Here is a 57,671-nt window from a genome sequence, read left to right as displayed (position 1 = left end):
CCACCGCGATCTTCATCAACCAGCTCCGCGAGAAGATCGGCGTCATGTTCGGCTCGCCGGAGACCACGACCGGTGGCCGCGCGCTCAAGTTCTACGCGTCGGTGCGCCTCGACATCCGCCGTATCGAGACGCTCAAGGACGGCACGGACGCCGTCGGCAACCGCACCCGCGTCAAGGTGGTCAAGAACAAGGTCGCGCCTCCCTTCAAGCAGGCCGAGTTCGACATCCTGTACGGCCACGGCATCAGCCGCGAGGGCGGCCTGATCGACATGGGCGTGGACGAGGGCTTCGTACGGAAGGCCGGCGCCTGGTACACGTACGAGGGCGACCAGCTCGGCCAGGGCAAGGAGAACGCGCGGAACTTCCTCAAGGACAATCCCGACCTCGCCGACGAGATCGAGAAGAAGATCCTGGAGAAGCTCGGCATCGGTGTCAGGCCGGAGGCGGCGGCCGTCACCGCCGAGCCGGCCGCGGCGGCGATCTCCGCCACGGCGTCAGGTGCGGCCACCGCGGCCGAGGACCCGGCGAAGTCGGTGCCGGCTCCTGCCACCAAGGCCAAGTCGGCCAAGGCAGTAGCGGCCAAGAGCTAGTTCGTCCGATGCCTTATGCGAAGAGGCGGCGAACGGACCGGCCGGGCGGCAGCCCCGACCCGGACTCGTCGGGAGCCGGGCAGGAGCTGCCGCCCCAGGATCCGGCCGAGCGGGCGCGGGCGATCTGTCTGCGCCTGCTCACGGGCACCCCCCGCACCCGGAAACAGCTGGCGGACGCGCTGGAGAAGCGGGAGATCCCCGAGGACGTGGCGGAAGAAGTCCTCTCCCGCTTCGAGGACGTGGGGCTCATCGACGACGCCGCGTTCGCGGGCGCGTGGGTGGAGTCCCGGCACCACGGCCGGGGCCTGGCCCGGCGTGCCCTGGCCCGTGAGCTGCGGACCAAAGGCGTGGACGCGACCCTGATCGACGAAGCGGTCGGACAGCTCGACTCCGAGCGGGAGGAGGCGACCGCCCGCGAACTGGTCGCCCGCAAGCTCCGGTCCACCCGCGGCCTGGAGCGCGACAAACGGCTCCGCCGGCTCGCGGGCATGCTGGCCCGCAAGGGGTACGGAGAGGGCATGGCGCTGCGCGTGGTCAAACAGGCGCTGGAGGAGGAGGGCGAGGACACGGAAGGGCTGGACGAGGAGTTGTACTGAGAAGCTCCACCGACGGGGGCTCGGGTAGGGGAAGGGCTTGGGTAGGGGTGGCCCTACCCCCAAGACGCGGGGTCGCTCCAGTGCACAGAGGTATGTGCACAGAGCACTGTGGACGGCATGGCACAGGAACCCCGCCGCCCCGCGATGACCGACCTCGCCTCGCTCAAGGCGCTCGCGCAGCCCCGGCGGCAGCAGATACTCGAACGGCTGACCCTGCACGGGCCCGCGACCTCGGCGATCCTCGCCCGCGCGCTCGGGCTCAACACCGGAGCCACCAGCTACCACCTCCGTGAGCTGGCCCGTTACGGCTTCGTCGAGGAGACCGACGGCGCGACTCCCCGCAGGGAGCGCTGGTGGCGGGCCGTCCCCGGCGACCGGCGGTTTCCGCCGCGCAGCCGCCAGAGCCCCGAGATGCGCCTCCTCATGGACGAGTTGAACCACCAGGCGTACGCGGCGGACCTCGACCTCTTCGAACGGCTGCAACGGGAGAGCGACGCCCTGGGCGACTGGGCGGACGCCTTCCCGTACTCGCGCGGCACGATGCGGCTCACCCGCGACGAACTGGCCGAGTTCTTCGAGGAGTACATCGCGCTCCTCGACCGCTACAAACGGGCCGGCGAACTGACCCCGCCCGGTGCGCGTCCCGTGCTCACCCGGCTGCTCGCCTTCCCGGCCCCCGACGCCCCCGCTCCCTCCCACGGCGTCCCCGGTACCACCGACGAGACGGACGCGTCATGATGCTGCGGTACGCCTTCCAGACGATCAAGGACCGTAAGGCCGGGTTCCTCGGCGCCTTCGCCGCCCTGATGTGCGCCGCCGCGCTCATCACCGCCTGCGGCACCCTCCTGGAGACCGGCTTACGCGGCCGGATCGCCCCCGAGCGCTACGCCGCCGCGCCGCTGATCGTCTCCGCCGACCAGGACGTCCACCGGACGACGGTCAAGCACAAGGGCGACGGCGAGACCAAGACCAAGCACAAGGCGAAGCCCGTCGCCGAGCGCGCCTGGCTGTCCGACACGATCCTCGGCCGGGTCGCGGCCGTCGACGGCGTCCGGTCGGCCGTACCGGAACTGGCCTTCCCCGCCCAGCCGTTGAGCGGCGGTACGGACGCGACGGACGGGACCTCGTACGGCCACGCCTGGGAGTCCGCCGCGCTCACCCCCTTCACCCTGGTCGACGGCCGCGCCCCGAAGGCCGCCGACGAGGTGGTGATCGACCGCCCGCTCGCCCGGCGCGCCGGACTGCGGCCGGGGGACCGGCTGGCAGTCCAGTCCACCCACGCCCCGCGCACCTACACCGTCTCGGGCATCGCCGCCGCCCAAGGCGGCGACCTACGACAGCAGACCTCGCTCTTCTTCTCCGCCGCCGAGGCCCGGCGGCTGGCGGGCCGGCCGGGGCAGGTCACGGCGATCGCGGTGGTGCCGGAACGCGGCACCGACACCGGGGCGTTGAAGACCGCGCTCTCCCGCGCCCTGGACGGCACCACCGCCCAGGTCACCTCCGGTGACGACCGCGGGCCTGTCGAATTCCTCGGCGCCTCCGGCGCCCGGGTGAAACTCATCTCCATGGGCGGCGCGATGGGTGGTACGTCCCTGCTCGTCGCGATCCTCGTCGTCGTCTCCACCTTCGCCCTCTCCATCCAGCAGCGGCACCGCGAACTCGCCCTGCTGCGGGCCATCGCCGCCACCCCCCGCCAGATCCGCGCCCTGCTCGGCCGTGAGGCGCTGCTCGTCGGCGCGGCGGCCGGAGTGGTCGGTGCTCTGGCCGGACTGCCCCTCGGGGCCTGGCTCCACGGCCGTTTCGTCGCCCTGGGCGCCGTACCGGCCACCCTGGAGCGCGTCACCAGCGTCTTCCCGGCCTTCGCCGCCATCGCCGTCACCGTCCTCGGGGCCTGGGCGGCGGCCCGGATCTCCGGCCGCCGCATCACCCGGATCCGCCCGGCGGAGGCGATGGCCGAAGCCGCCGTCGAGCGCACCCGTCCCGCCTGGGGCCGGCTGACCGCCGGACTGATCCTGCTGGCCGGCGGGGTGGTCCTCGTCGTCGTGCTCAGCACGCTGCGCACCGAACCCGCGTCGACCCCCGTGACGTTCCTGGCCGTTGTGGTCCTGGCCACGGCCGTCTCCCTGCTCGGCCCGCCGCTCCTGAGGGCGGTCATGGTGCCGCTCGCCGTCCCCCTCCGGCTCGCCGGGCCCGGCGGCGGGCTCGCCGCCGCGAACATCCGCGCGCATGCCACCCGGATGGCCGCCGCCGTCACCCCGCTGGCCCTGCTGATCGGGATGACCTGCACCGTCCTCTTCGTCCAGCCGACGCTGGAGGACGCCGCCCGGGCGCAGGCCCGCGAAGGGACCCTGGCCGGCTGGGTGCTCACCTCCGGGGGACCGGGGGTCCCGTCGGAAGCGGCCGAACAGGTCCGTGAGGTCCCGGGCGTCACGGCGGTCACGGAGGTGGTGCGGACCACGGTCCGCGTCGGTCTCGACAAGTACGCGGCCCAGGGCGTCACCCCCGCAGGACTGGACCGGACCTGGGACCCGGACCTGCTCCACGGCTCGCTCAAGGGGTTCGGCCCGGACACGGTGGCCGTCAGCGAACTCGCCGCCGATCAGCTGGACCTGCGGGTGGGTTCCCGCCTGCGGCTGACGCTCGGCGACGGTACGCCGGCCGCCCTCACCGTCTCCGCCGTCTACGGACGCGGTCTCGGCTTCGGCGATCTGACCGTCGCGCACGACCTGTTGGCCGGTCATATGGACAACCCGCTCGCCACGACGGTCCTCGTCGCGGGTGACGTCTCAGGAGGCGCGGGCCGGGAGCGGGAGCGGACGGCGCTGAGCGCGGCCGTCGCAGGGTTCCCCGGCGTGAGCGTCCTCGATCCGGCCGGTGCCGACCGTCTCCAGGCGGAACGGGGGCAGGCCAACGCCGAGGTCAACTTCCTCGCCATGGGGCTGGTGCTGGCCTTCACCGCGATCGCCGTCGTCAACACGCTCGCCATGTCGGTCTCGGAGCGGATCAGGGAGTTCGCGATGCTCCGCCTGGCCGGCGGCACGCGCCGCCAGGTCCTGCGGATGCTGCGCGCCGAGGCACTCACGCTCCTGCTGACCGCCACCGTGCTCGGCACGGGCATCTCCCTCGCCGTCCTGACCGCGTTCAGCGCCGGGATGACGGGCGGGGCGGGTCCCTCGGTACGACCGCTGCTGTACGGGGCCGTCGTCGGCGCCGCCGCGCTGCTCGCGCTGGTGGCGACCGCACTGCCCGGCAGGTCCGCACTGAGGGCCCGGCCGGTGGAGGTGGTCGCCGCCCGGTAGCGGGGAGGAGGGGGCGGGCCGGCCGGGGAATCAGCCGGCCCGCAGGCGAACCGGCAGGGAGACCCGGTCGGGCCGGACCCGATCCCGCCCGCCACTTCACGGGGTGACCGGCAGCCCCTCGGCCTTCCACGCCTGGAAGCCCCCGACGAGGTCGGTCGCGCGATGGAGTCCCAGTTGCCGCAGCGACACCGCGGCGAGGCTTGACGCGTACCCCTCGTTGCAGATCACCACCACCCGCAGGTCATGGCTCGTGGCCTCCGCCGCCCGGTGGCTGCCCTGCGGGTCGAGACGCCACTCCAGTTCGTTGCGCTCCACGACGAGCGCCCCGGGGATCAGCCCGTCCCGTTCGCGCAGGGCCTGGTAGCGGATGTCCACCAGCAGGGCGCCGCTCCCGGCGGCCTCGAAGGCCTCCCGGGCCTCCACCCGGTCGAGCCCCTCGCGGACCCGCTCCAGCAGTTCGTCGATCCCGACCCGCTCACCGGCGCCGGCGGTCGTGGACCCGGTGGCTATCGCCGCGTTGTCGCCGTTGGAGGCGTTGGTGGCATGGGTGGCGCTCACTGCCAGTCCTCCGGACCCTCGACCTGCTCCAGCCGGAGGACGGCGCCGTTGCGGCTGTAACGCCTTATCATCGGCAGCGGCGGGTAGTACGCGTGTACGGAAACGGCGTGCTCGCTCTCCGACTCGTTCCGTACCTCGTGCACATGGTGCTTGCCGAACGCCCGGCCCACGCCCGCCGTCAGCTGCCGCTCGCGGTCCACCCCGTCGGCCAGCTCCAGTGTCTTCCAGCCCTCGGTGGGCAGCCGGGCCGCCAGCGAATCCTCCTTGAGCGTCCCCGCCGCCGTGGCGAGCGCGCCGTGCGAACCGCCGTGGTCGTGCCAGCCCGTGCCCGTGCCGGGCGGCCAGCCGATCAGCCAGGCCTCGCTGCCCGCGGGCCCTTCCAGCCGGATCCAGGTACGGCCCTCGGGATCGAGGGGGAGCGTCGCGATCAGCTCGGTGTCGGCGGCGGCACGGCGGACGAAGTCGAGCAGTTCGGCGGCCGTGGGACCGGGGCGCGAGGCGCCGGCCGGCGTGCGAGACGAGACGCCGGAAGGTGCGGCGCCGGAAGGTGCGGGAGCGGGGATCTCCGCGGTGGCGACGGCCGCCGACGCGGTGGAAGAGCCGTCGGCGGGCTGTGCGGGCGCGGAGGAACGTACGGGTGAAGACATCGGGTGACCGTCCTGAAGAAGTTCGCGGGAAGCACTGCCGCCTGAGGCACGGCGGCGCACGGAAAAACGGCGAATCAGCAGGACGGGCGACAGACGCAGCCCGCGTAGCGGACCAGGTCCATATGGACCCTCCGCCACAGGCGCACATCGGTGTCAGTCACGTTTCGGAGTACACCATGTGAGCCCGTGGACGGTCAATTGATGTTCAAGGTGTGGTCAGGAGCCGCCGGTGACGACGGCGCGGAGGGCTTCGAGGGCGGGGCCGGGGACGGTACGGACGGGGCGCCGGCCGCCGCCGGGTCACCCCCGCGTGCCGCGTCGGCCGCCTCGTACAGCGCGGCGGGGCGCACCCCGCCGAAGGCCGCCACCAGATGGCCGTCCGGCCGTACCAGCAGCACGCTGTGCGCCGACGCGCCCGGATAGCCCTCGGTGACCAGCAGCTCAGCCCGTACCGGCAGAGCCGTCACCGCCGCCGCCAACCGGGGCATGACCCCCGCCGTCAGCCAGTGCCGCCGGTCCCACACCCCGGTGCCCGGCGCGACGAGCACGACGAGCAGCCGTCCCCGCCCCAGCCGGTCCCGCAGCCCGGCGGTCGTCCCGTCCGGCGCCGTCACCCGTACGTTGTCGACCGGCGCGCCGGGGGCCGTGCCGACCGCCGTGTGCGCCTCGGAGTGCGGAGGCGCGAGGGGGGAGTGCGGATAGGCCGGCGGTGCTCCCAACGGCCCGAAGCCCAGATGTCCGTCCGAGAGCAGCGTGTCGTGCCCGCGTACGCCCCCCGGGAGATACGTCCTCAGCCCCCCGCCGCCGCGCAGTATCGGCAGCGACTGGTCGGCGGCGCGCAGCCGTGCGGCCACGGCCGTGCGCCGCTCCGCCTGGTAGCTGTCGAGCAGGGTGTCGGACGCGCCGTGATGCCAGGCGTGGGCCAGCTTCCAGGCGAGGTTGTCGGCGTCCCGCAGCCCTTCGTCGAGCCCCTGCGTGCCCACGGCGCCGAGCAGGTGCGCCGCGTCCCCGGCGAGGAACGCGCGGCCCACTCGCCAGCGCTTGGCCAGCCGGTGGTGCAGGGTGTAGACGCCGGTGTCGAGCAGTTCGTACGGCGGGGTCTCGCCGCACCAGCCGGCCAGGGTGTCCCGTAAACGGGCGATCAGCGCGTCGGGGGTGACCAACTCGTCCCGCGAGGGCAGCAGCCAGTCGAGCCGCCACACACCGTCCGGCAGGGGGCGGGCGGAGACCTCCGCGCCGCCGGAGCGCCACGGCGGCTGCCGGTGCAGTACGGCCTCCCCGGGCCAGGGCAGGTCGGCGCGCAGCGCGGCGACGGCGTGGCGCTCGACCCCCGTACGGCCGGGGAAGCGGACCCCGAGCAGTTTGCGGACGGTGGACCGGGCGCCGTCGCAGCCCACCAGGTGACTGCCGCGCCACCAGGTCGCCCCGGGGCCGCGGGTGTGCACGCTGACCCCGCGCGCGTCCTGCTCCAGCGAGTCGAGGCGGTTGCCGGTCACGACCCGTACTAGCGGCTGGTCCGCGATGGCCTCGCGCAGCCCGCGGGCCAGCGCGTGCTGGGGGATGTGCAGCGGGGCCGGGCCGCCGTCCTCACCGAGCGGCTGCTGTCGCATCAGTTGCTTGCGCCTCAGTGACCGCCAGCCCACCCAGTGGACTCCCTCGTCACGCAGGGTGGTGCAGCCGAGGCGCTCGGCGAAGGAGGCGGTGTCGGAGCGCAGGACGACGGTACGGGCCGGGCGCGGGTCGTCCGTACCGGACCCTTCGTCCAGGACGACGCTGGGGACGCCCTGGGCGGCGAGGGCGAGGGAGAGGGCGAGCCCCACGGGGCCCGCGCCCGCCACGATCACCGGGTCCACGGCGCGACTCCTCCGGCCCGTACGGTCCTGCGGTCAGTGGCGGTTGGAGCCCGGTACGCGATCACAGAACGTATGCAACCTATTGGGGGTGCCCCCGTCAAGCGACGACCGGGGCGGCGCGCGCCCGGTGAGGGCGCCGCCGCCCCGGCCGGGACGCTGCTGGACTCGGATGCTGCTGGACTTGAGGCGCTGTCGGCCTCAGATTCCGGTGGCCGACTTCGACGCGCCCGGACCGTTGGCCAGATCCGCGTCGCCCGCCCCGAGAACCGCGCCCGTGCTCTTCTTCGCCGTGCGGAGCCGCTTCTCCAGCCAGCCCGCGAACGTCGTGAGCACGAAGTTGAGGACGATGTAGAGCAGGGCGATGACGGTGAACGCGGCGATGGTGTTGGCGCCGTAGTTCGCGGTGATGGTGCGGTTCTGCGAGAGCAGTTCCTGGAGGCCGAGCAGCGCGCCGCCGAGCGCGGTGTCCTTGACGATCACGACCAGCTGGCTGACCAGGGCGGGCAGCATCGCCGTGACCGCCTGCGGCAGCAGGACGTACGTCATGGCCTGGCCCTTGCGCATCCCTATCGCCTTCGAGGCGTCGGTCTGCCCGTACGGGAGCGAGAGGATGCCGGCCCGGACGATCTCCGCGATGACGGACGCGTTGTACAGCACCAGGCCCGTCACCACCGCGTACAACGGCCTGCTGTCCGACGGGATGTCGGTGAACTGCACGTACAGCTGACTCGCGAAGACCATCATGATCAGCACGGGGATCGAGCGGAAGAACTCGACGACCACGCCCACCGGCACCCGGACCCAGCGGTGGTCGGAGAGCCGGCCGATACCGAGCAGCGCGCCGAGCGGCAGGGCTATCACGACGGACAGCGCCGCCGCCTGGAGGGTCACCCCGAGGCCGGGCAGCAGATAGGTCGTCCAGACCCGGGAATCCGTGACGAACGGACTCCATTTCTCGGACGCCAGCTGGTTCTTGTCGGCCATGGTGGAAAGGACCCACCAGACCGCCAGTCCGAGGACGGCGAGAAACACGATCGTGTAGATGATGTTGCGCCGCTTGGCGCCGGGTCCCGGGACGTCGTAGAGGACGTTGGTGGCACTCATCGTTTCACCGCCACTCGCTTGCTGACCCAGCCGAGGATCAGGCCCATCGGAAGGGTGAGAACAACAAATCCGAAGGCGAACACCGCGAATACGGCGAAGAGCGCGTCGGCCTCGTTCTCGATCATCGTCTTCATCAGCGCGGCGGCTTCCGCGACGCTGATCGCGGCGGCCACCGTGGTGTTCTTGGTCAGGGCGATCAGTACGTTCGCGAGGGGCGCGACAACGGAACGGAACGCCTGGGGGAGCACGATCAGCGTCAGCACCTGGAAGAAACTCAGGCCCAGCGCGCGGGCCGCCTCGGCCTGTCCGACCGGCACGGTGTTGATGCCGGAGCGCAGGGCCTCACAGACGAAGGTGCCGGTGTAGGCGACCAGGCCGAGGACAGCGAGGCGGAAACCGATCGACTTGAAATCCTGGCCGCCGAGCGTGATCGCGAGCGTCTGGTAGAGACCCAGCGAACAGCCGACGATGATCACCGTCAACGGGGTGTTGCGCACGAGGTTGACGTAGGCGGTGCCGAAGGCACGCATCAGTGGCACGGGACTGACGCGCATCCCGGCCAGCAGCGTTCCCCATATCAGGGAACCGACCGCGGAAAGAAGGGCGAGCTGTACGGTCACCCAGAACGCGCCGAGCAGGTCGTACCGCCCGGAATCAAGAAAGTCGAACACGATGCCCCGCGCTCTCCCCAGGTTGGCTTTCCGGTACGCGCCGCCGGTCGTCCCGGCGGCGCGTCACCGCTGTCTCTGCTGGTCGGTGATCGGGCCGTGTCAGCCGATCGCGGGGGCGGGCTCGTTCTTGTAGCCGGCCGGACCGAAGTTGGCCGTCACGGCCTTCTGCCAGGAACCGTCCGACTCCATCTTCTTGAGGGCGTCGTTGATCTTGCCGAGCAGTTCGGTGTCGCCCTTCTTGAGGCCGATGCCGTAGTTCTCGTCGCTGAGCTTGAGGCCGACGAGCTTGAACTTGCCCTCGTGCTCCTTCTGCGCGGCGTAACCGGCGAGAATGGAGTCGTCGGTCGTCAGGGCGTCGACGGTCTTGTTCTCCAGGCCCGTCAGGCACTCGGAGTAGCCGCCCTGCTCCAGGAGACCGGCCTTGGGGGCGAGCCTCTCCTTGACGTTCTGCGCCGAGGTGGAGCCCGTGACCGAACAGAGCTTCTTGGAGTTCAGGTCCTCGGGCTTGGTGATGGAGGAGTCGTCCGCGCGGACCAGGAGGTCCTGGTGGGCGAGGAAGTACGGTCCCGCGAAGTCGACCTTCTGCTTGCGCTCGTCGTTGATCGAGTAGCTCGCGGCGACGAACTTCACGTCACCGTTGGCGATCAGGTTCTCGCGCTCGGCGCTAGGCGCCTGCTTCCACTCGATGTCCTTGGCGTCGTAGCCGAGTTCCTTGGCGACGTACGTGGCGACGTCGACGTCGAAGCCGGTGAAGGTGCCGTCCGGCGTCTTCAGGCCGAGGCCCGGCTGGTCGAACTTGATACCGATGGCGATCTTGCCGCCGCCCTCGCTGCCGCTGTCGTCACTGCTGTCGCCGCCGCACGCGGTGGCGGTCAGGGCGAGGACGAGAGCGGCGGCGGCGGACGCGCCTGCCTTGTGAAGCTTCATGCGTGGACTTCCCTCAAGTGAGACGTTGACGGACGGTTCTGACGAAACGAAGGGTGATCGTGACGTTCGCCGGCGACCGGCGCGAAGGGCGATCGGCGACGATCGGCCGGTGCGCGGGGTGATCGGTGACGACCGGTCAGTGGTGCAGGATCTTCGACAGGAAGTCCTTGGCACGGTCACTGCGGGGATTGCTGAAGAACGCTTCCGGCGAGGCCTCTTCGACGATCCGGCCGTCCGCCATGAAGACGACCCGGTTCGCCGCCGAGCGCGCGAAGCCCATCTCGTGGGTGACGACGACCATCGTCATCCCGTCGCGGGCCAGCTGCTGCATGACCTCAAGGACCTCGTTGATCATCTCGGGGTCGAGCGCGGAGGTCGGTTCGTCGAACAGCATGACCTTGGGGCCCATCGCCAACGCCCGGGCGATGGCCACACGTTGCTGCTGTCCGCCCGAGAGCTGCGCCGGGTACTTGTCGGCCTGCGTCCCCACACCCACCCGGTCCAGGAGCGCGCGGGCCTTGTCGTCCGCGGCCTTCTTGTCCGTCTTGCGGACCTTGACCTGGCCCAGGGTGACGTTCTCCAGCACGGTCTTGTGCGCGAAGAGGTTGAACGACTGGAAGACCATGCCGACGTCGGCGCGCAGCCGGGCGAGTTCCCTGCCCTCCTGCGGCAGCGGCTTGCCGTCGATCGAGATCGCGCCCGAATCGATCGTCTCCAGGCGGTTGATGGTGCGGCACAGTGTGGACTTACCGGACCCGGAGGGCCCGATGACAACCACGACCTCGCCCCGGGCGATGGTCAGGTCGATGTCCTGGAGCACATGCAGCGCGCCGAAGTGCTTGTTGACGTTGCTCAGTACGACCAGGTCGTCCGACGCCGCAACAGCGTCCTCGGAACCCTTGGTCACTGACACTCCGCTCATCGGCTTTTTGCTCCGTCCCACTCGGTTGGGGAGGACCCTAGTCACGCACCGCTATCAGCGTCAGCAGATCTGAGCTGAACTTGAGGATCACGATCCGGCGTCAACCGGACACTCCGGGCGAAGAGGGGCGGTGGGCGGGGAACGGGAGGAGAACGGGTGGGTAACGGAAACCTGGCTGTCATGGCCCGGTCCTGACCGGGACGACACCATGAGCGGGGACGACCCGTCCGTACCGTGACCGCGTACGGCTCCGGAACCGTGATCAGGAGGGTGGAGAGGGGCCATGAGGCTGCTGCTCGTCGAGGACGACGACCATGTCGCCGCCGCGCTGTCGGCGGTGCTCGCCAAGCACGGGTTCGCGGTGGTGCACGCCCGCAGCGGGGAGGAGGCGCTCCAGGCCCTCCTGCCGGCGGCCAACGCGGGCAAGGAGCCGTTCGCGGTGGTCCTGCTCGATCTCGGGCTGCCGGACCAGGACGGCTTCCAGGTCTGCGGCAAGATACGCAAGATCACCACAACGCCGGTGATCATGGTGACCGCCCGGGCCGACGTGCGCTCCCGGATCCACGGCCTCAACCTCGGCGCCGACGACTACGTCGTCAAGCCGTACGACACCGGTGAACTGCTCGCCCGTATCCACGCGGTGAGCCGCCGCAAGGCGGGCGCCGAGGAGCCGGCGGCCGCGGAGGGCGCCGAGGACGGCCGGCGGCTGGGGCGCCTCACCCTGGAACTGCTGACCCGCCGGGTGAGCGTCGACGGCGGGGTCGTCCAGCTGACCCGCAAGGAGTTCGACCTGCTGGCCCTGCTCGCGCAGCGGCCCGGTGTGGTCTTCGGCCGGGAGCAGATCATCAGCGAGGTCTGGCGCACCAGCTGGGAGGGCACCGGCCGGACGCTGGAGGTCCACGTGGCGTCCCTGCGCGCCAAGCTCGGCATGCCCGCGGTGATCGAGACGGTTCGGGGCGTCGGCTACCGCCTGGTCGTCCCGGCCGCGCACGAGGGTCCGTAACGCCCCGTGCGCAGCCGACTCCTGCCGCTGCTCATCGTGCTCATGGCCGGTGTGCTCCTCGCCCTCGGCTTCCCGCTGGCCGTGCTCCTCGCCGCCGCGCAGCAGCAGCGGGTGGTGGTCGACCGCATCGACGACGCGGCGCGTGTCGCCGCGCTCGCGCAGTTCGCAGTGGAGAGCCGCGACGGCGCCGACGAGCGGCTCGACATGCTCAAGGAGGAGTTGAAGCGCTACCACGACGTGTACGGGATCGAGGTGGGGGTCTTCCTGCGCGACGGCTACGGGGTCATGGCCCGCGCGCCGAGGACGTTCTCGATCCCGACCACCGGTGAGGGCCGCCAGGCCTTCGACGAGGCGCTGCTGGGGCGCCGCAGCGACGACCCCGAGCAGGTCTGGCCGTGGGAGGAGGGCCGGCTGATCGTCGACTCGCCCGTCGTACGGGACGGAGACGTCGTCGCGGTCGTGGTGACCGATTCGCCCACCGGCCGGATGCGGTCGCACATCCTTCAGCGCTGGCTGATCATCGCCGCGGGCGAGATGGCCGCGATGCTGGTCGCGGTCGGGGCGGCGATCCGGCTCACGGGCTGGGTGCTACTGCCCGTACGGGTGCTGGACGCGGCGACCCACGACATCGCCACGGGCCGGATGAACTCACGGGTCGCCGCCGCCGGCGGCCCTCCGGAGCTGCGGCGCCTCGCGATCTCCTTCAACGAGATGGCCGACAACGTGGAGGACGTGCTGGAGCAGCAGCGCGCCTTCGTGGCCGACGCCTCGCACCAGCTGCGCAACCCGCTCGCCGCCCTGCTGCTCCGGATCGAGCTGCTCGCCCTCGAACTGCCGGAGGGGAACGAGGAGATCGCCTCCGTACGCACCGAGGGCAAGCGCCTGGCCCACGTGCTGGACGACCTGCTGGACCTGGCGCTCGCCGAGCACGCCTCAGCCGAGCTGCGGCTCACGGACATCGGGGAGTTGGCGGCCGAGCGGGTCGCGGCGTGGCGGCCGGTCGCGGAGGAGAAGGGGGTGACGCTGACCCGGGAGGGGGGCGCCGTCACGGCCTGGGCCGATCCCATCGCGCTCTCCAGCGCGCTGGACGCCGTGATCGACAACGCCGTGAAGTTCACCCCGGCGGGCGGCGAGGTGACCGTGACGGCGGGGCGTGAGGGGGCGATGTCCACGCTGGTCATCAACGACGGCGGGCCGGGGCTCACGGACGACGAGATCACGCGCATCGGCGACCGGTTCTGGCGCAGCAACCGCCATCAGAACGTCAAGGGCTCCGGGCTGGGACTGTCGATCTCGCGGGCCCTGCTGACCGTGGGCGGCGGTTCGATCGCGTACGCGCACGGCGAGCCGCGCGGGCTCAAGGTGACGCTCCGTGTGCCGAGGTCGAACGACCGGGACTGACGGGGTGCGGGGAGTTCAGGCGTGCGCCGGCGCACGCCTCAGGGCTTGACCGACTGGCAGTGCCTCAGGGTTTGACCGACTGGTAGTAGCGTATGGCGCCCTCGTGCAGCTCCAGCGGGTCCGTGTAGATCGCCGTACGCAGGTCCACCAGCTGCGCGGAGTGCACTTTCTTGCCGATCCCGTCCCGGCTGTCGATCACCGTGCGGGTGAAGCCCTCGGTCAGCGCGGAGTCCATCCGGTCCGTGGTGACCAGCAGGTTCGCCACCGCTATGGTCGGCACGTCCCGGGCGCTCGGGGCAGCGGGATAGGCGTCGGCGGGCATCGCCGCCGAGCGGTAGTAGCGGGTGCCCGACGGACCCGCGGCGTGCAACCGCGCGACCAGCGAGGGGTCCAGCGGCACCAGCCGGACGTCGAAGCGTTTCGACAGATCCTGCACCGCCGTGGTGGGCAGGCCGCCGGACCAGAAGAAGGCGTCCAGCTCGCCCCGTTCGAGCTTGGCCGGCATCTTGTCGATCCCGGCGAAGACCTCCCTGACGCCGGTCGCGGGGTCCAGGTCAGCGGCCTCCAGCACCCGGTCCGCCACGAGGCGGACCCCCGACTTCGGCTGTCCCACCCCCACCCGCGCACCGCGCAGGTCCGCGACCGACCGGATCTCCGAGTCCTTGGCGACCACCAGCTGTACGTAGTCGTCGTAGAGCCGGGCGCAGCCGCGCAGCCGCTCCCACCCCGGCTTCTTCTCCGTGATGTAGTTCGAGACGGCGTCGGCCGTGGCTATGGTGAAGTCGGCCTTGCCCGTCGCCACCCAGGACAGGTTCTGCGGAGAGCCCTGGCTGGTCCTGAGCGTGACGGACACGTCCGGCAGGTCGTCGGCGAGGTCTTCCTTGAGCAGTTCCCCGTACTGGTAGTAGACCCCGCTCTTGACCCCGGTGCTGAAGGTCACGGCGCCGCTGGGCGCCGCCTCCCCGATCGGCAGCAGCCACCACGTCAGCAGGCCGAGCACCACCAGCGCAGCGGCGGCGCCCTGGAGGGCCCGGCTGCGGCTGAGGCCCGAGGAGGGGGTGACCATGCCGCGATCCTGCCAGTTCGCTCCCGCCACTGACCAGGCTTCGTCCACTCCGGGGAGCGGGGTTCGAGGCGTGTCCCCGCCACCGCCTACCCTGGTCCGATGAGCAGCGGCGACCGGAGACAGCCAGTGGGCGTTAACCGAAGTTACGAGATCCGCACCTACGGGTGTCAGATGAACGTCCACGACTCCGAGCGATTGTCGGGGCTCCTGGAGGACGCCGGGTACGTCCGGGCCCCCCGGGACGCCGACGGTGACGCCGACGTCGTCGTCTTCAACACCTGCGCGGTGCGCGAGAACGCTGACAACAAGCTCTACGGGAACCTCGGCCGGCTCGCCCCGATGAAGACCAGGCGGCCCGGGATGCAGATCGCCGTCGGCGGCTGTCTGGCGCAGAAGGACCGCGACACGATCGTGAAGCGCGCCCCCTGGGTCGACGTCGTGTTCGGTACGCACAACATCGGCAAGCTGCCGGTCCTCCTGGAGCGCGCGCGCATCCAGGAGGAGGCGCAGGTCGAGATCGCCGAGTCGCTGGAGGCGTTCCCCTCCACCCTGCCGACCCGCCGCGAGTCCGCGTACGCCGCGTGGGTCTCCATCTCGGTCGGCTGCAACAACACCTGCACCTTCTGCATCGTGCCCGCGCTGCGCGGCAAGGAGAAGGACCGCCGTCCCGGCGACATCCTGGCCGAGATCGAGGCCCTGGTCGGCGAGGGCGTCTCCGAGATCACGCTGCTGGGCCAGAACGTCAACGCGTACGGCTCCGACATGGGTGACCGTGAGGCGTTCTCCAAGCTGCTGCGCGCCTGCGGAACGATCGAGGGCCTGGAGCGGGTCCGCTTCACCTCGCCGCACCCGCGCGACTTCACGGACGACGTGATCGCGGCGATGGCCGAGACGCCGAACGTGATGCCGCAGCTCCACATGCCGATGCAGTCGGGCTCCGACCGGGTGCTCAAGGCCATGCGCCGCTCGTACCGGCAGGACCGCTACCTCGGCATCATCGACAAGGTGCGCGCCGCCATCCCGCACGCGGCCATCTCCACGGACATCATCGTGGGCTTCCCCGGTGAGACCGAGGAGGACTTCGAGCAGACCATGGACGCGGTCCGCGCGGCCCGGTTCACCCAGGCCTTCACCTTCCAGTACTCCAAGCGCCCCGGCACCCCCGCCGCCGACATGGACGGCCAGGTGCCCAAGGCCGTGGTCCAGGACCGGTACATGCGGCTGTCCGCCCTCCAGGAGGAGATCTCCTGGGAGGAGAACAAGAAGCAGGTCGGCCGCACGCTGGAGGTGATGGTCGCCGAGGGCGAGGGACGCAAGGACGGCGCCACGCACCGCCTCTCCGGCCGCGCGCCCGACAACCGGCTGGTCCACTTCACGAAGCCCGGCGAGGAGGTGCGTCCCGGCGACGTGGTGACCGTCGCGATCACCTACGCGGCGCCGCACCACCTGCTGGCCGAAGGACCCACGGACGCGGTACGGCGCACCCGCGCCGGGGACGCCTGGGAGCGGCGGAACACCGCCGAGGCGCCGAAGCCCGCCGGGGTCCTGCTGGGGCTGCCCACCATCGGGGTGCCGGCGCCGCTGCCCGCGATGTCGGGCGGCTGCTCCGTCGAGTGAGGTGCCGTCCGCGCCCGCGTTAGGGTGCGGACATGCTGGTCGCCGCCGCCGTCTGCCCCTGTCCGCCGCTGCTCGTGCCCGCCGTCGCGGCGGGGGCCCGATCGGAACTGCGCGGCACACGTGCCGCGTGTGCCGACGCCCTCGGCGTGCTGGCCGCCGCGCGGCCCGACCGGCTGGTCGTCGTCGGCCCCGCCGGGGAGGCTGCCCGAGGGGCGTATCCGGGGGGTGCCACCGGGTCCTTCGAGGGCTTTGGGGTGGACGTACGGGTCAGGCTCGGCGTGAGCGAAAGCGCCGCGGAGGGACCGGACGGGTCGGTGGCACCCGGGGTGCCGTCTGCCCGCGCGCTGCCCGCCTCCCTCGCGGTCGCCGCCTGGCTGCTGGAGCAGGCGCGCTGGACGGCCGCACCCGTGACCGGACTCGGCGTGGGGGAACCTCTCGCCACCGAGCGGTGTGTCCAGGCCGGGAAGCAGATCGCCGACGAGCCGGGGAGGACGGCCCTGCTGGTGATGGGCGACGCCAGCGCGCGCCGCACGCTCAAGGCGCCCGGATATCTAGACGAGCGCGCCGCCCCGTTCGACGAGGGGGTGGCACGCGCGCTGGGGTCCGCCGACGTGGCCGCCCTCAAGGCACTGGACGCGGAGCTGGCGTACGAACTCCAGGCCGCGGGGCGAGCCCCCTGGCAGGTCCTCGCGGGCGCCGCCGAAGGGGCACACCTCAACGGCGCGCTGCTCCATGACAGCGCGCCGTACGGCGTGGGATACCTGGTGGCGGTCTGGTCCTGACCGCCGGACACGTCAGGCGGGAGGCGGCGGGGGAGGCGGGGTGCCCCCGGGCGTCGTGCCGCCGGGCGTACCGCCGTCGTCGTCCTTGTGGGCGAGACGGTCCAACGCGCTCTTGGCCTTGCCCGCACCCGAGTCGATCTTGTCGCTGTACTTGCCCTTGGTCCGCTGGTCGACCGTACGGGCGGCCTTGTCCAGCCCGTCACCGATCTTGCCACCGTGCTGCTGGGCGAGGTCGGAGACCTTGTCCTTGGCCGGAGACAGCCTGGCCTTGAACGAATCCATGAGGCCCATGGCCCACCTTCCCTCGAAAGGTACGTGACGGGACGTTCAGGCCCATCACCCCCATATCTTCCTTACAGAATACGCGCGGGCGCCACGAACGCACTCCGGAATCGTTCCGTCACACAACTCGTTCGGGCGGAGGCCCGGAGTTTGCGAGACTGGGCCGGTGAGAACCGCAGCTCGCGCACCACGGGTCATCGCCGTCGTCGGTCCCACCGCGGCCGGCAAGTCCGATCTGGGCGTTCATCTCGCCCGGCAACTCGACGGTGAGGTCGTCAACGCCGACTCCATGCAGCTCTACCGGGGGATGGACATCGGAACAGCCAAACTGACGACGGAGGAGCGCGCCGGGGTCCCGCACCACCTCCTGGACATCTGGGACGTCACCGAGGCCGCCAGCGTCGCCGAGTACCAGCGGCTCGCCCGGGTGGAGATCGACCGGCTGCTCGCCGCGGGCCGTACACCGGTGCTGGTCGGAGGCTCGGGGCTGTACGTACGGGGTGCCATCGACGCCCTGAACTTCCCCGGCACCGACCCCGAGGTGCGCGCGCGGCTGGAGGACGAACTGACCCTCCGCGGCTCCGGGGCGCTGCACGCCCGGCTGGCCGCCGCCGACCCCCCGGCCGGCCGCGCGATCCTGCCCAGCAACGGCCGCCGCATCGTCAGAGCGCTGGAGGTGATCGAGATCACCGGCAAGCCGTTCACCGCCAATCTCCCCGGACACGACGCGGTGTACGACACCCTCCAGATCGGCGTCGACGTCGCCCGCCCCGAACTCGACGAGCGGATCACCCGCCGGGTGGACCGCATGTGGGAGGCGGGGTTGGCGGACGAGGTGCGCGCCCTGGAGGGGCGAGGTCTTCGGGAAGGGCGTACGGCCTCCCGCGCTCTCGGCTACCAGCAGTTGCTCGCCGCGCTCGCGGACGAGTGCACGGACGACGAGGCACGGGCCGAGACCGTTCGGGCCACCAAGCGCTTCGCACGACGTCAGGACTCGTGGTTCCGCCGCGACTCGCGCGTGCACTGGCTGAGCGGCGGAACGGAGCACCGCGAGGAACTCCCGCACCGGGCATTGACGTTGGTCGAACGAGCGGTCACAGCCTGATCACGTGATGGCATCGGGACGCTCAGGCCGTCATTCCCGTACCCCCGAGCGTGCCATCATCGAGCATCGATCGACCAGTGGAGTCCGAGTTGGGAGGGCGCGTGGCGATGGAGGCCGGCCCTCGCGACGGAGACCCCGCGGCGCGGCAGACCCAGGAGGACGCGCCGCGCCTGAGTCCCGACGGGCCCGACGAGGAGACCACCACCCCGGAGGTCGAGGTCGAACTGCGGCCGCAGCGCAGGCTGCGGATCTGGCAGCTCGCGCCGATCGTGGTGCTCGCCGCGGTGGGGTCCCTGATGTTCGCCTTCCCGCTCGCCTTCGGCACGGGCGACGGCGGAGCCGTGGTGGCGATGCTGGGGCTGCTGATCAGCTGCTGCGCCGCCGGCTGGGGCATGATGGCCGCCCGCAAGGTGGGCCACGCCTGGCCGGGGCTGCCCGCCCGGGCGTCCGGGGAGCGTCCCGACTGGCGGGTCATCGCCCTGTACGTCACCGTGGGCACGGCCGTGGTCGCCCTCGCCGTGTGGCGGGTCGCACGCCTCCGCTGAGCCGTGCCTGTGTCTCACGCCTTGCCTCGCGGGCCTGACCTCGTACGATGGATTCCGTGAGCAACTCGCCGACGGCATCCGCCGCACCGATCGCCTTCCTCAAGGGTCACGGGACCGAGAACGACTTCGTGATCATTCCCGACCCGGACAACGTCATCGACCTGCCCGCCCACGCCGTGGCCGCGCTCTGCGACCGGCGGGCCGGCATCGGCGGCGACGGGCTGCTGCACGTCGTCCGGTCGGCGGCGCACCCCGAGGCGCGGGCCATGGCCGGCGAGGCCGAGTGGTTCATGGACTACCGCAACGCCGACGGATCCGTCGCGGAGATGTGCGGCAACGGCGTCCGCGTCTTCGCCCGTCACCTGCGGCGCGCCGGGCTGGTCGAGCCCGGCGATCTCGCCGTCGCCACCCGGGGCGGGGTGAAGAAGGTGCACCTCGCCAAGGGCACGGGCGCCGACGACGGGGACATCACGGTCGACATGGGCCGCGTGGTGCTCCCCGGGGGCGAGGTGACGGTCACCGTCGACGGCCGCGCCACCGCCGCCCGTCACGTCAACATGGGCAACCCCCACGCGGTCACCTTCGTCGACGACCTGGCACACGCGGGCACGCTCCTCACCGCGCCCGCCGTCACCCCCGCGACCGCCTACCCCGACGGGGTGAACGTCGAGTTCGTCGTCGGCCGCGGGCCGAACCACGTCGCCATGCGCGTCCACGAACGCGGCTCGGGGGAGACCCGCTCCTGCGGTACGGGCGCCTGCGCCGTGGCCGTCGCCGCCGCCCGCAGGGACGGCGTGGACCCCGCGGTGACCGGAGAGCCCGTCACGTACACCGTGGACCTCCCCGGCGGCCGACTGGTCGTCACGGAACGCCCGGACGGCGGCATCGAGATGACCGGGCCCGCCGTGATCGTGGCGGAAGGTCACCTCGAACCCGCCTGGCAGGCAACGGCGTTCGGCTGAGAAGCCGGGCGAGAGGGCACGGATCGACACCGAATGTTCGCTCGAACGAGTGATCAGTTTCACGCTGGGCGGGAGCTGGTCCGGACCACGTGGTGGGCTCGGTAGCATCAAGCACCGGCCCGGAGGGCGCTCCTGCTCCTCCGCCGCCGGTCGAAGCTGCCGGAGGTGCCCCATGAGCGCAGAGGCCACCAGCCCTGGTGCCCACGGCCGCAGACGCGGCCTTCCCCGGATCGACCTGCGCAGGATCGGCAGGGCCGCGCTGCTGGGGCCTGCCTCCAGAGGGCGGTTGTCGGACGCCATCGGCCATGTGGCCGACGCGCACCGGGCCCACCACCCCGACGCCGACCTCTCCGTGCTGCACAAGGCGTACGTCCTGGCGGAGTTCTCGCACCGCGGGCAGTTCCGCAAGAGCGGCGAGCCGTACATCACCCATCCGCTGGCCGTGACGCTGATCCTCGCCGAACTGGGCGCGGAGACCACGACGTTGACCGCCTCCCTGCTCCACGACACCGTCGAGGACACGGACGTGACGCTCGATCAGGTACGGGCGGAGTTCGGCGACGAGGTCTGCTACCTGGTCGACGGCGTGACCAAGCTGGAGAAGGTCGACTACGGCGCGGCGGCGGAGCCGGAGACGTTCCGCAAGATGCTGGTGGCGACGGGCAACGATGTCAGGGTCATGTCGATCAAGCTGGCGGACCGGCTGCACAACATGCGCACCCTCGGGGTGATGCGGCCGGAGAAGCAGGCCAGGATCGCCAAGGTCACCCGTGACGTCCTGATCCCGCTCGCCGAACGGCTCGGCGTCCAGGCGCTCAAGACCGAGCTGGAGGATCTGGTGTTCGCGATCCTCCACCCGGAGGAGTACGCCCGCACGCGCGCGCTGATCGCGGACAACGCCACCGCCGGGGACGCCCTCGCCACCATCTGCGAGGACGTCAGGCAGGTGCTGCGCGAGGCGGACATCACCGCCGAAGTCCTCGTCAGGCCACGGCACTTCGTGTCCGTGCACCGCTCCAGGCTCAAACGCGGCGAGCTGCGCGGCAGCGACTTCGGCCGGCTGCTGGTGCTGGTCGGCGAGGACGCCGACTGTTACGCCGTCCTCGGCGAACTGCACACCTGCTTCACGCCGGTGATCTCCGAGTTCAAGGACTTCATCGCGGCGCCCAAGTTCAACCTGTACCAGTCGCTCCACACGGCGGTCGCGGGACCGGACGGCGCCGTCGCCGAAGTCCTCATCCGTACGCACCAGATGCACAGCGTCGCCGAGGCGGGCGTGGTCGCCCTCGGCAACCCGTACGCCTCCGTGGACGTGGCGGAGCCGCAGGACGGCGAGCGGGCGGACCCGACCAGGCCCGGCTGGCTCTCCCGGCTCCTGGAGTGGCAGCAGGCGGCCCCCGACCCGGACACCTTCTGGACCACCCTGCGCGCGGACCTCGCGCAGGACGGCGAGATCACGGTCTTCCGCGCCGAGGGGGGCATGCTCGGGCTGCCCGCCGGGGCGAGCTGTGTGGACGCCGCGTACGCGCAGTACGGCGAGGCGGCCCACAGCTGCCTCGGCGCGCGCGTCAACGGCCGTCTGGCGACGCTCAGTACCGTCCTGCGCGACGGGGACACCGTCCAGCTGCTCCTGTCCCACGACGCGGCCTCCGGGCCCTCTCCGGAGTGGCTCGACCACGCCCGTACCCCCGCCGCGAGGATCGCGATCACCGGGTGGCTGGCCGCGCACCCGGAGAGCGTCAAGGCGCCCGCCGCGACGCCCAGGGCGCCCGCCGCCCTCACCGCCGACCGGCGCGGGGCCTCCAACGCCGTGGTGGACCTGCCGGGCGCGACCGTACGGCTCGCGGGCTGTTGTACGCCCGTACCGCCCGACGCGGTCGTCGGCTTCGCCGTACGCGGCGGCGCCGTCACCGTCCACCGCGAGGAGTGCCCCGCCGTCGCCCGGATGAAGGCGCTCGACCGGGCTCCGGTCGGGGTGAGTTGGGGGGACGCGGCCGAGTGCCGGGTCACGCTCTACGCGGAGTCCTTCGGCCGCCCGGGGCTGCTCGCGGACCTCACGGAGGCGATCGCCACGGCGGACGCGGCGATCGTCTCGGCCACCGTCGAACCGCCCAGCGAGCAGCGCGTCCGGCACACGTACACGCTCCAACTGCCCGACGCGGCGGGGCTGCCGAGCCTCATGCGCGCGATGCGGGACGTACCGGGTGTGTACGACGTGAGCCGCGCCCAGCAGCCGGCCACCGCCTGAGCCCCCCGGCGGGCTCCGCACCCGTTCGGGTGGGATCCGCGCGCGTCGCCGGGGCGCGGCGGCCCGGCGCTGGTAGCGGTGGTCCATGCTGCTCACCTCCCGCCGGCTGCGCGCCGCCCTGCTCGCCGCCGCCTCGGCCACCCTCGTCGCCGCGACGCCCTCCGCGGCGCCGCCTCCGCCCGAGCCGCTCGGCATCGGCGATCCGCTCTTCCCGACGCTGGGCAACCCCGGTTACGACGTCCTCACCTACGACCTCGATCTCACCTACGGCGGCGACCACACCAAGCCGCTGGACAGTGTCACCAAGATCAACGCCGTGACGACGCAGCGGCTGGAGCGCATCAACCTCGACTTCACCCACGGCGTGGTCCGCTCGGTGCGGGTCAACGGCGAGCCCGCCGCCTTCGCCACCGCCGGGGAGGACCTGGTCGTCACCCCCGCCAGGCCGCTCGGCGCCGGCGCCCGCATGGCGGTCACCGTCGACCACACCAGCGACCCCCGGGGCAGCGCGGGCGGCTGGGTGCGCACCACCGACGGACTGGTGATGGCCAATCAGGCGGACGCAGGACACCGCGTCTTCCCCGGCAACGACCACCCCGCCGACAAGGCCTACTTCACCTTCCGTATCACCGTCCCCGAGAACCTGACGGCCGTGGCCAACGGTCTGCCGGAGGAGAAGAACCGCGCGGGCGCCACCACCACCTGGACCTACCGGACGCACCACCCCATGGCCACCGAGCTGGCGCAGGTCTCCATCGGGAAGTCGGCCGTCCTGCACCGGGAAGGACCGCGCGGACTGCCCGTACGGGACGTCGTGCCGGCCGCCGACACGGCGAAGCTGGAGCCCTGGCTCAAGAAGACCCCCGCGCAGCTGCGCTGGATGGAGGAGCAGGTCGGCCCGTACCCCTTCGAGACGTACGGACTGCTGATCGCCACCGCCGAGACGGGCTTCGAACTGGAGACACAGACCCTCTCCCTCTTCGAACGCGCCCTCTTCACCCGGCCCGAGTACGCCGAGTCGTACGTCGACGCGATCATGGTCCACGAGCTGGCCCACCAGTGGTTCGGCAACAGCGTCACCCCGCGCAACTGGTCCGACCTGTGGCTCAACGAAGGACACGCGAGCTGGTACGAGGCCCTCTATGCCGAGCAGTACGGCAAGAAGCCGCTGGTGGAGCGGATGCGCAGCGCGTACGAGATGTCCGACAGCTGGCGCGCGGGGGGAGGGCCGCCCGCCGCCCCCGAGCCCCCCACGCCGGGTCACCAGATCAGCCTCTTCCGGCCGGTCGTCTACGACGGCAGCGCCCTGGTGCTCTACGCGCTGCGCCAGGAGATCGGCGCGAGCGCCTTCCAGCGGCTGGAACGGCTCTGGGTGCGCCGGCACCGGGACTCCACGGCCACCACGGCCGACTTCACCGCACTGGCCTCGGACGTCGCGGGGCGTGACCTGAGCGGCTTCTTCCGGGTCTGGCTGTACGGGAAGAAGACGCCGCCGATGCCCGGTCACCCGGACTGGCGCACCGAGACCACGCCCGCCAACCGCCCCGGCGGCCGGGACACGGCCCCCGGGGCGGCCCCGGACACAGCACGGGAACAGCCCCTGAAACCGGAGTGACGACCGGGCGGAAGCGTGCCACCATCAACGGGTCGGACAGCGGGCGGCGCGGCCGGGAATCAATCCGGACCGTCACGCGTTGTGACGATCGAGGGGAATGCTGAGGCCTGGCGCCGAGGCTTCTCCCGTATTCACTTTCCCGAGCTGCGTAAGGATCCGATGACCTCCTCTTCCTCCCCTTCCCAGAACGCGCAGACCTTCGCGGACGACAGCACTGCGGACACCCGCACGGACAGCCTTCGGGCCGATGCTCTGATGGAAGAGGACGTCGCCTGGAGCCATGAGATCGACGGGGAGCGGGACGGCGAGCAGCTCGACCGCTCCGACCGCGCGGCCCTCCGCCGTGTGGTGGGTCTGTCCACGGAGCTCGAAGACGTCACCGAGGTCGAGTACCGGCAGCTGCGCCTGGAGCGTGTGGTGCTCGTCGGCGTGTGGACGACGGGGACCGTGCAGGACTCCGAGAACTCCCTCGCGGAGCTGGCGGCGCTCGCCGAGACGGCCGGCGCCCTGGTCCTCGACGGGGTGATCCAGCGCCGTGACAAGCCCGACCCGGCCACGTACATCGGCTCCGGCAAGGCCCAGGAGCTGCGGGACATCGTCCTGGAGAGCGGCGCCGACACGGTGGTGTGCGACGGTGAGCTGAGCCCCGGCCAGCTGATCCACCTGGAAGACGTCGTCAAGGTCAAGGTCGTCGACCGTACGGCCCTGATCCTCGACATCTTCGCCCAGCACGCCAAGTCCCGTGAGGGCAAGGCGCAGGTCGCGCTGGCCCAGATGCAGTACATGCTGCCGAGGCTGCGCGGCTGGGGGCAGTCGCTCTCCCGGCAGATGGGTGGCGGCGGCGGTGGCGGCATGGCCACCCGCGGCCCCGGTGAGACCAAGATCGAGACAGACCGGCGCCGGATCCGCGAGAAGATGGCGAAGATGCGCCGGGAGATCGCGGAGATGAAGACCGGCCGCGAGATCAAGCGGCAGGAGCGGCGCCGCAACAGGGTGCCGTCGGTCGCGATCGCCGGATACACCAACGCGGGCAAGTCGTCCCTGCTCAACCGTCTGACGGGCGCCGGGGTGCTGGTGGAGAACTCGCTGTTCGCCACCCTGGACCCCACCGTGCGCCGCGCCGAGACGCCGAGCGGCCGGATCTACACGCTGGCCGACACGGTCGGCTTCGTCCGGCACCTGCCGCACCACCTGGTCGAGGCGTTCCGGTCCACGATGGAGGAGGTCGGCAACTCCGACCTGATCCTGCACGTGGTGGACGGTGCGCACCCCGCGCCGGAGGAGCAGCTGGCCGCCGTGCGCGAGGTCGTCCGTGACGTGGGCGCGGTGGACGTGCGCGAGATCGTCGTGATCAACAAGGCCGACGCGGCCGATCCGCTGGTCCTCCAGCGGCTGCTGGGCGCCGAGCGGTACGCGATCGCGGTCTCGGCCCGTACGGGGCAGGGCATCGCCGAACTGCTCGCGCTCATCGACGCCGAGCTGCCCCGGCCCGAGGTCGAGGTCGAGGTGCTCGTGCCGTACACGCTGGGCGGCCTGGTCTCGCGGGTGCACGCCGAGGGTGAGGTCCTCTCCGAGGAGCACACCCCGGAGGGCACGCTCCTCAAGGCACAGGTCCATGAGGAGCTGGCGGCGGCGCTGTCCGCGTATGTGCCGGTGCCCGTGGCGCCCTGACCGTACGAGAGCGCGGCTGGTCCCACGCCGTTGAACGCCAAGGGGCCCGTTCCCTCCTCACGAGGGAACGGGCCCCTTGGCCTTGTCCGTCCGGGCCTCTGCGGGGCCGCTACTTCGCGAACTTCTCGCTGACACCGTCGTAGATGCCCTTGGCCACGTCACCGAGGCGCGGGCCCGCCAGCCAGCCGGCCTTGACCGGGCCGATCGACGTGTTGGACACCAGGGCGGGCTTGCCGTCCGCACCCGCCGCGACCCAGCCGCCGCCGGACGAACCACCCGTCATCGTGCACCCGATGCGGTACATCGTCGGATCGTCCGCCTTGAGCGACAGCCGGCCCGGCCGGTCCGCGCACTGGAACTGCTTCTGGCCCTCGAAGGGCGGCGCCGCCGGGTAACCGGTGGCCGTCACGCTCGTGATGTCCGCCGTGGCCGGGGCGTCGAAGTCGACCGGCAGCGCCGCGCCGACCGTCTCCTCCAAGGACGCGCCCGTGCCGCCCTTCTCCGGCGTCACGTGGATGACCGCGAAGTCGTACGGAGCGCCCAGACCACCGGAGGACGAACCCTGCGCGATCCACTGGTCGGAGGTCTGCGCCCCGTCCGCCCACCACAGGCCGTGCGGAGCCTGCTTGTCGGGGTCGGCCTGCAACTCGGCCTCCGACAGACCGTCGTTGTTGTAGGAGGGGACGAAGACGAGGTTGCGGTACCAGCCGCCGTCCTTGCCGGCGTGCACACAATGGCCCGCCGTCCAGACCATGTTGGACTTGCCGGGGTGGGCCGGGTCCTGGACCACGGTCGCCGAGCAGACCATCGATCCCTTGGGGCCGTCGAAGAACAGCTTCCCGGACGCGGGCTCGGCGGCGTCGTACGGCGTGCTCACGGCCTGGGCCTCGACCGGCTGCGGCGTGGGGTCGGTGACTCCGGCGTCGCCCGAGATGTCGTGGGCCTCGACCGGCTGCTCCGGGGGCTTCTGCGCGTCGCGCATCCGGTCCGGGTCCCAGAGGTCCTTGATGATCGGGTTGACGAAGTCCCTGGCCTCACGCAGCCACTTGTCCTTGTCCCAGTCCTTCCACTCGCCGTTCTTCCACTTGTCCATGTCGATCCCGCGCTCCTTGAGGCGCTCCTTGAGATCGTCCGGGATCTGGATCTTGCCGTCGGCGGGGGCAGCGCTCGCGGTGGACGAGCCGGCCGCGGTGTCGTCACCCGAGCCGCAGGCCGTGGCGGTCAGTGCCAGCACCGTGGCCATGGAGACCGCCGCGACGGCGGAGGACATCCCGCGCCCCGCGCGCCTTCCCCTGCGGACGGCGGACATCGGGCGAATGGGTCGCATGCGTGAATCCCCCTGGGACTTCGGAGTTGTTCTCAGCTGTAGGAACCGACGGCGCACCCGGTCACGGTCCTGGACCCTGGACGCGCCTCCCCACTATGCCGTTGCCGTTGGGGACGGCGTACGGCAGGGGCGTGGTTCCGCGCCCAAGGATCTTCGCACGGGCCCGTGATCCGGGGCATTCCCCGTCGTTGACATGTGCGGGGGGACAAGACGGCGCCCACCGCCGGGTTCCGGCGGCCGAGCGCCGTACTGACACGTAACCGACCTGTGACTGCGGGAGGACCATCAGCCGTGGCCGTGACCGAACCAGCTCCGGCGGCACCGACCGTCGCACACGAGGGCATTCTGCGGCGCCAGGCGCTGCGCGAATCGGCGGCTCGTACGTATGCGAGGTCGCTGCCCATCGTCCCCGTACGCGCGCGGGGACTGACCATCGAAGGCGCAGACGGCAGACGCTACTTGGACTGTCTGTCCGGCGCGGGCACCCTGGCCCTCGGGCACAACCACCCCGTCGTCCTGGAGGCGATCAGGAAGGTCCTCGACTCCGGGGCCCCGCTCCACGTCCTGGACCTCGCCACCCCGGTGAAGGACGCCTTCACCACGGAGTTGTTCGCCACCCTGCCCGCGCGGTTCGCGCGCCACGCGCGGGTGCAGTTCTGCGGTCCCGCCGGCACCGACGCCGTCGAGGCCGCCCTCAAGCTCGTCCGTACCGCCACCGGCCGCGCGGGCCTGCTCTCCTTCACCGGCGCCTACCACGGGATGACGGCCGGGGCCCTCGCGGCGTCCGGCGGAGCCCCCGACGTACGGGTGACACGGCTTCCCTACCCGTACGACTACCGGTGCCCGTTCGGCATCGGCGGGGAGCGCGGCGCCGAACTCGCCGCCCGCTGGACCGAGAACCTCCTCGACGACCCCAAGGGCGGGGTGGCCGCCCCCGCCGCGATGATCCTCGAACCGGTGCAGGGCGAGGGCGGAGTGATCCCCGCCCCCGACGCCTGGCTGCGCAGGATGCGGGAGATCACCACGGCCCGCTCCATCCCGCTCATCGCGGACGAGGTGCAGACAGGAGTCGGGCGGACCGGTACCTTCTGGGCCGTGGAGCACAGCGGAATCACCCCTGACGTCATGGTTCTCTCCAAGGCGATCGGCGGCTCGCTCCCGCTGGCGGTGATCGTCTACCACGAGGACCTCGACTGCTGGCAGCCCGGCGCCCACGCGGGGACGTTCCGCGGCAACCAGCTCGCCATGGCGGCGGGCGCGGCGACCCTCGCGTACGTCAGGGAGAACCGGCTCGCCGAACGTGCCGCCCTCCTCGGTGCCCGCATGCTGGGACAGCTCCAGGGACTCGCCGCCAGCCACCCCTGCATCGGGGACGTCCGGGGCCGGGGCCTCATGATCGGGGTGGAGCTGGTCTCCCCGGAGGCCGACGCCCCCGCTCCGCCCGACCCCGTCCTCGCCAGGGCCGTCCAGCAGGAGTGCCTCCGTCGCGGGCTCATCGTCGAGCTCGGCGGCCGGCAGTCCGCCGTCGTCCGGCTGCTCCCTCCCCTCACGCTCACCGACGAACAGGCCGCGGCGGTCCTCGACCGGTTCGCCGACGCCCTGGCCGCGGCCGAGCGCGGAGCGCTCCTCCGGACAGAATCCGGTCCGTCGCACTGACCCCGGCCCCCCTCACAAGGAAGCCCCCACTCGTGAACCCCACCGCACCCGATGCGCCCGAGGCCGACGGCCGTTCCTCCGCCGAGGCCCCCCTCACCGTCGAGTCGGCGACGGTGCCGCGGCAACCGGTCGCGAGCCCCGCCGAGACGCGCCCGCCGTCCGTCGTCGATGCCCCTTCTGCCGCTGCCGCTGCCGCTGCCGCTGCCGCCGCTGCCGTTGCCTCCGTCGACGGCCGGTCCGGCCATCCCGAGCACCCGGACCATCTCGACCACCCCGATCCGCAGAAGGCGGCCGACGCGGCGGCGGTCGAGAACCTGCTGCGCTGCTGGGTACGGGAGAACGGCATCCCCCGCCCCGACGGCGACGTGCTGCGCGTCCCGCTCCACGTGAGCGGCACCGCCCTGCTCGTACCGCTCCGGTACTGGTCCGCCACCGGCTGGCACCGCTTCGGCATGCCGTTCCTGGAGAGCGCCCCGAGCGACGCCCCGGCCGTCGAGGCCGTCACCCTCGCGGCGCTCCTCGGCCGGGAGTCGGGCCGCTTCCAGGGCACCGACCTCGTCGGCCGGGTCGCCGATTCCGTACGCCACACCGCCGAGTTCCTCACCGACCGGCGCCGCCGCCCCGGGCCCACCGTCGGCGCCGACCTCTTCCTCACCGCCGAGCAGTCACTCGTCCTCGGCCACCCCCTGCACCCCACCCCCAAGAGCCGCGAAGGGCTCTCCGAGGCCGAAGTCCGCCTCTACTCACCGGAGTTGCGCGGCTCCTTCCCGCTCCACTGGATGGCCGTCGACCGCTCCGTCCTCGCCACCGACTCCGCGTGGACCGAACAGGGCCGTGTGATCCCGGCGGGACAGCTCACCGCCCGCCTCCTCGGCGACCTGCCCCTCCCCGACCACACCGTCCCCCTGCCCCTCCACCCCTGGCAGGCACGGGACCTGAGGCATCGTCAGGAAGTCACCGACCTCTTCGACGCGGGACTCCTCCACGACCTCGGGCCGCAGGGCGACTCCTGGCACCCCACCTCCTCGATCCGCACCGTGCACCGGCCGGGCTCCCCGGCCATGCTCAAGCTCTCCCTCGGCCTGCGCATCACCAACTCCCGGCGGGAGAACCTCCGCAAGGAACTCCACCGCGGCGTCGAGGTCCACCGCCTGCTCCGTAGCGGACTCGGCAAGGAGTGGCAGGCCGCCCACCCCGGCTTCGACATCGTCCGCGACCCCGCCTGGCTCGCCGTCGACACCCCGGACGGACACCCCGTCACCGGACTCGACGTCATGCTGCGCCACAACCCGTTCCGCCCCGGCGACGACGCCGTCTGCATCGCCGCACTGACCGCGCCCCGGCCGTACCCGGGCAGGTCCGGTACGCACTCCCGGCTCGCCGCGACCGTCGACGCGCTGGCCGCCCGTACCGGCCGCTCCACCGCCGCCGTCTCCGCCGAGTGGTTCCTGCGCTACCTCGACCATGTCGTGCGCCCCGTGCTCTGGCTGGACGGCACCGCGGGCATCGCCCTGGAGGCCCACCAGCAGAACACCCTGGTGCTGCTCGACGCCGACGGCTGGCCGGCCGGCGGGCGCTACCGCGACAACCAGGGCTACTACTTCCGCGAGTCCCACCGCGCATCCCTGGACCGCCGCCTCCCCGGCATCGGTGCGGTCAGCGACACCTTCGTCTCCGACGCGGTCACCGACGAACGCTTCGCCTACTACCTCGGCATCAACAACGTCCTCGGCCTGATCGGCGCCTTCGGGGCGCAGCGGCTCGCCGACGAGCGGGTGCTCCTCGCCGCCCTGCGCCAGTTCCTCGCCGGGGCGACGGCGCTCGGCTCCCCGCTGCCCGCGCTCCTCCTGGAAGCCCCCACCCTGCGCTGCAAGGCCAATCTGCTCACCCGGCTGCACGGGCTCGACGAGCTGGTCGGGCCCGTCGACACCCAGTCCGTCTACGTCACGATCACCAACCCCCTTCGCCGTTGAAGGAACACCTCCCTGTCCGAACTGCCGAGAGGAGAGCGCCACTGTGCCTCCCACCGATGCGAGCGCCGAGGACACCCTTGATCTGCGGCTGACCGACGAACTGATCGCGCTGTTCGCGGACGGAGGTCCGCCCGGGCGTGCCCCCGACGGCCGGCTCCTCGATTCCCCGGCCGAGTGGGGGCCCGTCACCACCTCCGTCGGTGTCTTCCAACTCGTCCCCGTACGGGTCGAGCGCGACCTTTCCCTGATCAGCCGGTGGATGAACGATCCTGCCGTCGCCGCTTTCTGGGAGCTGGCGGGGCCCGAATCCGTCACCGCCGACCATCTGCGGCCGCAGCTCGACGGTGACGGGCGGAGCGCCCCGTGCCTCGGTGTGCTCGGCGGGATCCCCATGAGCTACTGGGAGATCTACCGGGCCGATCTCGACCCGCTCGCGCGCCACTACCCGGCCCGCCCGCACGACACCGGAATCCACCTCCTCCTAGGAGGCGTCACCGACCGGGGCCGGGGCGTCGGGACCGCCCTGCTCAGGGCCGTCGCCGACCTGGTGCTCGACCACCGCCCGCGCTGCGCACGCGTCGTCGCCGAACCCGACCTCCGTAACACCCCCTCCGTCTCCGCGTTCCTCAGCGCCGGGTTCCGCTTCGGCGCCGAGGTCGACCTCCCCGACAAAAGAGCCGCCCTCATGGTCCGCGAACGCGCCCTTCGTGACCTGCTCTGACCGGACCGCCGCCTTGAACACACCGCTCGATCCCTTCCGGTTCACCTCCCGAGGAGTCCCCGTGCCTCAGTCTTCCGTCACCCATGACTCCACCCACGACGCGGCTCACGACACGGACCATCAGGCGGGCCAAGGCGCGGCCATAGGCGCCGAGGGCTCCGCCGCCCTGTTCTCGCCGCCCGAGCTGAACCCGCAGGCCTGGGACCGCGCGGCGGCCCGCCTTCTCGCGAAGATGCTCGGGGAGTTCGCGTACGAGGAGATCATCGAGCCGCGCCCCGGCGAGGCCGACGGGCTCTACACCCTCACGCTCGACGCCGGCGCGACACTGATCTTCCGCGCCGCCCGCGGCTCGTACGGCAGCTGGCGCGTCGACGCCGACAGCGTCACGTCGGAGGGCCGGCCCTTCACCGACCCGCTGCGCTTCCTGCTCCTGGCCCGTCGGCTCCTCGCGCTCGACGGCGCGACCCTCGGCCACCTCGTGCGCGAACTCACCACCACCCTCGCCGCCGACGTCAGACTCGACCACACCGCCCTGAGCGCCGCCCGCCTCGCCGACCTCGGCTACGCGGAACTCGAAGGGCACCAGACCGGCCACCCCTGGATCGTCCTCAACAAGGGAAGAATCGGCTTCTCCGCCCCCGACGCCGCCCGCTGGGCCCCGGAGGCCCGCACGCCCGCCGCGCTCCCGTGGATCGCCGTCAGCACCTCGCTCGCCACCTATCGCGGCGTCCCGGCCCTGCACACCCCCGACCGGCTCTACACCCTCGAACTCGACGCGGCCGTCCGCGAGCGCTACGACCGCGTCCTGCGCGACCGGGGCCTCGACCCCGCCGCGTACCTCTACCTGCCCGTCCACCCCTGGCAGTGGGACGAGGTGCTCCTTCCGCTCTACACCCCCGAGATAGCCCGGGGAGCCGTCGTGCCGCTGCCCTCCGACGGTGACCTCCGGCTGCCGCAGCAGTCCGTCAGAACGTTCCTGAACGTCGACCGGCCCGACCGGCACACCGTCAAACTGCCGCTGTCGGTCCTCAACACCCTGGTCTGGCGCGGCCTGCCCACCGAACGCACCATCGCCGCCCCCGCCGTCACCGCCTGGGTGCACGGGCTGCGCGACGCGGACCCCTTCCTGCGCGACGAGTGCGGGGTGATCCTGCTCGGCGAGGTGGCGTCCGTGGCCGTCGAGCATCCGCTGTACGACCACCTCCCCGAGGTCCCGTACCAGTACAAGGAACTGCTCGGAGCGATCTGGCGCGAACCCCTCCAGACCCGGCTGGCCCCCGGCGAGCGTGCCCGTACGCTCGCCTCCCTGCTCCAGACCGACCCGCGCGGACGGGCCCTCACCGCCGAACTCGTCACCCGCTCCGGACTGGCCCCCGCCGTCTGGCTCGAACGGCTCTTCGCCGCCCTGCTGCCGCCCCTGCTGCACTTCCTGTACCGCTACGGGACGGTCTTCTCGCCGCACGGCGAGAACGCCATCGTCGTCTTCGACGACCAGGACGTGCCGGTCCGGCTCGCGATCAAGGACTTCGTCGACGACGTGAACGTCAGCGCCCGGCCGCTGCCCGAGCACAACACGATGCCCCGCGAGGTGAAGGACGTCCTTCTTACGGAAGAGCCCGGCTTCCTGGTGCAGTTCATCCATTCAGGGCTCTTCGTCGGTGTGTTCCGCTATCTGGCGCCCCTCTGCGCGGAACAACTGGGTGTGTCCGAGGACGAGTTCTGGTCCCTCGTCCGGGCGGAGATCGTCCGGCACCACGACCGCTTCCCCGAACTCCAGGAGCGTTTCGAGACGTTCGACCTGCTCACCCCGCGTATCGCGCGCCTCTGCCTCAACCGGAACCGGCTCCACCTCGACGGCTACCGCGACCGCGCGCAGCGCCCGCACGCCGCCGTGCACGGTACGGTTCGCAACCCGCTGGCCTCCCCGGCGGGCAGTGGGTGAACGCCGTTGTCAGTGGTGCACCGTAGGGTGGTCGGGCTATGACGAAGCCAACACTCCCCGAGCTCCTCCATGCCGCCGTGACCTCGGTCGGCGGCGTGGAACGGCCAGGCCAGGTCACCATGGCCGAGGCCGTCGCCGAAGCCATCGACGCCCCGTCCCACCTCCTCGTGCAGGCCGGCACCGGCACCGGAAAGTCCCTCGGCTATCTGGTGCCCGCGCTGGCGCACGGAGAGCGCGTCGTGGTGGCCACGGCGACGCTGGCGCTGCAACGCCAGCTCGTGGAGCGCGATCTTCCGCGTACGGTCGACGCGCTGCACCCGCTGCTGCGGCGGCGGCCCGAGTTCGCCATGCTCAAGGGCCGGTCCAACTACCTCTGTCTGCACCGCCTCCGCGAGGGGATGCCGCAGGAGGAGGACGACGGGCTCTTTGACCAGTTCGAGGCGGCCGCGCCCACCAGCAAGCTGGGCCAGGACCTGCTCCGGATGCGGGACTGGGCCGACGAGACGGAGACCGGGGACCGCGACGACCTCACCCCCGGGGTCTCCGACCGGGCCTGGTCGCAGATCTCCGTCTCGTCCCGGGAGTGCCTGGGGGCGACGAAGTGCGCGTACGGCGCCGAGTGCTTCGCCGAGCTGGCCCGTGAGCGCGCCAAGCTCGCCGAGGTCGTGGTGACCAACCACGCCCTGCTCGCGATCGACGCGATCGAGGGCGCGCCGGTGCTTCCGCAGCACGAGGTCCTGATCGTCGACGAGGCCCATGAGCTGGTCTCCCGGGTCACCGGGGTCGCCACCGGCGAGCTGACCCCCGGCCAGGTCAACCGCGCGGTGCGGCGGGCCGCCCGGCTCGTCAACGAGAAGGTGGCCGACGAGCTCCAGACGGCGGCGGAGACCTTCGAGCGGCTGATGGAGCTGGCCCTGCCCGGCCGGCTCGAAGAGGTCCCCGAGGATCTCGGTTACGCGCTGATGTCGTTGCGTGACGCCTCGCGTGCGGTGATCTCGGCGCTCGGCTCGACCCGCGACAAGTCCGTGCAGGACGAGGATGTCGTACGGAAGCAGGCCCTCGCGGCCGTCGAGAGCGTCCACGGCGTGGCGGAGCGGATCGCCAACGGGTCGGAGTGGGACGTCGTCTGGTACGAACGCCACGACCGGTTCGGCGCGTCCCTGAGGGTCGCGCCGCTCTCCGTGTCGGGGCTGCTGCGGGAGAAGCTCTTCGCGGACCGCTCGGTCGTCCTGACCTCCGCCACCCTCAAGCTGGGCGGGGACTTCAACGGGGTGGGCGCCTCGCTGGGGCTGGCGCCGGAGGGCACGGCGGGCGACGACGTCCCGCAGTGGAAGGGCCTCGACGTGGGCTCGCCGTTCGACTACCCCAAGCAGGGGATCCTGTACGTCGCCCGCCACCTGGCCACACCGGGCCGGGAGGGCTCGCGCGGCGACATGATGGACGAGCTGGCGGAGCTGGTCGAGGCGGCCGGTGGTCGTACGCTCGGGCTGTTCTCCTCGATGCGGGCCGCGCAGGCGGCGGCGGAGGAGCTGCGCGTACGGCTGGACGTGCCGATCCTGCTCCAGGGCGAGGAGACGCTCGGCGAGCTGATCAAGGCGTACGCGGCGGATCCCCGGACCTGTCTGTTCGGCACGCTCTCGCTGTGGCAGGGCGTCGACGTGCCGGGGCCCAGCTCGCAGCTGGTGGTGATGGACCGCATCCCGTTCCCGCGGCCGGACGACCCGCTGATGAGCGCGCGCCAGAAGGCGGTGGAGGAGGCGGGCGGCAACGGCTTCATGGCGGTGGCCGCGACGCACGCGGCGCTGCTGATGGCCCAGGGCGCCGGACGGCTGGTCCGGGCGACCGGGGACCGGGGTGTGGTGGCGGTCCTGGACCCGAGGCTGGCGAACGCGCGGTACGGCAGCTTCCTCCGGGCGTCCCTGCCCGCGTTCTGGTACACGACGGACGGCGCCCAGGTCCGGCGCTCCCTGGCCGCGATCGACGCGAAGGCGAAGGCGGACGGTCTGTGACCAGGGTGAGCGGCCGGTGACGGGGACGTACGGTCGGTGACCGAGGCAGATGCTCACTGACGGGGGCAGATGCCCACTGACCGGGGCGGGCGGTCACTGACCGGTGCCGGAACGTGAACGGGCCCCGGGACCTCAGGTCCCGGGGCCCCGTTTTCGGAGCCGGTGGTGGCCTCCTCACACCCGGCGCAGGACCGCGACCACCTTGCCGAGGATCGTCGCCTCGTCGCCGGGGATCGGCTGGTACGCCGCGTTGTGCGGGAGCAGCCACACATGCCCGTCCTCGCGCCGGAAGCGCTTGACGGTGGCCTCGCCGTCGAGCATCGCGGCCACGATGTCGCCGTTCTCCGCGACCGGCTGGCGGCGTACCGTCACCCAGTCGCCGTCACAGATCGCGGCCTCGATCATCGAGTCACCGACAACCTTCAGCACGAACAGCTCGCCGTCCCCCACCAACTGACGGGGGAGCGGGAAGACGTCCTCGACGGACTCCTCGGCGAGGATCGGTCCGCCGGCCGCGATCCGGCCGACCAGCGGGACGTACGACGCGGCGGGCTTGCCGGTCGTGTCGGTCTGCTGGGTGCTCGGCTGGTCGGAGCCCCTGACCTCGTACGCCCGCGGGCGGTGCGGATCCCTGCGGAGGAACCCTTTCCGCTCCAGTGCCATCAGCTGATGGGCCACCGACGACGTGCTGGAGAGACCGACGGCCTGGCCGATCTCCCGCATCGACGGGGGGTACCCACGCCGTTGGACCGAGTCCCTGATGACCTCGATGACCCGCCGCTGCCGGTCCGTGAGACCGGAGCTGTCCGCCCTGATTCCTGGAGGCCTGCCGGGCAGTGACCGGTTGGGCTTGGGCCCCTCCGGGTTCGTGACTGCGTCATTCATTGCATGCACCGGCTCGAGTCGGCTCTGGGAGCGGTCCTGGGCAGTGATGGTGGCACTGTCTGCGGTGGTGGTCACGTCGGCCCCTCTCGAAATGTTCTCCCTAGCTGGACAACGGTAGTTGCTTTCGAAAGGTTGCGCCAAACACACGTTCGAGTGAAAAACCGAAGAGTGTCTTACGCGTGCGACTTACCAGGTGTATGGCCGGTCCTGGCCGGGCCGGCCCGCGGGCGGTCCCCGCGCCGTATCCTCCCACCGGCCGGGCCGGAATCCGGGCCGCCGCGCCCTTCCCGTACCCTCGTGGCCGGTCCCCGCCACCCCGCCCCCGCCGGGGCGCGCCCCCGAGGGCGACCCCCGGGGCGACACGCGGAACACGCCGGGGCCTAAGATGCGGAAAACCCCAGATCTAGTGGTTGGATTGTTTCAGCCACCCAGAAGTTGTGGTCCCGGTGCTCGTGGCCGGTATCCATCGCCTATGCTGGGGGTTGCTTGGAGGGGCCCGTTCCGGGCCTCTACGGTGCTGTTCAGTCACGCTGCGAAGGAGGGATGGGAACCATGCACTGTCCCTTCTGCCGGCACCCCGACAGCCGGGTCGTCGACAGCCGCACCACCGACGACGGGACGTCGATCCGCCGCCGCCGTCAGTGCCCCGACTGCTCACGCCGTTTCACGACGGTCGAGACCGCCTCGCTGATGGTGATCAAGCGCAGCGGCGTGACCGAACCCTTCAGCCGCACCAAAGTCATCTCCGGCGTCCGCAAGGCGTGCCAGGGACGACCCGTCACCGAGGACGCCCTCGCCAAGCTCGGCCAGCGGGTCGAGGAGGCGGTGCGCGCCACCGGCAGTGCCGAGCTGACCACCCACGACGTGGGGCTGGCCATACTCGGCCCGTTGCAGGAACTCGACCTCGTCGCCTACCTGCGCTTCGCATCCGTGTACCGGGCGTTCAATTCGCTCGAAGACTTCGAGGCCGCCGTCGCGGAGCTGCGTGAGCGGCCTCTCTCGGAGGAAAGCGGGACCGGCGACACCTTCGAGGGCCCCGTTCCCGCCACCGTCACCGACTGAGCGACCGCGTCCGACCGACCGAGTCCCGGCCCGCAGGGCCTGCCCTCGACCGTCGTGCCGGCCGCTTCGTGACGACACAGGCCTGCCCCGGGCGCGACCGACCGCGCCCGAGGCATCACATACACATGTGCCACGGGAAGAACATGGCACTTCAGTGCGTTTTGTACGTAGGAGGCGGCATGACAGAGACGACGAGCGGACCCGCGCGAGGCACCCGCACCAAGGGAACGAAGGCCGGCAAGGGACTCCGTATCGACCGCATCCACACCTCCCCCGGCGTGCATCCGTACGACGAGGTCAGCTGGGAGCGCCGTGACGTCGTGATGACGAACTGGCGCGACGGCTCGGTCAACTTCGAACAGCGTGGCGTGGAGTTCCCCGACTTCTGGACGCTGAACGCGGTCAACATCGTCACCAGCAAGTACTTCCGCGGCGCCCTCGGCACCCCGCAGCGCGAGACCGGTCTCCGGCAGCTGATCGACCGGATCGTGAAGACGTACCGGAAGGCGGGCGAGGACTTCCACTACTTCGCCTCGCCCGACGACGCGGAGATCTTTGAACACGAGCTGGCGTACGCCCTCCTCCACCAGGTCTTCAGCTTCAACTCCCCGGTGTGGTTCAACGTCGGCACGCCCCAGCCGCAGCAGGTCTCGGCATGCTTCATCCTCTCCGTGGACGACTCGATGGACTCGATCCTCGACTGGTACAAGGAAGAGGGGATGATCTTCAAGGGCGGCTCGGGAGCCGGTCTGAACCTCTCCCGGATCCGCTCCTCCAAGGAACTGCTCTCCTCCGGCGGCAACGCGTCGGGTCCGGTCTCCTTCATGCGCGGCGCGGACGCCTCCGCCGGCACGATCAAGTCCGGTGGCGCCACGCGCCGGGCGGCCAAGATGGTCATCCTCGACGTCGACCACCCCGACATCGAGGACTTCATCGAGACCAAGGTCAAGGAGGAGGAGAAGATCCGCGCGCTGCGCGACGCGGGCTTCGACATGGACCTGGGCGGCGACGACATCACGTCCGTCCAGTACCAGAACGCCAACAACTCCGTCCGGGTCAACGACGACTTCATGAAGGCCGTCGAGGCCGGCGGGAAGTTCGGGCTGCGCGCCCGGATGACCGGCGAGGTCATCGAAGAGGTCGAGGCGAAGTCCCTCTTCCGCAAGATGGCCGAGGCCGCGTGGGCGTGTGCCGACCCGGGCATCCAGTACGACGACACGATCAACCGCTGGCACACCTGCCCGGAGTCCGGCCGGATCAACGGCTCGAACCCGTGCAGCGAGTACATGCACCTGGACAACACCTCGTGCAACCTGGCCTCGCTGAACCTGATGAAGTTCCTCAAGGACGACGGCAAGGGCCACCAGTCGTTCGAGTCCGAGCGCTTCGCCAAGGTCGTCGAGCTGGTCATCACCGCGATGGACATCTCCATCTGCTTCGCGGACTTCCCGACGCAGAAGATCGGCGAGAACACCCGCGCCTTCCGCCAGCTCGGCATCGGGTACGCCAACCTCGGCGCCCTGCTGATGGCGACGGGCCACGCGTACGACTCCGACGGCGGCCGCTCGCTGGCCGGCGCCATCACCTCGCTGATGACCGGCACGTCGTACCGCCGCTCCGCCGAACTGGCCGCGGTGGTCGGCCCGTACGACGGCTTCGCCCGTAACGCCGAGCCGCACAAGCGCGTCATGAAGCAGCACTCGGACGCCAACGCCACGGCCGTGCGCTTCGACGACCTGGACACCCCGGTCTGGGCCGCCGCCACGGAGGCCTGGCAGGACGTGCTGCGCCTCGGCGAGAAGAACGGCTTCCGCAACGCCCAGGCCTCGGTCATCGCGCCCACCGGCACCATCGGTCTCGCGATGTCCTGCGACACCACGGGCCTGGAGCCCGACCTGGCGCTGGTCAAGTTCAAGAAGCTCGTCGGCGGCGGCTCGATGCAGATCGTCAACGGCACGGTGCCGCAGGCGCTGCGCCGGCTCGGCTACCGGACGGAGCAGATCGAGGCGGTCGTCGCCCACATCGCCGAGAACGGCGTGGTGGTCGGGGCGCCCGGTCTCAAGACCGAGCACTACGAGGTCTTCGACTGCGCGATGGGCGAGCGTTCCATCTCCGCCATGGGCCACGTCCGGATGATGGCGGCCATCCAGCCGTGGATCTCCGGCGCGCTGTCCAAGACGGTCAACCTCCCCGAGACCGCGACCGTCGAGGACGTCGAGGAGGTCTACTTCGAGGCGTGGAAGATGGGCGTCAAGGCGCTCGCGATCTACCGCGACAACTGCAAGGTCGGCCAGCCTCTCTCCGCGAAGAAGAAGGACGAGAAGGTCGCGGAGAAGACCGAGGACACGATCCGCGCGGCGGTGGAGAAGGTCATCGAGTACCGCCCGGTCCGCAAGCGCCTGCCCAAGGGCCGCCCGGGTCTCACCACCTCCTTCACGGTGGGTGGCGCCGAGGGGTACATGACCGCCAACTCCTACCCGGACGACGGTCTGGGCGAGGTCTTCCTCAAGATGTCCAAGCAGGGCTCGACCCTCGCGGGCATGATGGACGCCTTCTCGATCGCCGTCTCGGTGGGCCTCCAGTACGGCGTCCCGCTGGAGACGTACGTCTCCAAGTTCACCAACATGCGCTTCGAGCCGGCCGGCATGACGGACGACCCGGACGTGCGGATGGCGCAGTCGATCGTCGACTACATCTTCCGCCGCCTCGCCCTCGACTTCCTGCCGTTCGAGACGCGTTCGGCGCTCGGGATCCACTCGGCGGACGAACGCCAGCGCCACCTGGACACCGGTTCGTACGTGCCGTCCATGGACGACGACCTGGACACCGAGACCCTGGTCCAGTCGGCCCCGCGCCCGACGTCCCAGTCCACCACCACGCCGAAGCCCCCGACGGCCCCCGCCCTGACGAACGGGGCCACGGTCCCGGCCCCCAAGGAGGCCCACACCTCGGCCGAACTGGTCGAAATGCAACTCGGCATCAGCGCCGACGCCCCGCTCTGCTTCTCCTGCGGCACCAAGATGCAGCGAGCGGGCTCCTGCTACATCTGCGAGGGCTGCGGCTCGACGAGCGGTTGCAGCTGAGCTTTTAGCTTTTAGAAGCACGGTCTCTCCGAGGGAGGGGCGCCGGCCACGGGCCGGCGCCCCTCCCTTTTTTTGCAAGCGGATAAGTCCTTCTCCCCTGGTGTTGTTTCGGGCCGTCCGACCCGCATTGCATGCGCATTGCCCCGCAGTTCATGAAGTGTTCTTCCTGGCGCGGAGTTCTGAGTGCTGTTTCGGATCGGATGGTGGGCTTTCGGTGGATCCGCTGCGGTGACGGTCCGTATTCGACGGCCGGTTCGAAATACGTGGAGTGACATGCAACACCGTTGACAGGTGTAATGGTTGATCACCTAGGGTCCTCAAGTCTGTGTGCTTCTTGTGATCCTGGGGTGGGGAAATTGAGTGGGGCAGCGAGCCGGCATCGTGGCGGAAGAAGCCGCGACGCCTGGCGCCGGATGACATCGGTCGCGGTGGCGTCGGCGCTTCTGGGCGGGGCGGCCGTGGTGGCGCTGCCGACCGCCGTCCCCACGGCCGCTGCGGAGCCGGTGCTGAGCGCGTCGGCGCGGGCCGCCGCCTCGGGTGAGGCGGTCGAGGAGGTGACGCAGCGCACCGCGTACTCGACGACGCAGGCGAATCCGGACGGCACGTACACGCTGACCCAGTCGACGACTCCTCAGCGCGTGAAGCGGGCTGACGGCTCGTGGGTCGGGATCGATGTGGACCTGGAGCGCCGTGCGGACGGCAGTGTGGGGCCGAAGGCCGCCGCGGTGGCTCTGTCGTTCTCCGGCGGGGGAGCGGCCGGGGACATGATCCGGCTGGGTGACGGGAAGCGCTCCTTCTCGCTGGACTGGCCGGGCCCGTTGCCCGCGCCGACGCTGGACGGTGCGACCGCCACGTACGCGGAGGTTCTGCCGGGCGTGGACCTGCGGCTGACAGCGACGTCCGAGGGCTACCGGCAGGTTCTGGCGGTCAAGTCGGCGCAGGCCGCGGCCAGTACGGAGCTGGAGCGGATCACGTTCACGGCTGCGGGCCAGGGCCTGGAGGTGGCGGCCGGCGCCGGTGGGGGTCTGCGGGCGGTGGACGAGGACGGCAACGTTGTCTTCAACGGTCCGGCCGGCCAGATGTGGGACTCCGCCGGGGACGAGAGTGCCCCGGCGGCGAGTTCCCTGACGGCGGCCGGCGGGCCCGCGACCGACGGTGTGGACGATCCCTCCCTGCCGGGCGCGGGGGACGCGACGGCCGAGCTTCCCGTGACGGTGGGCGCCGGTACGGTGCAGGTAAGGCCCGACCTTGATCTGCTGCGGGGCAGTGAGACGGTCTACCCGGTCTACATCGATCCCCCGGTCGGACTGGGCGGCGCCGTGGAGCGCACCAAGATCTCGTCCGACGGCGACAAGTTCTGGCAGTTCGACGGGGACAAGGGCGTCGGCAGGTGTGGAAGCGCGGACGGCTACTACTGCGGTGACAATTACATCGACCGCATGCTCTTCGAGTTCGCCCCGACGAATCTGAACGGCAAATACGTCCTGGACGCGACGTTCCGCGCGCATGAGACCTGGTCGTTCAACTGCGATGCGAAGTGGCTCAACCTGGCCCGTACCAACAATATTTCCGAGGGCACGAGGTGGCCGGGTCCTTCGGTCATCGATCACATGGGTGACAGGCTGGTGTCGGCCGGCCGGGGTGACAATTGCAGCCCGTCCCAGCCGGACAAGTGGGTCGAGTTCCATGACGATCCGGCCCAGTCGAACGAGAATCTGACTCCCACCGTGCGGGCGTTCGCCGACGGAAAGTTCTCCCGGCTGACGCTGATGCTGTGGGCCAAGGACGAGGACGACCCGAGAGCCTGGAAGCGTTTCGACAGGAACGCCGAACTTCAAGTCACCTACGTGCTCCGGCCGGGCGTCCCCCAGGACGTCGGCGTGATCCCGGGACTCGGGAACGTGGGGCACTGCTCGCCCAATCCTGACGACCCGCTGACGGTGACGAGCCTGGCGCCGACGGTGCAGGCGAGGGTGGTGACGAAGGTCAAGCCGAAGAACGACGACGAGAAGGGCTCGCTCCAGGCCGGGTTCCGCGTCGCGCGCAAGCTGGCCGACGGAACCTGGGAGGAGATCTGGAGCGCGACGTCGAGCGGGTCCGATCCCCACGGCACGCTGGAGAAGACGACCACGACACAGCGCACGGACGGCACCGTGTACCGCTACCGGGCCCGTACGCAGTCCCGTTGGTCGTCCGGCGGCCAGAGCGGTGAATTGATCTCCGCTTTCTCTCCGTGGTGCTATTTCAAGATTGACGCCACGGCGCCGAAAGCTCCCACCATCACGGCCGGCGGCCCTTACACCAAGTGCACCGCCAACGCGTGCGAGGCCAAGGGCGGTCCTGGCGTCGCGGGAAGTTTCACCTTCACACCCAACGCGGCCGATACGGACATCATCGGCTACCGGTGGCGGCTGAAGAGCGGGTCGGCGTCCGAGACGAAGCGGGTCGGCGGCGCGACGTACACCGAGAGGCTGGTGATTCCGAAGCTGGCCGGCACACAGGTACTGACGGTGGAGGCCATCGACGTCCGTGAACGGAAGGGTCCTCCGGAGGACTTCACCTTCAACGTGGCGGCGGCGGAGGGCGAGGTGGGCAGGTGGCACTTCGATGACGGGGCGGCCGGTTCCGGGGTGACGGTGGCCAAGGACACCGCGACGGTGGGTCCCCGTCACGACGCGACGTTGCGTACGGCGGGGGCGGGCTGGTCGACGATGGCCCGGCGCGGGGAGGCGGACCAGTCGCTGTGGCTGGACAGCGCCGACCCCGCCAACCAGCAGGCGTACGCCTCCACCAGCGTGGCGGCGGTCAACACCCTGGACTCGCTGACCTTCTCGACGTGGGCGTATCTGACGGACGCGTCGTCCAGTCACATGGTGATGACGACCCCGGGTTCCCAGGCGCAGGCTTTCGCCCTGTACTACTCGTCCTCCACGAAGGGCTGGGTGTTCAGCCACACGGCCGCCGACTCCGCGACGCCGGTGATCCTGACGTCGAAGGCGGACACCGCCAACCCGCCGCTCGGGGTCTGGACCCACCTGGCGGGCGTGTTCCGGACCGAAGGGGACGACGGAGTACCCGATCTCGATCCGGCGAACGACACGATTCAGCTGTACGTCAACGGCCGGGCCCAGGGCGCTCCGGTGAAGCTGGCCGCGGCGGCCACGGCTCAGGGCGCTGTCTACAAGCCGTGGACGGCCCTCGGTGGCCTCCAGTTCGGACGTTCCGTCATCCGTGGCGAGAGCGGGCTGTACTTCCGGGGCCGTATCGACGAGGCCGCGGTGTGGCAGCGGGCCCTCAACGCGGAACAGGTCCTCCAGGAAGCCAGGCTTGTGGAGGACGACAAGCCCGCCAACGAACTGGTGGCGGACTGGGACGCGACGACCGCCACGGGGACGACGATCGGCGAGATGTCTCCGTACCCGCACGCGGCCATGCAACTGTCGGCGACGGGCGCGGTTCTCGACGGCGACGACCACGCGCTGATCCTGGACGGTGTCTCCGGCCACGCCTCCATGCAGGGGCCGGTGGTGGACGAGACCGGTTCCTTCACCGTCTCGGCGCATGTGCAGTTGGCCGAGCAGAAACTGGCGGCCAAACCGGTCGGATACAAGGCGCAGGTCGCGGGGCAGCGCACGGGTGCCCAGTCGGCGCAGTCGTCGTGGGCGCTGTGGGTCATCAAGCCGGCGGACGACACGTATCAGTGGCAGTTCACCCGCACCGCAGTCGACGCCACGGGCAAGGTGACGAAGGACACGGCTCTGACGCCCGCCCAGGATCTGGCCGAGGTGAACACGTGGGTGGATGTGACCGGGGTCTTCGACGCCCAGGAGACCTTCGAGACAGCGGATCCGGGGGATCCGTCCGAGACGGTGGAGCGGTCGGGAACGCTGAGCCTCTACGTGGGTGCGTCCTCGATCGACAGTATCGGCGTCCCTGGATTCGACGGCGTGCAGCAGGGCGCGGGTGAGTTGTCCGCAGGACGGGGCGCGCAGGGCGGCACCACCGGCTACTACCTTCCCGGCAGCCTCGAACGGCTACGGATCTGGACGGGCGCCATGACCCGTGAGCAGGTCACCGACCAGGTCTTGCCCACCGCAGGCGACGACGGCGCGACTCCCGCTTTCTGAGCAGGCGGGAGGGTGGTGGCCGCACGCCACCACCCTCCCGCGGCCCAGGCGACCCTGAGGTTTTTTACCTCCCAAGCTTCCCCTCCTCCATCCCTAGTCCGAATTTCTTGGCTCCCTGTCCGACGCGGGAGCGGTGAACGCACGCCCTCGACCGGGGTGTGCCAAAGGAGAGCTGTCCATGAAATCGTTCCGATGGGCCACGGTCCTGTACGGCCGCAGCCGACGCGGCAGACACCAAGGGTCCCGACGTGTAGCCACTCTCACCGGGTTCGCACTGCTTCCCGGTCTGATCACCCCCGTCGTCTTCGCGGACGAAGCCCGTCCGCTGGGCCTCACGAAGCCCCCCGCTCCTCGGTCGGCGGAGGTGACCGCGGTCAGGGCGCAGCCGAACAAAGAAGCAGCCGCCGCGCGTCAGAAGGCGCAACAGGCCGACCGGGCCGCCGTCGCACGGGCGAAGCAGGACGAAGCCAGGACGGTGACCTGGCCGGCGGGCGGTACCGCCGTGCTGACACTCCCCAAAACCGGGGGCCCGTCGGCCGTGGCCGATCCGGGCTCGCTGCCTCTCACTCTGACGCCGCCCGCCGCACCCGAGGGCGCCGCTCAGTCGGCCGACTCGGCCGGTGCCGTGACGGTGGACGTGTTGGACCAGAAGGCGGCCCAGCGTCTGGGAGTCAAGGGCGTCGTCCTCAAGGTCACCGGCCCGAAGAACGGGGGCAGTGCCCGCCTGGGCGTCGACTACTCGGCTTTCGCCTCTGCCTACGGTGGTGACTGGGCCGGGCGCCTCCAGATGCTCCGCCTGCCGGACTGCGCGGTGGACGACCCCGCGAGGGCGGTCTGCCGTACACGTACACCGCTGGAGTCCGACAACGACCGGCCCGGGCGGACCCTGCGTACCGAGCTTGCTTTCACCCCCACGGCGGCAAAGCTCCGGAGTGCCGACGCGGCGCCGACCACGATGGTCCTGGCGCTGGCAGCCGGGACCAAGTCAGGGGCGGGAGACTTCAGGGCCACACCCTTGTCCGCCTCGTCCACGTGGGAAGCGGGCGGCTCGTCGGGCAGCTTCACCTGGTCCTACCCGTTGCGTACCCCGCCTGCGGCAGCCGGTCCGGCTCCCGGTCTGTCGATCTCCTACGACTCGGGCAGTGTGGACGGCAAGACAGCCTCGACGAACAACCAGGGCACAGCGGTCGGTGAAGGTTTCGACCTCACCTCGTCCTACGTCGAGCGCAAGTACGGCTCCTGTGACGACGACGGCCAGGCGGACAAGTTCGACCTGTGCTGGAAGTACGACAACGCCTCCCTCGTGCTCAACGGCAAGGCCAGCGAGCTCGTCAAGGACGACACAACAGGAGTCTGGCGGCTGAAGAGCGATGATGCCTCCACCGTGACCCACTCCACCGGTGCCGAGAACGGTGACGACAACGGCGAGTACTGGACCGTCACCACCGGGGAGGGCACCAAGTACGTCTTCGGCCTGAACAAGCTCGACGGCGCCGGAGCCGACGACCGTACCCAGTCCGTCTGGACCGTCCCGGTCTTCGGCGACGACGAGGGCGAACCCGGCTACTCCGCCGGCACCAGCCTGTCCGGACGGGACAAGACCCAGGCCTGGCGATGGAACCTCGACTACGTCGAAGACCTCCACCAGAACGCCATGTCCTACTGGTACGCCGCCGAGACCAACAACTACGACACCCTCGGCGACGACAGCACCGGCACCCCGTACACCCGCGGCGGCTACCTGAAGGAAATCCGCTACGGTCAGCGCGCCGGTGCCCTGTTCAGCGGCAGTCCGGCCGCCTCGGACAAGGTCAACTTCACCTACTCGGAGCGCTGCGTCGCCACCGGCACCGGCTGCGACGAACTGACCGAGGACACCCGCGACAACTGGCCGGACGTCCCCTTCGACGCCGTCTGCAAGAGCGACACCAAGTGCACCGGCAACGTCGGCCCCACCTTCTTCACCCGCAAGCGCCTGGTCGCCGTCACCACTTCCGTCTGGGACGCGGCGGCCACCACGCCCGGCTTCACACCGGTCGACGCGTGGTCGCTCAAGCAGACCTACCTCGACCCAGGGGACACGGGCGACTCGACCGACCAGTCCTTGTGGCTGGACGAGATCCAGCACACCGGCAAACGCGGCGCCGACCTGTCACTCCCGCCGGTCACCTTCGATCACGAGATGCGTGCCAACCGCGTCGACAGCGGCAGCGACGACGTCCTCCCGCTCAACAGGCCACGCTTGAAGCAAATCATCTCCGAGGCCGGCGCGCAGACGATCGTCACCTACGCCGACGAGGACTGTGTCGCCGGGCAGACGATGCCGAGGGTCGACGAGAACACCCGGAACTGCTACCCCGTCTACTGGTCTCCCAACGCTGGTGGCGACCCGCAACTGGACTGGTTCCAGAAGTACCCGGTCACCTCCGTGTCCACCACCGACCCACGCGGCGGCTCACAGGCGGTGCTCCACACCTACCAGTACGCGGGGGGAGGCGCCTGGCACTACAACGACGACCCGCTGACCAAGGAGAAGGAACGCACCTGGTCGATCTGGCGCGGCTTCGCCAAGGTCACCCACCTGACCGGCCGGGCCGACAGGACTCAGTCGAAGACAGTGAGTGTCTACCTGCGGGGCATGGACGGCGACCGGGTCCTGGGCACCGACGGTAAGACCCCGGACCCCGACAAGCGCCGTACGGCGAAAGTGACCGGCGTCAAGGCCGGCGAGATCACCGACGCCGACCCGTACGCGGGCTTCACCCGGGAAACCGTCACCTACAACGGAGCCCAGGAAGTCGGCGGGCAGATCAACGACCCCTGGTCGAAGAGGACCGCCACCCAGCACAAGTCCTACGCGGACACCGAGGCGTACTTCGTCCGCAGCGCGGCCACCCACGCCCGTACCAACATCACCACCTCGGGTACGGCCAAGGACCGCGTTCGCACCACCAGCTCGGTCTTCGACGGCTACGGCATGCCCGTGACGACGGAGGACAAGGGTGACGACGCCATTTCCGGCGACGAGAGCTGCACCCGTACGACCTATGCCCGCAGTGCCGACCTGGGTATCACCAGTCTTGTCTCCCGTAAGCAGGTCGTCGCCCGGTTGTGTTCGGTCGCCGTCGCGGACCTGGACCTGCCCGCCGACGCGTCCCGTCCCGGTGACGTCATCACCGACACCGCCACGTCGTACGACACCACGGTCTACACACCCATTCAGGAACCGACCAAGGGCGAGGCCCGCTGGACGGGCAGGGCTTCGGGCTACGCGGCAGACGGCACGCCGAGCTGGCAACGTGTCGCGGCCACCGACTTCGACACGCTTGGCCGGTCTCTGACGATCAGGGACGCCAACAACATGCTTGTCGGCAGCACCACTTATCTGCCGACCGCGGCCGGACCCCTGACCAAGAAAACGGTCGCCAACGCGTTGACCCAAACCACCACCACCCTGGTGGACCCGGGGACCGGCGCGACCACACGTGTCACCGACCCCAACAACAAGGTCACCGACAACGAATACGACAGCCTCGGCCGGATCACCAAGATTTGGCTCCCCACCATGCCCAAGGCGCTCCCCGCCAACTCGCCGACCTATGTCTACAACTACGGCGTCCCCACCAACGCCACGGATCTGCCATGGATCTCCACAGGCGTGATGCGCGGCAGCAGTCCGGGCATCTACAACACCACGTACGAGCTCTACGACTCGCTCCTGCGACCCCGCCAGGTCCAGTCGCCGTCCTCGGTGGGCGGCCGGATGATCGCCCTGACCGTCTACGACGACCGTGGCCTCGCGGTCTCCTCCCAATCCGACATCTGGGACGAGAAGGCCGGCCCTTCGAGCGCCATGGTCCAGATCGACGCCGCCCAGGCACCGGCCCAGACCGACACGACCTATGACGGCGCGGGCCGCGCCGTCCGCACGGCGTCGAAGAACTTCGGCGTGACGCGATGGACGACCGACAGCGCCTACACCGGTGACACCGTCACCACGACCGCGCCGGCCGGCGGACAGGCCACGGCAGTGATCAGCGACGCCCTCGGCCGCACCACCGAGAACCGCCAGTACGCCGGCACCCAGCCCACCGGCAGCACCTTCACCGCCACCCGCTTCACCTACACCCCGGCCGGGCAGCAGGAAAGCGTCACCGGCCCGGGCAACGCGACCTGGTCCTACGGATACGACCTCTTCGGCCGCCAGACCAGCAGTACGGACCCGGACAAGGGCAGGAGCACCACGGGGTACAACGCACTCGACCAGGTCATCACCACCAAGGACGTCGGCCGGAACAAGACCCTTGTCTCCGATTACGACATCCTCGGACGGCGGACCGGTCTGTGGGACGGCACCATGACCGATGCCACCAAACTCGCCGCCTGGAACTTCGACACCCTGGCCAAGGGCCAGCTGGACTCGTCGGTCCGTTACGAGAACGGCGTCGGCACCGCCACCAGCAAGGCATACACCCAGAAGGTCACCAAGTACGACGCCGCCTACCGGGCGCAGGAAACCGAGCTCACACTTCCCGCCACCGACCCGCTCGTCGCTGCCGGGGTTCCGCAGACCCTGAAGTTCGCCAGCTACTACAACACCATCGACGGCACCTTGAAGGGTGAGGACTACCCGGCCGTCGCCGGGCTGCCGAGCGAGGCCACCACCAACAAGTACAACGCCGTCGGACAGGTGCTGACCTCGGGAGGGAAGAACAGCTACCTGCTCGGTGCCACGTACGAACCCGTCGGAGATCTCGGACAACTCGTCGTCGGCTCGGAAAGCGCGGGAAAGAGAGCATCCCTCACCAACTACTACGAGCCGGGCACCCACCGTCTCACGCGCTTCGCCGTGACCGACACCGTCCACAGCTACATGCCGCTGGAACTCCAGTTCAAGCAGGACGACGCCGGCAACGTCATGTCCATCTTCGACGCCACTACGCAGGGCGGCACCACCAAAGCCGACTACCAGTGCTTCACGTACGACGGCTACCGCCGCGTGACCGAAGCCTGGACCCCCAAGACAGCGGACTGCGCCGCCTCCGGCCGCACGACAGCCAACCTGGACGGCGCCGCCCCGTACTGGACGAGCTACACGTACAACGACGCGGGCCAGCGCCTCTCCGAAACCCAGCACGCCGCAGCGGGCAACAGCACCACCAACTACAACTACGGCACACCCGGCTCAACCGACCAGCCCCACCGGCTCACCAGCACCACCGGAACCAAGGCCGGCGCCTACGAGTACGACACGGCGGGCAACACCACCAGCCGCCCAGGGGTCCAGGCCAAGCAGACCCTGACCTGGAACAGCGAAGGCAGACTCGTCTCCGCCACGGAACCCGCGACCAGCACCAAGGCCGCCACCGGGACCAGTTACCTGTACGACGCGGGCGGCGAACTCCTCATCAGACGCAACACCGCCGGTGACGGCGACACCGTTCTCTATCTCGGCGGCACCGAGGTCCGACTCACCACAAAAGGCACCACCAAAACCCTGAGCGGCACCCGCTACTACCAGGCCGCAGGCCAGACCATTGCCGTCCGCACAGCCACCGCGGGCGTCACCGGCAGCAAACTCAGCTACCTCACCGGCGACCACCACGGCACCTCCACCCTCGCTCTCGACTCCGCCACCCTCGCCGTCACCAAGCGCTACATGACCCCCTTCGGCGCCTCTCGCGGCAACACCCCCACCGCGTGGCCCGACGACAAGGGATTCCTCGGCAAGCCGGCCGACACCACCACGAGCCTCACCCACATCGGCGCCCGTGAATACGACCCCGGCATCGGCCAATTCATCAGCATCGACCCCATCCTTGACGTCGCTCAGCCGCAATCCCTCAACGGCTACGCCTACGCCAATCAGAACCCGGTCACCCAGAGCGATCCCACCGGAATGTGGGTCGACAACGGGACGGGTCACTCCGAGCCCCGCGACGACGGTCACGGAGATCACAACTCCTACGATCCCAGCACCGGAACACACGGTGCGGACAAATGGACCGTTCCCAGCAAGGGTTTCGTCGCTGCGAACGCCATCGAAGAGGCCAAGGAGATGGCCCGCCGACAGGGCCCCCAGACCGACGACGAGCAAACACTACGGACCTGGTACGGCGCCTACTTCGGAATCACCGGCGACGACTACTGGAGTTCACCGGTCGGCGACAACGGCAAGACGGTCAACGCATGTTTCGGCCGGGACGCCTGCACCGCAGCGTACCGCTATCTTGTGGAGGGTGGCGACGTTGCGGGGGCCAAGGAAATAGCGGCAACCTACTGCATCGACAACGCCAAGAAGTGCCATGTCCGCGCCGGCGGTTACGCCAGTATGCAAAGCCTGCTGGCATCTCTGCCGTTCGTGATCGCAGGCGTGAGAATGCCGGGAAGAATGTCGGCCTGCAAATGCTTCTTGGCCGGGACCGATGTACTACTCGCTGACGGAACGACCAAGAACATCGAAGACGTAAAAATCGGCGACGAGTTGCTGGCGACGGATCCGGAAACAGGGAAGACTGGTAAGCGAGCCGTCACCGCCCTCATCGTCACCGAGGACGACAAAAAATTCAACGAACTCACCATCACGGCCGGCGGCACCCCGGAAAAACTGACGGCGACCCACGAGCACCCGTTCTGGTCACCGTCCTCCCGCCAATGGGTCACAGCCGGCGACCTGCAACCCGGAATGACCCTCCTCACGGACTCCGGCACCACGGTCTCCGTACAGGCCAACCGAGCCTTCAGCAAGCACGCACGGACCTACAACCTCACCGTCGATGACCTGCACACGTACTATGTACTCGCTGGTCAGACGCCGGTCCTCGTTCATAATTCGACACGGTGCCCTACCGCCATCAATCTTGGCCCGCGTCCCGCTGGCGTCGGAAACGATTGGGTGGGGCGGAGTGCTGACAACGGAAAGGGAATCGTGTGGCAGAAGCCTGGGTCGACCGGAAATGGTGACATGGTTCGCGTGATGGATCCGACCGGCAGGTATCCGGATGGCTATGTGCGCTTCCACAACAAGAGTGGCCAGCCGATTGGACTCGACGGGAAACCCGGCTCAAAGGCGGATACGCATATCCCGATGAATCCTGATGGCACTTATCCACTTCCGGTGGGGTGGTAGGCATGAACCTGAACCTTCGAGGTCAAGCAGTTACCCGCGTCTGCTTCGACGCGGCTCTCACGGTCCTGACCAGCGGGGACTGCGAACTGCGCGTCGAGACCGAGGCAATTCTTCAAGTCTCGGCCGAGGACCATGTGTCTTTCGATCCAGAAACCCCGGAAGCTGCGACATCTCATCTCGTCAGACTGATCCGTGACGTGATTGCTGAGGCTGAAGCAGGAAGAGCCGGTGAGCTCGTGATCGAATTCGAAAGTGGCACGAAACTGACTGTCCTGCCGGACGAGGAGTATGAGGCTTGGGGGATTGTCGGGCCTAATGGGATGCGAGTGACCTGCATGCCCGGAGGGGAGATTGCGATGTGGAGTGGTGAGTGATATCCGGCCGTAACAGGAAAACCTGATCTCGCATCGCTCCCGCATGCAGGAGCAAACTCGTGGCCCCGTCGGGAGTGTTCCGACGGGGCCACAGAGGTGTCTGACGGCAGTAATTGACGGCAACGTCAGCGGACGGGTGCTGCGGACAGCGGAGGGTCGTCGCCGCCGTCGGGCTGATTGTGGGACGTGGTTCGGGAGGAGCATCAGCGACTCTTCAGCGAGCGCCGGAAGGTCAAGCGGGAGAAGAGCCGACGCGGCCTGTTTCTGCCACCCCTCCATGACGACGACGCCGGGCCGGACATGTCGCCGAGCGAGAAGCTGAAGACCGCGCTGGCCGAATCGAAGAAGCGCCGGCAGCAGCGAGCCTGACCATCGGCCGGGCAACTCCACCAGTGGGTGAGCTGTTCAGACGCGCCAGGGCCGGCTGGACGAAGCCGAACAGCTCGCCTCCCAGACCGCCGACCTGATCGAGCCGAGACTGTCCCGCGCGACGCCGGACGAATGCGCGGCATGGGGGTGGCTGGCACTTCGCGCCGCGGCTGCCGCAGGGCGCAACAACCGGCCCCAGGAAGCCCGCCACTACCACCGTGTCGCGAACACGGCGGCATCCGCGGTGGGACGGGAGTACACCGGCTCGTTCTTCCGGCACTGGACGACCTTCGGGCCCCTCACCGTCGGCATGAAGGGCGTGGAAGACGACATGGTTGTGGGAGACGCCCGTGCCGTCGTTCGTAAATCCAGTGAGGACGCCATGTCACCCAAGGCGTGGAAGAGCGCAGGGCGGCCGAGCGGCGAAAACTGGAACCGCCACCGCCTGGACGTGGCTCGCGCCCACGCTCGGACCAACGACCTGTCCGCGGCGATGGATGAGCTGACTGTAGTCCGTCGTGTATCCCCGGAGTGGCTGAGGCATCAGCGGATGGCCGCCGAGACCATGCAGGAGATCCTGAAGAAGCGCAAGCGCACCCTCACCGCAGAGATGCGCGACATGGCCTCCTACCTGGCCGTAGTCGGATAGGTGCCACGCAACGCGATACTTCCGGCACCCTCCGTCGCTAACTGGCATGCCTCATCGATGGAGTGACGGACAGTCGGCCCCTACGGTCGCCGTATTCCATTCGGCGACCCAGGTGGGGGTGCACGGTGAGCACATCCAGGACCGACGCGGACCGCATGCGCCGCAGAGATCTCCACGACGCGGCAGCAGGCGTGACCGGCCCTCGCTTACTGCCATGGACCACTCAGGACGGAAACCCCTGCTACCTCAGCACCGACGGCAGGGGCTACCTCTCCTCACTCGCCGACAGCATCGAAGAAGTACAACTCGACATGGGCGAGGAACTCCTGGGGTACGCCCGTCAGGTCGTTGCCCCCGGAGCCAAGGAACTGTCGGCCGTCGAGTACCGGTGGCTCGCCTGCCGGCTGACCGAAGCCCTGGCCGACGCACTCCGGGTCGCCGAGTCACGCGGCGACCGCATCCCCCACCCGCCCGAGAACCCTGGCTCCTGACGGCAGTAGCGACGGCAACAACCACAGATTCCGGCGAACAACCACGGACAACGGTGGACGCCAAAACCCCTCCCCACCTGCATAAAAGCAGCTAGAGGAGGCGTGGCCAGCACACGTACTATGTGCTGGCAGGTGCCACACCGGTACTCGTCCACAATTCAGGTCCTTGCCAATACCCGTGGTCGAGTGGTCGAGTGTCGTCCAGCGTTCGGGCAATTGACGAGGGTCGCACCAGCATCACAGTTGGCTCGCGCTCCGAGGCGGAGGAAATTCTCCTGGGGAAGTTCCAGGGGGATGGGTACCGTAACGCGGCCGGATTTGATGGCAAGGGGACACGACAGTACTTCGGTTCCAAGAGTGGAACGTATCACTGGGATGATCAGCTCGGCGCAGACGGTCGCGTGCTAGGGCATGGCGCCGGTAACAGGGACGGCGACCTTCCTCATCTCCAGATTCACACATTCGTGGTGTCGGCGCGTCGCCAACCCAGTACCCAGAACTCCTACGCCTGGGTATGGGCCTTCCCCCTGAGGGACGGAAGGTTCAGGGTTTCTACCGTTGAAATCCCCAAGCCCTTCGTGGATGAAGATGCTTGCTTTGGGGAAGAGGATATTGAGCGCGTCCATGTCGCTACCGTCGAGACTGTCGAGGAAATCGACACGGTAGTGCGGGAACTCGGCGTCGATCCAGAAACTCTAGATGCTCCCTGGAAGAACGACTTCCCGCTGTAAATGAAATAAGATCTCGAATGAAAGGTGGTCGGCTTACTTTGGCGAGGTAACACCTGCGACGTATACCAAGTGTCGGATCATCTTTCGAGAGGGAATGGATAACGAGCGCGGAGGGCCCGCAGGAATTCTCCTGCGGGCCCTCCGCGCTCGTTTGACGGAAACGGTGACGGCAACGTCAGCGGACCGGGGTTGCGCAGAGGGGTGAGTCCTCGTCGGCATCGGGCTGGGCGGCTCTCGGCGGGGCCGCGGAGGGCGTGGCCGAGGAGTTCTTTGGTCGCGACGAGTTCGCCGCCCTGCTCCAGCAGTAGGGCAGTGGGGTGGGTCAGCGGGTGCCCATGAGGGTGGCGAAGTGTTCTGGGTCTGCGTCGAAGCCTTTTAGGGTCGGGTGGAATTCCCAGGCGCCTGAGGGGGTGCGGAGGAATTCTGCGACTGTGGCTGCTGTGGAGTCCGCGACCTCTGTGAAGGTGTGTTCCAGGAGTTCCGTGTAGCCCTCGGCGAAGCGGATTTCGGGGGCTGCTATGTCGGCGAAGGTGCGGCGCCTGCTGTGTTGTTGGATGGCTACGCCCACTACGACCCTGCCGAAGGACGCGTTCAGACGGTCCAGTTCCAGGGTCATCTCCTCGTCGGTGCCGAAGCCCTGGCCTGTGCGGCTGTCCCGGTTCAGGGTGATCGTGCCGTCGGGGGAGCGGCTGCCGAAGTGGACCAGGTAGACCGGCTTGCCCGTCGGGTCGGCTGCCGTGTAAGTCGCCGCGACGATGTCCAGGTCGTGGTCCGGCTCGCCGAGGCGGCTCGGGTTCCACTTGAGGGTCACCTCGACCTTCGACACCCCTTTGTTGAAACCGCTCACCTGTTTGTCCCCCTTGTCCGAACCGGGCCGCGGATCCCCGGGCCTTGTACGCAAGGCTAGACCCGGGCGCCGACAACGCAGGGGCACATATGGCCAGTTGACGCCACCTTGGCCGGTACTCGCCAGCCGGCCCTGGGCCGCTCAGTGCGGGAATACGGAGCGGCGGACGCTGGGTGATCTCCTCGCGGAACAGTTCGATCGCGCTGCTCACCTGGCGCATCAGGTGGGTGTCCTCGATCCGGTCGAGGTAGAGGCAGCGACGGGCCAGGCCCTCCAGTTCGAAGGCGAAGCAGAGCGACATCAGCGGGTTGACGAACAGCTCGCTGTTCCGGGTGCGCGACGTGAACCGTACGTCCCCGAAGCCGCCCCGGACCGCCGCCGCTATCGACCCGTTGACGATGCTCGGACGGACCGGCGTGTTCGCCTGTGCGTGGGCCACCGCGTCGAGGAAGAGCGCGCCCTCCTTGGACGTACGGGGGATCGAGAACGCGCCCAGGTAGGCGCCGTCGCGCTCCAGTGCGGCGATGTTCTCCAGCACCAGCCCGTGGCTCACCCCGTGGTACGCGTCGATGCCGAAGCCGACCGACATCACCAGCCGCTGGGGGCCCTCGATCCCGGCCAGCGCGGCGACGCTCGTCAGATCCTCCTCCGGGGTGCCGAGCCCCGACTCGTCGCCGCGCATCAGGATGTCCGTACCGCCGTCCACCAGGACGACAGCGTCGATGTCGTACACCTCGACCACCGCGCGGTACGCGGCCCGCAGCGGCTGGACCCCGACGCGTGCGAACGCGTGGACGGTGCTCGGGTAGCCGTGGAGGTCCAGCCACCGCGCGAGCGTGCGCTCCGGGAAGTACGTCTGGTGGAGGGACGTCTCCGGGGTGACGGCGGCGACGTCCGGCGCGAGCCAGGCGTCGAGCGGGAGTCCTTCGATCGCGCTGAACGTCAGGTTCGCGAGATGGACCTCCTTGCCCTGGTGCAGGAGGGACAGCGCGAGGGGCAGGCCCGCGTAGATGTCGAATCCGCGGCCCGCCCCCGCGACGAGGACACGTTCGGCCGGCTCCAGCCGTGCGAAGAGTTCAGGGGTGTGCAGTGCCGTCATGGCGATCATTGTGCGGGGGAAGGGGCGGGGGCGGGGACGAGGCCGGCGAAGCCTAGACGGAGACGTGCGGGAGTGACCGGCGACACGCCGGGGCCCGTACGATGGCGCGGTGCTGGTCAAGTGGACCCGCTGCACCGTGATCGACCGTAGAGGGTACGAACGCGGACAGCGGAAATGGGCGGGGTTGCTCGGTGAGCCGGGGTTCCGGGGGCAGGGCGGGGGATGGAGCAGGGTGCGGCCCGGGGTGGCCCATGTCTTCTCGTTCTGGGAGAGCAGGCCGTTCTACGACTCCTTCATGGCACGCTCGCACGACCGGCTGGCCTCCGCGCAGTCGGGGACGTACCGGGACAATCAGGTCAAGCTGTTCGATCACCGGTTCGATGTGAAGACCGGCTTCGAGCCGCGGTTCACGGACGCCGATGTGGTGCGGGTCGCGCACTGCAAGGTCCATGAGGACCGGGTCGAGCACTACGCGCTGATGCAGGAGAAGGTGTGGAACCCCGCCATGGCCGGATCGCCCGGCATGTTGCGCGGGCTGTTCGGCGAGGCGCCGGGGAACGAGTTCATCGTCCTGTCGATGTGGCACTCCGCCGCCGAGCACGGGAAATACCGGGCGGAACGGGTCGAGCGGCTGACACTGCGCGCGCAGACGGCCGCCGACGTGGCGGCGCTCGCGGGGGACATCATCGCGCTCGAACCGTCCTGGACGGTGTAGGGCGCGGTACGGACCCCGTGCCGGGCGCCGGAGACGGTGGTACGGAAATCGTCCTGGGCGGGGCGGCTGATCGTACGGAAATCGTCCCGGGGCGTGCCTAAGGGCCCTCCCCGCGTGCCGGGTGGATCCGGACCGATCTAGGGTCGTGGCATGGCACGACCGCGGCGCATCGTTCTGGTCCGGCACGGCGAGTCGGAGGGCAATGCCGACGACACCGTGTACGAACGCGAGCCCGACCATGCCCTGAAGCTCACCGAGCAGGGCCGGCGGCAGGCCGAGGAGACCGGCGCCGAGCTGCGCGAGCTGTTCGGGCAGGAGCAGGTCAGCGTCTACGTGTCGCCGTACCGCAGGGCCCACGAGACCCTGCGCGCGTTCTCCCTCGACCCGGACCTGGTGCGCGTACGGGAAGAGCCCAGGCTGCGCGAGCAGGACTGGGGGAACTGGCAGGACCGGGACGACGTACGCCTCCAGAAGGCGTACCGCGACGCCTACGGGCACTTCTTCTACCGCTTCGCGCAGGGGGAGTCGGGAGCCGACGTGTACGACCGGGTCGGCGCGTTCCTGGAGAGCCTCTACCGCAGCTTCGAGGCGCCGGACTCGCCGTCGAACGTCCTGCTGGTGACCCACGGGCTGACCATGCGGCTGTTCTGCATGCGGTGGTTCCACTGGTCGGTCGCGGAATTCGAGTCCCTCTCGAACCCCGAGAACGCGGAGACCAGGACGCTGCTTCTCGGCGAGGACGGGCGGTACGTCCTGGACCGGCCGTTCGCGCACTGGCGTACCCCGGAGCCGTACGGAATGACCAAGTAACCGGTGGTATTCACCCGTTAGAGTGCCTCGCGATGACCGTGGATTCCTCTCTTTCCCCCGATGACGCGACCCGGAGTGGTCGCTTCGCCCGTGCCCTCGGCAGCCTGCGTGGACTCTCCGTAGGAGATGCCCTCGGCTCCCAGTTCTTCGTCCCTTCGAACTATCCGCTGCTGGCGCGCCGCGAGCCGCCGCCCGGCTCCTGGCAGTG

Annotated in this window: 43 protein-coding genes and 2 pseudogenes (2 of these 45 cut by a window edge); 31 read left to right on the top strand and 14 right to left on the bottom strand. The window is 70.0% G+C overall.

What is annotated here, in order from left to right:
• The 4 genes and pseudogenes from recA to OG349_RS09285 all read left to right on the top strand — a co-directional run.
• Nucleotides 1-365: pseudogene (gene recA / locus OG349_RS09300) on the top strand (recombinase RecA) (its annotated part extends 709 nt beyond the left edge of the window); the annotation flags it as partial.
• On the top strand, nucleotides 308-1,186 hold the full coding sequence (recX, locus tag OG349_RS09295; protein ID WP_327238504.1) for a recombination regulator RecX: 879 nt from the start codon (nucleotides 308-310) through the stop codon (nucleotides 1,184-1,186). The pseudogene recA and the gene recX, both read left to right, overlap by 58 nt.
• Before the next feature lie 117 nt (nucleotides 1,187-1,303).
• Nucleotides 1,304-1,924 carry an ArsR/SmtB family transcription factor gene (locus OG349_RS09290; protein ID WP_327234172.1) on the top strand — a complete coding sequence of 207 codons (621 nt, stop codon included), beginning with the start codon at nucleotides 1,304-1,306 and terminating at the stop codon, nucleotides 1,922-1,924.
• Nucleotides 1,921-4,485, top strand: a complete 2,565-nt coding sequence (locus tag OG349_RS09285; protein ID WP_327234171.1) for an ABC transporter permease — start codon at nucleotides 1,921-1,923, stop codon at nucleotides 4,483-4,485. Before OG349_RS09290 ends, OG349_RS09285 begins: the two co-directional genes overlap by 4 nt.
• A gap of 96 nt (nucleotides 4,486-4,581) precedes the next feature.
• Here OG349_RS09285 and OG349_RS09280 read toward each other — a convergent pair whose 3' ends face one another.
• From OG349_RS09280 to OG349_RS09250, 8 genes are all read right to left on the bottom strand, one after another.
• Complete coding sequence (locus OG349_RS09280) at nucleotides 4,582-4,995, bottom strand: rhodanese-like domain-containing protein (RefSeq protein ID WP_327238503.1); 414 nt, start codon at nucleotides 4,993-4,995, stop codon at nucleotides 4,582-4,584.
• A 44-nt stretch (nucleotides 4,996-5,039) separates the two neighbouring features.
• Complete coding sequence (locus OG349_RS09275) at nucleotides 5,040-5,690, bottom strand: cysteine dioxygenase (RefSeq protein WP_327234170.1); 651 nt, start codon at nucleotides 5,688-5,690, stop codon at nucleotides 5,040-5,042.
• Nucleotides 5,691-5,764: 74 nt separating this feature from the next.
• The gene (locus OG349_RS34815; RefSeq protein WP_309544753.1) at nucleotides 5,765-5,836 is read right to left on the bottom strand and encodes a putative leader peptide; all 72 of its coding nucleotides are present in this window, start codon (nucleotides 5,834-5,836) and stop codon (nucleotides 5,765-5,767) included.
• A gap of 48 nt (nucleotides 5,837-5,884) precedes the next feature.
• Entirely contained in the window at nucleotides 5,885-7,543 is a 1,659-nt protein-coding gene (locus tag OG349_RS09270; RefSeq protein WP_327234169.1) for an FAD-dependent monooxygenase, read from the bottom strand.
• Between the two features lie 198 nt (nucleotides 7,544-7,741).
• Nucleotides 7,742-8,647 carry an amino acid ABC transporter permease gene (locus OG349_RS09265; protein ID WP_327234168.1) on the bottom strand — a complete coding sequence of 302 codons (906 nt, stop codon included), beginning with the start codon at nucleotides 8,645-8,647 and terminating at the stop codon, nucleotides 7,742-7,744.
• Entirely contained in the window at nucleotides 8,644-9,318 is a 675-nt protein-coding gene (locus OG349_RS09260; RefSeq protein WP_327234167.1) for an amino acid ABC transporter permease, read from the bottom strand. The genes OG349_RS09265 and OG349_RS09260 overlap by 4 nt, the downstream gene beginning before the upstream one ends.
• A gap of 99 nt (nucleotides 9,319-9,417) precedes the next feature.
• Nucleotides 9,418-10,245 carry a glutamate ABC transporter substrate-binding protein gene (locus OG349_RS09255; RefSeq protein WP_327234166.1) on the bottom strand — a complete coding sequence of 276 codons (828 nt, stop codon included), beginning with the start codon at nucleotides 10,243-10,245 and terminating at the stop codon, nucleotides 9,418-9,420.
• A 136-nt stretch (nucleotides 10,246-10,381) separates the two neighbouring features.
• Nucleotides 10,382-11,167, bottom strand: coding sequence for an amino acid ABC transporter ATP-binding protein (locus tag OG349_RS09250; protein WP_327234165.1), 786 nt, complete (start codon nucleotides 11,165-11,167; stop codon nucleotides 10,382-10,384).
• Between the two features lie 283 nt (nucleotides 11,168-11,450).
• Here OG349_RS09250 and OG349_RS09245 point away from each other — a divergent pair, with 283 nt between their 5' ends.
• Together OG349_RS09245 and OG349_RS09240 are read left to right on the top strand one after the other, a co-directional pair.
• Complete coding sequence (locus OG349_RS09245) at nucleotides 11,451-12,170, top strand: response regulator transcription factor (protein ID WP_327234164.1); 720 nt, start codon at nucleotides 11,451-11,453, stop codon at nucleotides 12,168-12,170.
• 6 nt (nucleotides 12,171-12,176) lie between these two features.
• On the top strand, nucleotides 12,177-13,571 hold the full coding sequence (locus OG349_RS09240; protein ID WP_327234163.1) for a sensor histidine kinase: 1,395 nt from the start codon (nucleotides 12,177-12,179) through the stop codon (nucleotides 13,569-13,571).
• Between the two features lie 64 nt (nucleotides 13,572-13,635).
• Here the strand turns inward: OG349_RS09240 and OG349_RS09235 are convergent, their stop codons facing one another.
• Entirely contained in the window at nucleotides 13,636-14,637 is a 1,002-nt protein-coding gene (locus OG349_RS09235) for a TAXI family TRAP transporter solute-binding subunit (protein WP_327234162.1), read from the bottom strand.
• A 99-nt stretch (nucleotides 14,638-14,736) separates the two neighbouring features.
• Here OG349_RS09235 and miaB point away from each other — a divergent pair, with 99 nt between their 5' ends.
• Both miaB and OG349_RS09225 read left to right on the top strand, forming a co-directional pair.
• Nucleotides 14,737-16,254, top strand: coding sequence for a tRNA (N6-isopentenyl adenosine(37)-C2)-methylthiotransferase MiaB (gene miaB / locus OG349_RS09230; protein ID WP_327234161.1), 1,518 nt, complete (start codon nucleotides 14,737-14,739; stop codon nucleotides 16,252-16,254).
• Nucleotides 16,255-16,286: 32 nt separating this feature from the next.
• Nucleotides 16,287-17,036 carry a class III extradiol dioxygenase subunit B-like domain-containing protein gene (locus OG349_RS09225; protein WP_327234160.1) on the top strand — a complete coding sequence of 250 codons (750 nt, stop codon included), beginning with the start codon at nucleotides 16,287-16,289 and terminating at the stop codon, nucleotides 17,034-17,036.
• A 12-nt stretch (nucleotides 17,037-17,048) separates the two neighbouring features.
• Here OG349_RS09225 and OG349_RS09220 read toward each other — a convergent pair whose 3' ends face one another.
• Complete coding sequence (locus OG349_RS09220; RefSeq protein WP_327234159.1) at nucleotides 17,049-17,327, bottom strand: antitoxin; 279 nt, start codon at nucleotides 17,325-17,327, stop codon at nucleotides 17,049-17,051.
• A 157-nt stretch (nucleotides 17,328-17,484) separates the two neighbouring features.
• On the opposite strand from OG349_RS09220, the gene miaA reads away from it, so the two are divergent.
• From miaA to hflX, 6 genes are all read left to right on the top strand, one after another.
• Nucleotides 17,485-18,423, top strand: coding sequence for a tRNA (adenosine(37)-N6)-dimethylallyltransferase MiaA (gene miaA, locus OG349_RS09215; protein WP_327234158.1), 939 nt, complete (start codon nucleotides 17,485-17,487; stop codon nucleotides 18,421-18,423).
• Nucleotides 18,424-18,530: 107 nt separating this feature from the next.
• Nucleotides 18,531-18,968 carry a hypothetical protein gene (locus OG349_RS09210; protein WP_327238502.1) on the top strand — a complete coding sequence of 146 codons (438 nt, stop codon included), beginning with the start codon at nucleotides 18,531-18,533 and terminating at the stop codon, nucleotides 18,966-18,968.
• Between the two features lie 56 nt (nucleotides 18,969-19,024).
• Nucleotides 19,025-19,930 carry a diaminopimelate epimerase gene (dapF, locus tag OG349_RS09205; RefSeq protein WP_442806223.1) on the top strand — a complete coding sequence of 302 codons (906 nt, stop codon included), beginning with the start codon at nucleotides 19,025-19,027 and terminating at the stop codon, nucleotides 19,928-19,930.
• A gap of 172 nt (nucleotides 19,931-20,102) precedes the next feature.
• A complete protein-coding gene (locus OG349_RS09200; protein WP_327234156.1) occupies nucleotides 20,103-22,178 on the top strand; it encodes a RelA/SpoT family protein in 2,076 nt (691 codons plus the stop codon).
• A gap of 85 nt (nucleotides 22,179-22,263) precedes the next feature.
• Nucleotides 22,264-23,793 carry a M1 family metallopeptidase gene (locus tag OG349_RS09195; protein WP_327234155.1) on the top strand — a complete coding sequence of 510 codons (1,530 nt, stop codon included), beginning with the start codon at nucleotides 22,264-22,266 and terminating at the stop codon, nucleotides 23,791-23,793.
• 159 nt (nucleotides 23,794-23,952) lie between these two features.
• Nucleotides 23,953-25,464, top strand: coding sequence for a GTPase HflX (hflX, locus tag OG349_RS09190; RefSeq protein WP_327234154.1), 1,512 nt, complete (start codon nucleotides 23,953-23,955; stop codon nucleotides 25,462-25,464).
• A 109-nt stretch (nucleotides 25,465-25,573) separates the two neighbouring features.
• Here the strand turns inward: hflX and OG349_RS09185 are convergent, their stop codons facing one another.
• Complete coding sequence (locus OG349_RS09185) at nucleotides 25,574-26,791, bottom strand: trypsin-like serine peptidase (RefSeq protein ID WP_327234153.1); 1,218 nt, start codon at nucleotides 26,789-26,791, stop codon at nucleotides 25,574-25,576.
• 291 nt (nucleotides 26,792-27,082) lie between these two features.
• On the opposite strand from OG349_RS09185, the gene OG349_RS09180 reads away from it, so the two are divergent.
• The 5 genes from OG349_RS09180 (at nucleotide 27,083) to OG349_RS09160 (ending at nucleotide 35,092) form a co-directional block, all read left to right on the top strand.
• Nucleotides 27,083-28,447: a diaminobutyrate--2-oxoglutarate transaminase family protein gene (locus OG349_RS09180; protein ID WP_327234152.1), complete on the top strand. Its 1,365-nt coding sequence runs from the start codon at nucleotides 27,083-27,085 to the stop codon at nucleotides 28,445-28,447.
• A gap of 32 nt (nucleotides 28,448-28,479) precedes the next feature.
• Nucleotides 28,480-30,420, top strand: a complete 1,941-nt coding sequence (locus OG349_RS09175) for an IucA/IucC family protein (RefSeq protein WP_327234151.1) — start codon at nucleotides 28,480-28,482, stop codon at nucleotides 30,418-30,420.
• A 43-nt stretch (nucleotides 30,421-30,463) separates the two neighbouring features.
• Nucleotides 30,464-31,141: a GNAT family N-acetyltransferase gene (locus OG349_RS09170; protein WP_327234150.1), complete on the top strand. Its 678-nt coding sequence runs from the start codon at nucleotides 30,464-30,466 to the stop codon at nucleotides 31,139-31,141.
• A gap of 142 nt (nucleotides 31,142-31,283) precedes the next feature.
• Nucleotides 31,284-33,083: an IucA/IucC family protein gene (locus OG349_RS09165; RefSeq protein WP_327238501.1), complete on the top strand. Its 1,800-nt coding sequence runs from the start codon at nucleotides 31,284-31,286 to the stop codon at nucleotides 33,081-33,083.
• 38 nt (nucleotides 33,084-33,121) lie between these two features.
• On the top strand, nucleotides 33,122-35,092 hold the full coding sequence (locus OG349_RS09160; protein WP_327234149.1) for an ATP-dependent DNA helicase: 1,971 nt from the start codon (nucleotides 33,122-33,124) through the stop codon (nucleotides 35,090-35,092).
• Between the two features lie 174 nt (nucleotides 35,093-35,266).
• On the opposite strand, the gene lexA is transcribed toward OG349_RS09160, so the two are convergent.
• A complete protein-coding gene (gene lexA / locus OG349_RS09155) occupies nucleotides 35,267-36,052 on the bottom strand; it encodes a transcriptional repressor LexA (protein ID WP_161309411.1) in 786 nt (261 codons plus the stop codon).
• A gap of 477 nt (nucleotides 36,053-36,529) precedes the next feature.
• On the opposite strand from lexA, the gene nrdR reads away from it, so the two are divergent.
• From nrdR to OG349_RS09110, 9 genes are all read left to right on the top strand, one after another.
• Nucleotides 36,530-37,039, top strand: coding sequence for a transcriptional regulator NrdR (gene nrdR / locus OG349_RS09150; RefSeq protein WP_161309412.1), 510 nt, complete (start codon nucleotides 36,530-36,532; stop codon nucleotides 37,037-37,039).
• 179 nt (nucleotides 37,040-37,218) lie between these two features.
• The gene (locus OG349_RS09145; protein WP_327234148.1) at nucleotides 37,219-40,122 is read left to right on the top strand and encodes a vitamin B12-dependent ribonucleotide reductase; all 2,904 of its coding nucleotides are present in this window, start codon (nucleotides 37,219-37,221) and stop codon (nucleotides 40,120-40,122) included.
• A 413-nt stretch (nucleotides 40,123-40,535) separates the two neighbouring features.
• Complete coding sequence (locus OG349_RS09140) at nucleotides 40,536-44,249, top strand: LamG domain-containing protein (protein WP_327234147.1); 3,714 nt, start codon at nucleotides 40,536-40,538, stop codon at nucleotides 44,247-44,249.
• A gap of 178 nt (nucleotides 44,250-44,427) precedes the next feature.
• Nucleotides 44,428-51,378 (top strand): polymorphic toxin-type HINT domain-containing protein, encoded by a 6,951-nt coding sequence (locus tag OG349_RS09135; RefSeq protein ID WP_327234146.1) that lies wholly within the window; start codon nucleotides 44,428-44,430, stop codon nucleotides 51,376-51,378.
• 2 nt (nucleotides 51,379-51,380) lie between these two features.
• Entirely contained in the window at nucleotides 51,381-51,752 is a 372-nt protein-coding gene (locus OG349_RS09130; RefSeq protein ID WP_327234145.1) for a DUF6188 family protein, read from the top strand.
• A 186-nt stretch (nucleotides 51,753-51,938) separates the two neighbouring features.
• The gene (locus OG349_RS09125; RefSeq protein ID WP_327234144.1) at nucleotides 51,939-52,121 is read left to right on the top strand and encodes a hypothetical protein; all 183 of its coding nucleotides are present in this window, start codon (nucleotides 51,939-51,941) and stop codon (nucleotides 52,119-52,121) included.
• A gap of 244 nt (nucleotides 52,122-52,365) precedes the next feature.
• Nucleotides 52,366-52,770 carry a hypothetical protein gene (locus tag OG349_RS09120; protein WP_327234143.1) on the top strand — a complete coding sequence of 135 codons (405 nt, stop codon included), beginning with the start codon at nucleotides 52,366-52,368 and terminating at the stop codon, nucleotides 52,768-52,770.
• A gap of 155 nt (nucleotides 52,771-52,925) precedes the next feature.
• On the top strand, nucleotides 52,926-53,261 hold the full coding sequence (locus tag OG349_RS09115) for a hypothetical protein (RefSeq protein WP_327238500.1): 336 nt from the start codon (nucleotides 52,926-52,928) through the stop codon (nucleotides 53,259-53,261).
• 194 nt (nucleotides 53,262-53,455) lie between these two features.
• Complete coding sequence (locus OG349_RS09110; protein ID WP_327234142.1) at nucleotides 53,456-53,992, top strand: hypothetical protein; 537 nt, start codon at nucleotides 53,456-53,458, stop codon at nucleotides 53,990-53,992.
• A gap of 322 nt (nucleotides 53,993-54,314) precedes the next feature.
• Here OG349_RS09110 and OG349_RS09105 read toward each other — a convergent pair whose 3' ends face one another.
• Both OG349_RS09105 and OG349_RS09100 read right to left on the bottom strand, forming a co-directional pair.
• The gene (locus OG349_RS09105; protein WP_327234141.1) at nucleotides 54,315-54,839 is read right to left on the bottom strand and encodes a TerD family protein; all 525 of its coding nucleotides are present in this window, start codon (nucleotides 54,837-54,839) and stop codon (nucleotides 54,315-54,317) included.
• Nucleotides 54,840-54,987: 148 nt separating this feature from the next.
• Nucleotides 54,988-55,938: pseudogene (locus OG349_RS09100) on the bottom strand (DUF1152 domain-containing protein); the annotation flags it as partial.
• Nucleotides 55,939-56,047: 109 nt separating this feature from the next.
• On the opposite strand from OG349_RS09100, the gene OG349_RS09095 reads away from it, so the two are divergent.
• From OG349_RS09095 to OG349_RS09085, 3 genes are all read left to right on the top strand, one after another.
• The gene (locus tag OG349_RS09095) at nucleotides 56,048-56,653 is read left to right on the top strand and encodes a YdbC family protein (protein WP_327234140.1); all 606 of its coding nucleotides are present in this window, start codon (nucleotides 56,048-56,050) and stop codon (nucleotides 56,651-56,653) included.
• A gap of 150 nt (nucleotides 56,654-56,803) precedes the next feature.
• The gene (locus tag OG349_RS09090; RefSeq protein WP_327234139.1) at nucleotides 56,804-57,463 is read left to right on the top strand and encodes a histidine phosphatase family protein; all 660 of its coding nucleotides are present in this window, start codon (nucleotides 56,804-56,806) and stop codon (nucleotides 57,461-57,463) included.
• 32 nt (nucleotides 57,464-57,495) lie between these two features.
• On the top strand, nucleotides 57,496-57,671 hold the 5' end (the start) of the coding sequence (locus OG349_RS09085; protein WP_327234138.1) for an ADP-ribosylglycohydrolase family protein. Its footprint extends 763 nt past the window's final position; only the first 176 of its 939 coding nucleotides appear in the window; the start codon lies at nucleotides 57,496-57,498; its stop codon lies beyond the right edge, outside the window.

The sequence above is a fragment of the Streptomyces sp. NBC_01317 genome (assembly GCF_035961655.1).
GTDB lineage: Bacteria > Actinomycetota > Actinomycetes > Streptomycetales > Streptomycetaceae > Streptomyces.
Note: the sequence above shows the minus strand (reverse complement) of the source record. Positions and strands in the feature narration are given on the sequence as shown.

Coding starts and splice junctions, on each gene's coding strand:
- OG349_RS09220 (WP_327234159.1), bottom strand. CDS start 17,327: ATGGGCCTCATGGATTCGTTCAAGGCCAGGCTGTCTCCGGCCAAGGAC.
- nrdR (WP_161309412.1), top strand. CDS start 36,530: ATGCACTGTCCCTTCTGCCGGCACCCCGACAGCCGGGTCGTCGACAGC.
- OG349_RS09140 (WP_327234147.1), top strand. CDS start 40,536: ATGACATCGGTCGCGGTGGCGTCGGCGCTTCTGGGCGGGGCGGCCGTG.
- OG349_RS09285 (WP_327234171.1), top strand. CDS start 1,921: ATGATGCTGCGGTACGCCTTCCAGACGATCAAGGACCGTAAGGCCGGG.
- OG349_RS09245 (WP_327234164.1), top strand. CDS start 11,451: ATGAGGCTGCTGCTCGTCGAGGACGACGACCATGTCGCCGCCGCGCTG.
- OG349_RS09195 (WP_327234155.1), top strand. CDS start 22,264: ATGCTGCTCACCTCCCGCCGGCTGCGCGCCGCCCTGCTCGCCGCCGCC.
- miaB (WP_327234161.1), top strand. CDS start 14,737: ATGAGCAGCGGCGACCGGAGACAGCCAGTGGGCGTTAACCGAAGTTAC.
- OG349_RS09200 (WP_327234156.1), top strand. CDS start 20,103: ATGAGCGCAGAGGCCACCAGCCCTGGTGCCCACGGCCGCAGACGCGGC.
- OG349_RS09290 (WP_327234172.1), top strand. CDS start 1,304: ATGGCACAGGAACCCCGCCGCCCCGCGATGACCGACCTCGCCTCGCTC.
- OG349_RS09210 (WP_327238502.1), top strand. CDS start 18,531: ATGGAGGCCGGCCCTCGCGACGGAGACCCCGCGGCGCGGCAGACCCAG.
- OG349_RS09090 (WP_327234139.1), top strand. CDS start 56,804: ATGGCACGACCGCGGCGCATCGTTCTGGTCCGGCACGGCGAGTCGGAG.
- OG349_RS09235 (WP_327234162.1), bottom strand. CDS start 14,637: ATGGTCACCCCCTCCTCGGGCCTCAGCCGCAGCCGGGCCCTCCAGGGC.
- OG349_RS09225 (WP_327234160.1), top strand. CDS start 16,287: ATGCTGGTCGCCGCCGCCGTCTGCCCCTGTCCGCCGCTGCTCGTGCCC.
- OG349_RS09255 (WP_327234166.1), bottom strand. CDS start 10,245: ATGAAGCTTCACAAGGCAGGCGCGTCCGCCGCCGCCGCTCTCGTCCTC.
- hflX (WP_327234154.1), top strand. CDS start 23,953: ATGACCTCCTCTTCCTCCCCTTCCCAGAACGCGCAGACCTTCGCGGAC.
- OG349_RS09135 (WP_327234146.1), top strand. CDS start 44,428: ATGAAATCGTTCCGATGGGCCACGGTCCTGTACGGCCGCAGCCGACGC.
- OG349_RS09185 (WP_327234153.1), bottom strand. CDS start 26,791: ATGCGACCCATTCGCCCGATGTCCGCCGTCCGCAGGGGAAGGCGCGCG.
- OG349_RS09115 (WP_327238500.1), top strand. CDS start 52,926: ATGCGCCGCAGAGATCTCCACGACGCGGCAGCAGGCGTGACCGGCCCT.
- OG349_RS09130 (WP_327234145.1), top strand. CDS start 51,381: ATGAACCTGAACCTTCGAGGTCAAGCAGTTACCCGCGTCTGCTTCGAC.
- OG349_RS09160 (WP_327234149.1), top strand. CDS start 33,122: ATGACGAAGCCAACACTCCCCGAGCTCCTCCATGCCGCCGTGACCTCG.
- OG349_RS09145 (WP_327234148.1), top strand. CDS start 37,219: ATGACAGAGACGACGAGCGGACCCGCGCGAGGCACCCGCACCAAGGGA.
- OG349_RS09265 (WP_327234168.1), bottom strand. CDS start 8,647: ATGAGTGCCACCAACGTCCTCTACGACGTCCCGGGACCCGGCGCCAAG.
- OG349_RS09250 (WP_327234165.1), bottom strand. CDS start 11,167: ATGAGCGGAGTGTCAGTGACCAAGGGTTCCGAGGACGCTGTTGCGGCG.
- OG349_RS09275 (WP_327234170.1), bottom strand. CDS start 5,690: ATGTCTTCACCCGTACGTTCCTCCGCGCCCGCACAGCCCGCCGACGGC.